Here is a 55,181-nt window from a genome sequence, read left to right on the forward strand (position 1 = left end):
CTGGCGCGCGGAGCAGCGAACCGCGGCGCTGCGCGCCGCGGTTGCGGCTCGCTGCGCTCGCCGCTCGACGCTTCGCGTCGAGCCTTCGCTGCGCTTCGGCCCCGTGCTGCGCACGGGCGGCCCCTCCGCTTCGCTGCGGGAGCGAAAGTCGGCGCTGCGCGCCGGGGTGCCCTCGCTGCGCTCGGGGCCAGCCGCGGTTCGCTTCGCTCACCGCTGCCGAGGGGTTCCGCTGCGCTCCACCCCGGCAGCCACCCGGGTGGGTGGCTGGGGTGGGCGGCCGTCAGCACCGGGTGGGTGGCTGGGGTGGGCGGCCGTCAGCAGGTGAGTGGGGGGCGGGGGTTGGGCCCGCTGCGCGGGCCGGGCCGGCTACGGGAGGGCGGGGTGTGGGGCGGTGGTGGGGGTGACAGGCAGTCACGGGGCGAGGGTATAGGGCCGGTTTGGGTTGGCGGGTTCCCGATGCGTGGTGATGCATCAGTGTGTAGAGTCTGGGAAAACACACCACCCCCGGAAAGCGAGGAACGGCACCGTGCACGACGAGTGGGAGAGCCCGAAAATCCGCGCACCTGTAGGGGTGCGGCATGCGGGAATCAGCAGTGGAGCAGATGGGCGAGTGCAGCGTTATTCGGGTCGTGACTCTTCGCTGTTCCCAAATTTCTGGGGCAGGGATGCCAGCACGGCGCCGCTGAGCATGAGCAGTATGTTGAGTTCAAACGGCGTGATACGTGCCGTTGCGAGTGCCGCCGCCATCAGCAGTGTGCCGGCACCCCATAGGCCGGGCCTGTTGACCCTACGGGGCATCCAGAGGAGGAAGACGCGGCCCGTTGCCAGGGCTAGGACCCCTTCGGCAGCCAGTACAGCTGCCATGGCCATGGTGATAGCCGTAAAAGGTGTGGACATGCGCCCCCTTGATCGCTTCTGGGCGGTAGTCCCAGCAGTTGCGAGCCTACGCGTTTCCCCGGGGCACCACGCTGCGGTACCCGGCCGCCCGCTCACCGGGCAGGCCGACACCGTGGATCAGGGGCTCATCAAGGTGGCCCGTTCGCCGAAACCGTTGAGGACTAGCCGGGCGGAGACTCATGCTCATCTGTTATGCGGCGGATTTGGATTCTGGTTCGGGTGCGGGAGAAGTCAGGAAGCAAAGCGGGGAAGGGGAGGGAAGTTCGTGGCGGGTATCAGGCTTCGGCCGCATCAGGTGGAAGCGGTGGACGCGATTGTCCGGGCGCTGGAATACCGTGCAGGACGCGAGGTGCCGGAGGAGGGGCTGCGGGCCACGGCGGTGGCCGCCACCGGGGCGGGTAAGACGCTGATCGCCGCCGAGGCGGCTCGGAGGCTGGAGCCGCGGGGGCGGGTGCTGGTGATGGTGCCCACCCTGGACCTGTTGACCCAGACGGTGGAGGCGTGGCGGAAGGCCGGCCACACCGGTCCGGCGGTCGCGGTGTGCTCCCTGGAAGGAGACGAGGTGCTGGAGGCGTTGGGGGTGTGGTGCACCACGAACGCGATCCGGTTGGCGCTGTGGGCGGGGTCGGGGCCGGCGGTCGTGTTCGCCACCTACGCCTCTCTCGCGCCCCGCCAGGAGCCCGGCCCGGGCGGGGAGCTGGTTCAGGTGCCCGGGCCGCTGGAGGCCGCCTTCCAGGGCGCCTACGGGCAGCAACTGGAGCCGTTCGGGCTGGCCGTGGTGGACGAGGCCCACCGCACCAGTGGGGATGCGGCCAAGCCCTGGGCGGCGATCCACGACCAAGCACGGATCCCGGCGGCGCGGCGGCTGTACCTCACCGCCACACCCCGCATCTGGGAACCCGCCACCGCTGGGCAGCCGGACGAGGCAGAGGCCACAGAGGGCGGGAACGGGGCCCAGGAAGCCACAGAGAACCAGGGCGGGACTCAGGAGACCACAGCCCCGAGAGACACAGGAAAGGCAGCAGAGGACACCTCGGATGCCGTTGCGGCTGTCCCCGGGCAGGTGGTCGCGAGCATGGACGACGAACGCCTGTACGGGCCGCAGGTGTTCACGTTCTCCCTCACCGAGGCCATCGACCGGGGCATCCTGGCCCGGTTCGAGATCGACATCCTCGAGATCCGCCCACCCGACCTCGGTGTGGGTGGGAGCGAGGAGGAACGGCGCGGCCGGCGGCTCGCCGCCCTGCAGGCCGCCCTGATCAAGCACGCGGCCGCCACCGGGGTGCGGTCACTGATCAGCTTCCACCACCGCACCGTGGAAGCGATGTCTTTCGCGCGGGCCCTGCCACAGACCGCGGCCCGGCTGCACAAGGAGGATCCGGCGACCTATCCGCGGCGGGTATGGGCCGACTGGCTGTGCGGAGAGCACGAGCCCGCCCACCGCTGGGCCGTACTGGGCCGGTTCGCCGACGGCATCGACGACCACGGCTGGGAGACCGAACTGACCGTCCTGGCCAACGTGCGCGTCCTGGGCGAAGGCATCGACATCACCGGCAGACGCGGCGTCGACGGCGTCCTTTTCGCCGACGTACGCGGATCGGCCGTCGACATCGTCCAAGCCGTCGGCCGGGCCCTGCGGCAAAGACCCGGCCAGGGCAAGGTCGCACGGCTGATCGTGCCGGTCTTCCTCGCCCCAGGGGAGGTGCCCGACGACATGCTCGCCTCCGCCTCCTACAAACCGCTGGTCGCCGTACTGCAGGGGCTGCGCAGCCACTCCGAGAAACTCGTCGAGCAGCTGGCCGTCGCCACCACACCCAGCCGCGGCCGACCCACCTCCGTCACCGACCTCGACCCCGCCCACGGCGGCGGGAGCGGAGGCGAGGACAGGGGCGAGGGAGCCTCGCAAGAGGTACCGCTGCTGCGGTTTGCCACCCCCCGCGACCCGCACCTGATCGCGCAGTTCGTCCGCACCCGCATCATCCGACCCGAAACCCAAGTCTGGCTCACCGGACTCAACGCCCTCCGCACCTGGCACCAACAACAGAACGAGCACGGGGACAGGGACGGGGACCAGGACCAGGAGCACGAGTCCGAGGAGCACCGCGACAAGCACGAGAGCCAGGGCGGTAAGGGGCACGAGCAGGGCCAGGACGGTGTGCGTGAACCCCAGGGGCATGGCGACCACCAGACCGCGCCGTGCGAATACGACGACAACAGCGACCAGGAACACCGCAACCGCGGGAAGGACGAGGAAACCGGAAAGAGCCGCGCCGCCGCCACGGCCCACACACCGGTAGCGGTGCCGCTGGACGCCCGCGTCGGCGCCTTCCCCCTCGGGCAGTGGGTCAGCGAACAACGCCGCGCCTACCGCGCCGGAACCCTCGCGAAATGGCGAGTGGAGCTGCTGGAGGAAGCCGGCATGGTGTGGTCGGTGCCCGACGCCGCCTTCGAGGAGAACCTCGCCGCCGCCCGGGCCTACTACGCCGTGCACGGCACCCTGTGCGCGCCCCGAACCGCCGTCGCACAGGGCCGGCCCATCGGACAGTGGCTCACCAACTGCCGCCGCCCCCAAGGGCTCGGCAAAGACCCGAAACGGGCAGCCCAGCGGGCCGCCCGGCTGGCCCAGATCGACCCCGACTGGAACCCCGCAGCAAAGGGCTGGACCGTCGACTGGCAACGCCACTACGCCAAAGTGCGGGCCTGCATCCACGGCGGCGCCACCCTCGCCGAGATCCGCCCCGGCGTCACCGTCGGCGGAGAGGACATCGGACTCTGGCTCGCCCGACAGCGCACCCAGTGGGAGCAACTGGCCGACGGGCAACGCGAGCGCCTGGAAGCGCTGGGCGTCCAGCCCACCGCCCCAGCACCGGGTCGTGAAGCCGACGCCGCAGACCAGACGGCGGGAACGGTGGTGGTACCCGCCAGCGCCACCACCTGGGAACGCGCACTCGCCGCACTACGCCAATACCGGCAACGGGAAGGACACACGCGGGTGCCCCGCAAGTGGATCGAGGCCGTCCGCGACGAGGCCGGGCAGGAGCACCCGATCCGGCTCGGCATATGGCTCAGTAACCAGCGCCAGCGGCGGGACCGGCTGGACGCCGAACGCGCCACCGCACTCGAAGAACTCGGGGTGCTGTAGCAGAGGGGGCCGGAGAACATGGCGGGCGGGCCGACCGAGAGGGCAGCCCGCCCACCACTGGCGGTTTCCGGGTGCCGGGCTACAGGTAGCTGTCGTCGTGGCGGGCCCGGCGCCACTGCGCCTCGAACTCCTCCCGGTCCATCTCCTTCTCCGGCAGGCCAGGGTCGAACAGGTCCACCACGGGCGGGTTGAAGGTCCAGTCCTCCGGCCCGCTTCTGAGGGCGGTCCCGTCCTCGGTCAGCTCCACCTGCCGGAGCCTGCGCCCGTCGCCGCCCACCTCTACCAGGTAGACCGAGCGGTCGTCGTCTCCGTAGAGCCCGCCGCCCAGGCGCAGGTGGACAACGTCCCGGCCGGCCAGTACGCCGAAACCGGGACGACCACGCTGAGCGTCGCGTCGGGCGCGCAGCTCCTCCAGACCATCGGGCAGAACCGGCGCGTCGATGTCGGTCTCCTCCAGGTCCCATGTCTCGGCTCTCCCGACGGCCTCCGGGTCATCGACCACCTCGACCTCGGCGAGCCGCTCGGTCACCTCCCGGGCCGACCGGGCCCACACCCACCACCACAACCCACCCATCCCGTAGTCGTGGAGGACCAGGAAACGCACCCGGGGCGCGGCGTCGGCGTCTTTCACACCGGCCGACACTACCGAACCCGCCCACGCCAGGCTGGCGGGCAGGAGCAGGTCGATGCAGGTGGGAGGACCGTCGATACGAGGAGTGCCTGGTGTGTGCCAGCTGCATGCGTGTGATGAGCCGTGAGGCGCTCCCGCATCTTGTGCTCTTCAAGCCGGGTTGGTCACGGCTCGGAGTCCTCCGAAGGAGGGTGACGCCTGGTGGACCGGTCGTGCGGGCTCGCTCGCCGTCACCGACGACGACACGAGCGGGCCAGCAGCGCCTCGTTCGACAAGCCCGGTCACTCCAAGCCAGGCGGCGCAGCCGCGAACCCTCCGCAGCCCCGTGATCTCAGCGCCGGGCTTCGGCCGCGTGGCGCTGAAGTTCTCCGGCCTGCTTCATGTTCCTCCGAGATGAGATTCCGAAGTGGGTGGCGAGCGAATCTCGGTGAGGGGAAGCATCACACACCATCGCATGCACGTGCAGATGCATGTGCATCTGCACGCGAACTCCATTACAGTGTGGGCCAGTTGAGCGACCCACCAGTCGTCGCCTATGTATTCCGCAGGAGGACTTGATGCCCCTCACGCGCTGCGGCGCGGTGCTCGGGAACGGTCATGGAGCAGCCCGAGGCAGCGGCGCCTGGGAATGTGTCTCTCTTCACCCGCGTCCGTCGGCGGTGTGCCGTATGACGGCGGCATCGCTCCCGGCGGCCGGCCCGGGCAAGGAAGCCGCCGTGGCCGCACCGGCCGGGGGCCCCGGCACCCGCGCGAGTTCCCGTCAGCCGATGAACCTCGGCTTCTCCGGCGCCCTCCCGCCGCATCGACGCAGTGGGAGGAGCCTGCCCTCTGCGGCGCCCTGGGCCCGGTGCGGTGGAGTGCCGGGGCAGGTTCCGCACCCCTTACACGCAAGGGAGCCCGCGGTTCCGACCCCAGGTTTCCTAGGCCACCGGGTCGGGCGGGCTCTCTGCGCGGTGACCTCACAAGCCTGCGAAGACTCGGAAAGGAACACCAGTCATGGAGCATAAGCGCAACGGCATCCCCGGCGTGCGGCAGGCCCAGGCCGCTCTGCGGCGCCTCGTCCGGTGGGGCGTCCGGCGCCGCCGCGTGGTGGCCGGCTACCTCCTGCGGGGTGTCTGCTCCGGCATCGGCACCACCGCGGTAGGACTGGCCGTGGTCTGGCTCCGATCCCGCTACTGACAGCCCTCGGGTCAGGGGCTGCCACTCACCAGCGACCCCTGACCCGACCCGCCTGTTCCCTCAAAGCGCCCGGGCTTTCCTCACTATGGCGTTGAATGAATGAAATAAGTCATGAGGCTGGCCTCCAGACCAGGGCTCCAGGTAAGGCAGCACCACCGGGCCGCCGGCGGCGATTCGGTCGGCCAGAGGAACGCAGGAGGCGGCGGGCCTGCTGGTGCTGCTGGCGGACTGGCCGAAGACGCGTCCAAGGCTCCTGCCCCGCAGGTCCGGGGGCGGTGCGGAACGCGGCGCAGGAACCCCCCTGCGCTCCAGCGCTATCAGCTGGTGGGCCACCAAGGGGACCGGAGCCACGCCGACGGCTTGGCCGACCTCCCGGACCGACAGTGGAGAACCGCCCACGGCGCAGCACCGGGACCGTGGGGTGCCCGCGTCCGGTCCTCGGGTAGGGCTTGTGCCGCTAACGGCTGCCTCCTCCACCGCGTCGCCCGAGTAATCCCGGCCCACCCGTAACGAAGGCACCCTCCTGCGGACTGGTGAGGCAGGGTTGCGGAGCTGACCACCCTGCCCCGCGCGGGCGGCCCATCCAGGCATCGTTTGTCCCGGAGCAATCCGGGCGCGACCGGCCTCTGCCCGACAATCCGCCCGGGGCACACAAGGGCGGGAACCTAACCGCCCACCACACGCGTGCACCCGGTGCACGCCCACCACCCCACAAGGGAGCACACCGTAACCACGACCGGGCCGGCCCCGGGCCGGGACCGGGGCCAGCCGCTGCTCCAGCTTCTCGCGGGCAGGGCAGCCCTCGTGCTCACCAGCCAGGTACTCCACCAGCGCACGGCATACCGGAGGACTGCAGCCTCCGCAGGAGTGGCATCGCTCCCCTCCCCCTCCTCCCGGTGGCCGTGCAGGCCGCCCGCAGCCGCCGGCCACCGCAAGCCGGGCCGGCGGCGGCAGGAGCCTTCGCCTCCTGCGGAAACGCCGGGGGCGGGCTGCTGATCGGCGGGTGTTGAACCACCCCGCAACACTGCGGCGATCCGCAGAGGTGGAGAAAAATCCCTGCTCAGAGGGTGTTGAACCGTTCCGCAACACCGCTATGGCCCGCAAAAGTGGTGTCACGTCAGGGGCAGCAAGCCTGCCCGCCCAGCGCCACGTACCCGCCTCCTGGGAAGGGGGCGGCCGTGCGCGTGGAACCGAAGGGGGTCATTGCCTTGAAGAGCACTGTGTCCGTGCGTACCGCTGTCGTACTGCTGCTGGCTGTGCTGGCTTCGGTGGTTGCCGGCCTACTCACCTACTGGAGCGGGACAAACCTGCCCGTGGCCTTTCTGGCGGGTGGATCGGCCTTCGCAGTCGTGTTCCCGCTGGCCGACTCCGTCGTCGGTGACGCCTGACCGGCTGGCCTCGGCCCGGCTCGGGGCAAGGGAGCTGGGCCGGGCCGAGATGCCTCGGCTGCGGGAGAGTACGGGGAGGGTTATGGGCTCGTCGGTTGCTTTGGGACGTCCGGGTCTTCTCCCTGCCTCTCCAAGAGAGGGAAGATCAAGGCCTCGGGGCTGCGGCGTTCGGTGAAGGAGGAAACCTCCTCGTGGTAGAACGGGCCCAGTGCCCACCGCTTGCGGTGACGGGATGCCCGTACCAAGGTGGGATCCTTGATGTCCTCGTTCTCCTCCTGAGCGGGCGTGGCCAGGCCCAGCATGACCGCGCAGAGCCACTCGGCGGCCAGCGCCGACAAGCTTGCCGCGGCCGCTTGCCAGGTACCGGACACTTCGATGTCCAGCCCGGCCTGCCCGGCCACCCAGACCCCCAGCCGCAGCGAGAGAACCGCCGTCCAGACCAGCCCGGCCGCTACACCGGCCACCACCAAGACAACGGAGACAGCCAAACCCGTGCCCCGGGCCACACGAGCGGCCACCGATGCACGCCCGTACGGCTTGCGGTCCCCAAGCACCGACCACAGGAAACCGAAGCCTCCGATTGCCACCACCGTGACAAGAGCCCCCAGCACGGTGCCGACGAACGCCGCCACGGTCGCGGTCACGACCAATGCGAGAATGCGCTGCCCCACCGGCTGAGGCAGGATCACGCCCTCCCACCACGACGCCGACCAGAGGCCGGCCGCAGCGGCACAGGTCAGCGCTACCAGGGTCGCGACCTGGGCCAGGGCTTTGACAGCGCGAGCCCGCAGACCGGTGTGCTCAGCCACCTGCAGTTCGGTGGTGTGAAGCCGTTCCCGGAGTTCGGCGACGAGGCTGTGGGCTGCGCGGGCCTCAGCGGCCGCTCGCTGCTGGTCGGCCTCTATCTCCGTGGCGGAGCGGACAGCGGCTGCCAGCTTGCGCTGCTGGTCGGCGGTGACCGCCCGCAAGGAGGCGAGCTGGGCGCTGAGCCGGGCCTGGTGGGCGAGGGAGCGATCGAATTCGGCGCGGCGGCGGTCGAGTTCGGCGCCCAGGCGGCCCAGTTCGTCCAGCAGGGTGCGGCGGTCCTCCGCCTCGGCGGTCGAGTTCGCGTCGAGGGAGGCCGACATGGCCGCCACACGGTCGTGCACGGCGTGCAAGGTCTGCTCGGCTTCAGCTGTGCGGGCCGTGGCGGCAGCCAGGTCCTTACGCAGCGACCCCATAGTCAGATCGGCGCCTTCGAGTTCGAAAAGAGCGTTCTCCAGACGGTGAGCGGGATTGGCGCTGGCCTTCAGCGCCTTTTGGCGTAAGTCCCGCAACTTCGCCACCCGCTTCTCGGACAGCGGCGTGGAGAGCCGGTTGCCGATCCATACCAGTAGATCGATGAAGTCCTCCGGGGCGATGCCGTCACCACTCCGGTAACGCCGGACCGTGGTGTGGTCGTAACTCAGCGGCCCCTTGCCGTCGCTCCCCTTCTTTCCGCCGCCGGCGGCGTGCTCGTGGCGGCGCTCGGTGTTCAAGGCCTCCACCTGGCGCAGCGAGAGCCCTTCCCCGCGGGCCTCGCCAAACTCCTTCATCACCTCACCGAGCTCAGTTCCGAAAGCCCGCGCCGGTGGCTCCTCGCTGGCGTCATCCGTGATGCGGTCCGACAAGTCCTCCCCCTACCCTTCATCCCTTGCCCCCGGTGCCCTGCCTCCCCGGCAGGTCCCCTCCCGGACTCCCAGCGTAGAGACCGCACCAGAGCCACGGAGACGAATCCGCCACCCACCAGCGGCCCCTGGCCCGACCCGCTGAACTCCACGAAAGCACCCGGGCCTCCCTCACCACAGCGTTGATGGATTGATTCGTTTGACGGGACCGGTCTCCAAGCCGGAACTCCACGCAAGACCACACCACCGGGCCACCAGCGGTGATTAAGTCGGCCAGAGGCACCCAGGAGGCGGCGGGCTTGCCGGTGGTGTCGGTGGTCTGGCTGGTGGGCGCGTCCGAGGCGCGCACCTCGTAGGCGCGGGGCCGGTGCGGGTCGCGCCGCAGGAAGCCCTTGCGCTCCAGGGCCATCAGCTGGTGGGCCACGGAGGAGGTGGAGGACAGGCCGACGGCCTGGCCGATCTCCCGCATCGACGGCGGGTAGCCGCGGCGCTGCACCGAGTCGCGGATCACCTCGATCACCCGGCGCTGCCGGTCCGTCAGCCCGGAGCTGTCGGCGCGGATCCCCGGGGGGGGCGGCCGGGCAGGGAGCGGGTGGGCTTGGCCTCCGCACCGTCGCCCGCGCTGTCGGGCGCGCCGGGGGCGGCGTTTGCTTCCTGCACATGGTCGGCCCGGTCCCGGGAACGGTCCCGTGCGGCGATGGTGGCGCTCTCTGCGGTGGCGACCGTGAAGGAGATCTACATCGAGGTAACCACGCACCCCCTGCGGTGGTGGTCACGTCGGCCCCTCTCAAGCGGTTCTCCCTGGCTGGACAACGGCAGATGCTTTCGAAAAGTTATATCAAACGTAAGTTCGAGTGAAATTTCGCAGATTACCTGACGTGATCGATGAGGGCGGTGCATGGGCTGCGGAACGTCTCCGACTACTGCGGCAGCCTCTCGTACGGTTGCCGCTCCGGCGCTTCCGGCACGCAAAGCGTGTTCGTCAACCAGTCACCAGATGTAGTGGTTAGATGTTCTGCGGCCGCCCAGAAGTTGTGGTCCCCCGCTCTGAGGAGCGGCAAGTGAGTCGTATGCTCTGGAGGACCGAGCAGGCGGCTGCGCAAGGAGCCACTGCTGGGGAACGGCGGCATGGGTCGTCGCCAAAAGGCGACGGCCCCCTGTTCCAGCAGGGAGCCGTCCGAAGCGATCTGACAGCCACACCTCGTCGTAGAGGAGGAGCCATCAGCACCAAACCCGACCTTACGCGCACGACTAAGGGGGAGTCGAGTTGCCCCCACCGTCTGCTTCGAAAACTCACCCGTTCCGTATGGAGCCAGCGTTTGTGCCGCTCCCTGAGGCCTTTGGGCCGCACTGCCGGCCGCGGGCTGCTCTGGGGCATCGCCAGCAGCTTGGGCACGGTCATCGGCGCGTCCTGGATCGCGCCTTTCCTGCTCGACTGGGTGTCACGCCGATGATCTAGTTCACGTTCTGGCCCCGGTCCTCACCGGGGCCAGAACCACTCCCGGTGCACCCGTACGGCGAGGTGGTCTGGGAGCGCCGTGACGTCGTCATGACCAACTGGCGCGACGGCTCGGTCAACTTCGAGCAGCGCGGCGTGGAGTTCCCCGACTTCTGGTCGGTGAACGCGGTCAACATCGTCACCAGCAAGTACTTCCGCGGCGCCGTCGGCACCCCCCAGCGCGAGACCAGCCTCAAGCAGCTGATCGACCGCGTGGTGAAGGCCTACCGCGCCGCCGGCGAGAAGCACGGCTACTTCGCCTCCCCTGCCGACGCCGAGATCTTCGAGCACGAGCTGGCCTACGCCGTGCTCCACCAGGTGTTCTCGTTCAACTCCCCGGTGTGGTTCAACGTCGGCACCGCCCAGCCCCAGCAGGTCTCCGCCTGCTTCATCCTCTCCGTGGACGACTCCATGGAGTCGATCCTGGAGTGGTACAAGGAAGAGGGGATGATCTTCAAGGGCGGTTCCGGCGCCGGCCTGAACCTCTCGCGCATCCGCTCCTCCAAGGAACTGCTCTCCCCTGGAAGGGCATCACCCACTCCCATGCCACCCGGTGAAGCCCTTCCTGCGGCCTTCTAGGTGCATGCCTTCGTGCCGCGGGGTGGGTCGCCGTTTCCGCGGGTGATCTGGAAGGTCACCGGGAGGTCCTGCAGTTTGGGGCCGAAGTGGCCGGTGGCGGTGACGATCAGCCGGATCCAGCCGTCGTCTTCGCCTGTGATGACGACGGATTCCCCGATCGCCACGCCGGTGACCGTGCAGCTGCGCGCCGGGGTGATGACGAAGTAGCTCACGCCTTTCCCGTCCAGTGCGGTGACGCTGATGCCGAGGTCTTTCTCCGGTGTCCACTCGGTCGGCGCGGAGGTGGCCCAGGGGATCTTGGCGGTCAGCTGTCTTTGGGCGGGCGGGGCGGTGCTGGGGGTCTGCGCCGCCTTGGTGGGGGCCGCGCTCGTCGGCCGGGCGGTGGGTGTGCTGCCGGAGGGGTCTGGGCCGGGGGTGCCCGAGGTGGTTGGGGGGCGGGTATCGGTGGTGTCGGTGAGGATCGCGGCACCGGCCCAGCCCAGCAGGGGCAGCGCGACAGCCGCGGTGGCCAGCGCCCAGGGCCAGGTGCGTCTTGGGCCGGCCGGAGTGTGTCGGGCGTGGTCGTGTGATCCGTCCGCCGTTTGAGGCGGGGGCGGGGGCGGCTGGTCGTTTCGCTCTGTGGGCGGGGTGGGTGCGGTGGAGCGGGCGGCGTCGGCGCGTTTCCAGTGTTCCAGGCACGCGGCCACCGTGGGCTCGCCGCCCAGCGCCCAGGCGATGGGCTCCACGGTCTCCCAGCGGGGGAGCCGTTTGCCGTTGAGGATGTCGGAGATGGTGCTCTCCCGCACGGTGGCGTCCGGGTACCGCGTTCGGCTCCGCCGCACGATGGTGGTGTAGCTGGGCTTTGCCGCTTCCCGGTGGAGGTCGCGCATCCACGCGGCGAACTCCGCGACCGGATCTGTGGCGCTTCCGGTTTCTTCGGAGTCGTTCGCTGTCATTCGATTCCTCCCCAAGCCCAGGTCGCAGGTGGCTCACTGGTGGCTGTCCGCACCTGCCGGTATCCCATCAGAGAGGTACTCATGACCGTGCTTGTTCTGCTGGCCCTGCCAGCCTTGGGGCTGTTGCTGGCCACCGGTGTGGCGCTGTTCGCCCGCGATCCGCGCCGGTGCGCCGGGCGCGTTCGGTCAGCAGCACATCCAGGAAGGCCTTGCGCGGCAGCCGCTCACCGCTCAGATACCGGGAGACGGCGGCGGGGCTGAACCCGTACCGGCGGACGGACTGGCGCAGCGAGAGTCCGCAGGCGTCGAACAGACCCCGTAAGGGCCGGCCCAGTGCCGGCCCGTACGCCGTCCCCCGCCGATCACGCGTTCCCCCCTCCGCACCCCATGGAGCCTGCAAACAGGCCGTGCCGGAAACAGCCTGTTCCCCTGACACACCACCGCACCGGTCTTCCACCGTAATCAACCACGGTCCCACCGCCCCGCAGGCCTCGAAAGCGGCCCGTGCGCGGCGGGAGCGGCCCGCACCCACCCGAACAGAAAGGACACCACCGTGACGACCGACACCACCCCCAACACCCCCGCACCGCACCACGACGACCATCGGGAGCTGCGCCGGCACCTGCTGCTGCTCTGGCTCCTCGCAGTCGGGACAGCCCTCGCGTTCGCCGGCTACGTCTTCCACCGTCACCCGGGGTTCCGGGAGACCGCGGTTGCCGTGGGCGGCGTCGGCACGTTCCTCCTGACGACCGTGCTGGCCGCCCGCGACCACCGGTGACAGCCTGCCGGGGGCGGCGGCTCGGGAACCGCCGCCCCCGACAAGCACCATCACCCCAGCAGACGGCACAACAACCCGCGCCCGAATGGTCACGGCAGCGTCTGCGGCTCCGACAGCCACCCAGGCTTCCACCTCCCGGCACCCACGCTTCTTGCTGCGCTCTCCGGCCAGCCTGCGTCGGCACGCGTCGTCGTGCTGTCCGACCACCGATCGGTTCTGGGGCGTCTGAAGTTCAGTCGCCGAAATTATCGCCAACTTGTGGGATCGACTTACGAACTTTCCATAAGAGCTTGCGGTAGAACATCCAGTGCGAGCTGAGGGTTTGATCGAATGATTAATGATCTTGATAGTGAGCTTCGCGAAGCTGACACCGAGGGGCCTGGAAGTGGTGTTTCCATCACTGCATGGGGTGCGGGCACGAACCGCGACCAGATGGAGGCCGACCGTGAGCTGTACAGGCGCTTGAGGGCAGCTGAGTTCACCGGATGGCTTCGGAAGCATCTGGAGCAGGACCTGTGGCAGTACGGGTGGCGCGTGCTGAGGGCATGGATGCGGGACGGCTCAGTTATGAACCGCTGCGCAGAGAAGGGCATCAGGATGTCATCCCGCTCGGAGGAAGAGCAGATCCTGATGCGCAGCGACGATGTTCGGGACGAGATCGCCTTCGAAGCCGTGAAGCCGGCTGTGGAGTACTTCATCAACGACGTACTCGCTGAGGGGAAGTGGGACCCAAGGAGAGGCGCCACTCTGCGCACCTACTTTATGGGTACATGCCTGCACTACTTCCGAGACGCCTTTAAGACGTGGGCACGTAGCCATCGGCGGCGGCTGAAGGAGGTCTCTGGTTCCCTAGACCTCGTAGACCGCCCGTCACGCGAGGTGCACCCGGAGGAGCTTGCCGCGCTGCGTGACACGGTGCGCCGTGTCCTGAGTGGGGCAAGCTGGGAAGTTCGCGCCATCTGCGCACTGATCTACGAGTCGGGTCTGACCCAGAAGGAGATCGGCGAGAAGCTCGGCATGACCTCCCGAGTGGTCGAGGTGCATCTACGCAAACTTCGCAAGCAGGCGAAGCTTCGGGTGCGTCTCGGACACGTGAGCGTGCCCTACTACCCCAAGACGGTTGCACGGGCGTCGCTGCGATGAACGGACTCGATCTGCGTACGACCGTGATCTTGTTGGCTGGCTGCGGAGTCACGTACGTTGCGTTCCTGCACCCAACTGTCGGAACTGCCTTACTGGCTGGTGTTGCTGTCGTGACCCTGCTGCACCTTCTACTGAAGCAGTAGAAGGTGCGTTGGAAGGGCCCCTCAAGGAGCTAGGTCTTCCGCCAGGCTCAGTCCCTTGAGGGGCCCATGAACCGCTGACTTGTATGGCGGCAGTGGTGCGTGGGCGGGTTGGCTGCCCTTAGCGTGCTGCCGGGCTTCGGCTGGGGTGACTCGTGACCGCTTGCCGAACCATAGCTCTCCCGGAGTGTGTTCCTCATCCGATGCCCGTCTGCGGCCTGACTCAACAGAGGCGTGACCCGGGCTGGGCTGGTTCCGGAAGTCGGCCTGTCGGCCGTAGATCTCCTGCCGTCTCGTTCCGCCGGTGAGCGGCCAGGCCAACCACGGGCGCCGGATGCTCCCAAGCACGGAAAGGAAGCCGTCCCTGAGCCCGATGCGGGCGATGCTGACGGTTGTACCGGACACAGGCGGCGAGGCCGTGTCGGGCATGCCTCTCGTGCCGGCTCGGTAGACGGTTCAACACCTCGCGCCACCGGGCTCCGATGGCCCGTCGCCACGGGCGTTCCTCCGGGGAGCCGCGGTGCGGTCTCGGCGGCCTCGCCCCCCCCCCGGCTGCGAAGGCTGCGGCGGAGGACACGGAGTGCTGCGCGTCCCGGTCGCGGACCAGGAAGCGCGGCGCGTCGTCGCACACGCCCGACTCGACGGCGGACTCGCGGGCCTGCCGCGCCGCCCGGGATCTCCTTGAGGGCTGGTCGCCCCGGCGATGCGCGGGCGGAGCGCGGCGTGCGCCGAACCTCGGGGCGTCCACCCGGCGCGGGAGTGTTCCGTTGGCGATGGCCACCGCAGTGACGTGGATGATGTTCTCCCCGCCGACGCGGGGGTGCTCCGAACGCGACCACGTGTGGTGTCAGCCGCACGTGGCCGCGGCCGTCGTAAGAACGGTGACCGCTCCGGCGCGGTCGGGAAGGGCCGGGCGGGGTTCCCTAGGGAGCGGGCGGGCTGGGTTCAGCGGGGCGTCGGCAGCCTGTCCAGTGGTCGGCGGTCCTCGCCGTGTCCGGCCACCTTCCACACCGGCCGGTCAGGGCCGTGGGCGGCCAGCCGCTGCAGGGTCGTGGTCGCCACGACCAGCTGCCGGTGCCGCACGGGCGCGATGGTGGCCGCGCGGTCGTGGAAGGCGGCCTCGCGGGTGTCGGGTGCGGCGCGGCGTGGGGCGGGGGCGAAGACGAACAGCACCGGCGGGAAGGGCCGGTCCAGGGACGGCCCGGCGTAGATCTCCTGCCAGTGGCTGCGCGGGGCGCGGGCGGCGTTGCCGCGGCCGGTCGGGGGTGCGGTGCGGTAGGCGTTGTAGCGGTCCAGCTTGGCGGTCAGGCGGGCGTAGGACATGGTGCGGTCGATCTCCACGAACGCGGTGGAGCCGTCGGCCAGGAGCACCACGGCGTCGGGGATGAGGGAGCCGGCCGGAGTGGGATGGGTGACTTCGAGGTTCCAGTCGGCGTGGTCGGCCACCTCCGCCTGGTGGAAGGCGGCGGCGGTGTCGACCACGGCCAGGGCGTGCTCGCGGAGACCCGTCTTGCTGGCGGCGACGCGCTTACCCGTGGTCCGGCCGGTCGTCGGCGCGAGCTCACCGGAGGCGGCGGCTTCGGCCAGACCGGCCGGGGTGCAGTGCCAGTAGCTGTACTGGGCGCGGTGGGTCCGGCCGACCAGGGCGGGGGATTCGGTGAGCAGGTTGCGCAGCGCGCGGCGGACGTGGTCGGTGCCCTGCTGGTGGGGCAGCAGCAGGGCCTTGAGCTGGCGGGGGGTGGCCAGGCGCAGCCGGGCCAGGGTGAGCAGGACTTCGCCGCGGAGGTCCGCCCCGGCCTTCGTCGCCGCTGCCTTGGGGGGCCGGGGCGCTTCTTCCGGTACGTCAGGAGCGGGAGAAGAGGAGTTGCAGTCGGCCGGGGCAGGTGAATCGGGGTTCTGATCAGCGGCAACCGTCAGACGGCGGCTTTCGGCTGCGGGGCTGGGAGCGGGGCTCACCACGGGGCTTGCTGCGGGGCTCGCTGCCGCGGCGGTGCTTGCCGGGGCCGGCGGCGCCTGGCCCGGGTTCTCGCTGGACGTGCGGTCGGTGGTGGAGTGCGGCTCGTGGGCGGGGCCGGGTGCGTGGTCGGCGGGCACGGTGTCCTCACATTCCTCCGGCCTGCTGGCCGGATCGACGGTGGGCCCGGCCCGCACGCGTGAAGCGATGCGGGCCGGGGCCACCGTGCGAAGCCACCCCTGGTCCGCGGTCTGACCGGCCACGGCTGGCAGTGTCCGCTTTGCCCCTGGACCACCCCTTGTCCGCACGGTTTGCCCGTGACCGAGAACACCTCCGGTGTGCCGCCGCACCGGAGGGTGGTTCACCAGCGGGCGCCGGAACTTTGGCCGGGGCCGGCCCCGGGCCAGCGGTACGGGTGCTGCCCGTCTGGGCGGTGCGGGTGTGGTGCGCGGCCCGGCTCGTGGGGTGGGTGCTGCCGCATCCGCCGGCGTGCCTGGTCACCGGCCGCGGTGAGCGCCTGGCCGATCTGGTGGAGGAAGCCGGTGGTGAGGTGGAGGGCCTCCAGGTCGGTGCGCAGGGTGTCCAGGCCGACGCCCCGGCAGGCCCGGTCAGCGGATGGTGCGCCGTCGTCGGGGTCGAAGAGGGCAAGTTGTTCGGGCCGTGCGGGCGGCTGGTGCGCGGCGGTGTCGTACAGCGGCCGGCCGGTACGGCGGGCGGTGAGCACCGCGGCGGCGACGGTCGCGCGGTCATGGCGCAGCGGGATGCGGGGGATGGCCCACTCCCCAGCGGCCCCGGCCCGCGCGAACGGTCGGCCGGCAGCGGCTCCCGCCTGGCGGGAGAGACAGCCCGACCTTCTGCTTCCTGATCCCGCCGGACGGGAGACGGCCCCAGGCGGTCGGCGCGTGTCAACGCTCTCCGGCCGGGTGGCCGGGATCCCCTGCTTCCCCGGTCGGCACGAACGGGCGCGCCCTGGTCCCCGTGCGGCCTCCAGGCTTCTTCCTTGCTGCCTTCTGTCCGCAGGAACCCCTTGCGCTCCAAGGCGGGCAAGCAGGGGCCGTCGGTCAGCGCGCGACACAAGCACCACGGGCGCTCCACAGTGCGGCCCCCACCCTGGGAAGGAGTCGCACGTGAGCACGTCATCGAGCCGGGGGAACGGTCCCGACCGCGTGACCTACCCTGCAAGGCACAGCCACCTCGTGCTGTTCACTACGAGGACGCCCCCAGGTGGGCGACGGCCGACCGCGAGGCCTCTTCCCGCGGACGCTGCCCCAGTGCAGCCAGCCACGCCGTTCGCCACACCCATCCGGGGAGATTCCTTGAACACCGCAGGCGCTCCGCAGGAGCCCCACCAGCCCAGCCGCCCTCGCCGTATCGCCCGGCGTCTGCACGCCGCCATCACCGGCCTGCACGCCCTGGCCCACAAAACCATCCGGTCCGCCGGCCCGAGCCTCGCCAAACGCGCCGCACGGCAGGTGGTTGGCTGGGCAGCCAGGACGACGTTGTTCGACACCGACGTAGACCTGCTCCACTGGCTGCAGCAGTTGCTCATGCCCTGAAAGGGTGCCGGGCGTCCGACCGGTCGGACGCCCGGAGCCACCTCCAGTGCCCGACCGCAGGGTGGAATAGCGGAACAGGCCCCTGTGCGGCCCGGCCTTACGGGGTGCTCCTGTGGCTGGCGGCTTCTATTACGACGTAATGAGGAGCAACTCCAAGGGGTGAAACACGGGCCCTGATGCTCCTCAATCACCTGCCACGTCAGTATGGTGACGTCATGGCATCTCCGTACCCCGATGGCGACCGGGAAAAGGTAGCGTCGAAGCTGCCTGCCGCGGTCCGCCAAGAGCTCAAGATCCGCACCGCCGAGCATGGTGTCGACATCCAAGACGCCGTCACTGAAGGCATTCATGCCTGGCGTACCGATGACGGGCCCCATTCGACCGTCGACACCGCTGGTGCCGAGTCCTTCTCCACCTGGCTCCCTGCTGGCCTGTACGACCAGTTCAAGGTGGACTGCACTGCCCGCGGCGTCTCCTACACCCAGGGCCTGGCCCAGTCGGTGCGTCTCTGGCTGGACACCCACCCTTCTCCGGGGCAGCAGCCTCACACCGGGCCGCAGCGGAAAGTCATCTGCAATCAGAAGGGCGGGGTGGGCAAGACCGCCATCGCCGCCGGAGTCGCCCAGGCGTATGCCGAGGCGGGCAAGCGGGTCCTCCTGGTCGACTACGACCCCCAGGGGCACCTGAGTGAGCAGCTCGGCATCGCCCAGATCCCCCCGGGCGAGGACAGCCTGGTGGCCCACATGTGCGCTGAGGGCAAGGCCGATCTGCGCGACCTGCTGGTCACGTTCGAAGACGACCGGTTCGGCAAGCGGCTGCAGATACTGCCCGCGTGCTTCGACGGGTTCCTCCTGGACGCGAAGATCGCCACCAACACCCGCATCCGCCGGCGGGAGACCACCCTCGAGCGGGCCCTGGAGCCGCTGGAGGCGGACTTCGACATTGTCGTCATCGACTGCCCACCGTCGCTGGGGATCGCGATGGATGCCGCCATCTACTACGGGCGGCGCCGTGACGGCGAACCGGCGGGTACCTCCGGCGTCATCATCCCCGTCCTCGCCGAGGACTCCTCCGCCACCGCCTACGCCATGCTCACCGACCAGATCGAGTCGCTGAAGGAGGACCTGGAGCTGGAGCTGGACTACCTCGGTCTGGTGGTGAACCTGTACGACTCCCGGCGCGGGTTCGTCGCCACCTCCAGCCTCCAGCAGTGGAAGTCGCTGGGCGACCCGCCGGTGCTGGCGGTCATCGGTGACCTGAAGGAGCAGCGTGAGGCAGTCCGTATGGGCAAGCCGCTGCTGAGCTATGCGCCTCGCTGTGACCAAGCTGAGGCGATGCGGCAGATTGCGAGGTCCGCGTCGTGAGCGGTAAGGCTGACCTGCTGGGAGCTTCGTCGGCGTTCGGCCGTGCCGGTACGGCCCGCAGTGCACGCGGGCGGGTTGCGGAGAAGGTTCTGGGCGGTAGCGACGATGGGCCGACCCGCCTGGCTCTGCATCTGCTGAGCCACAACCCGGACAACCCGCGTGACTCTCTGCCCGACGTCACCGACCTCGCCGCGTCCCTGCGGGACCACGGACAGAAGTCCGCGGTGACGATCATGTCCCGTGAGGCGTATCTGGCAGCCAATCCCGGCCGGGAGGACGAGCTCGAGCCGCGGTCCGCCTACGTCGTCATCGACGGCAACTGCCGCCTGGCTGCTGCCCGGCAGGCCGGCCTGTCCTCGCTGCGGGTCATGATGGACGAGTCTCTCGGTGGTGACCCGGACGAGCTGCTGGAGTCCGCTCTGGTGGCCAACATCCACCGCCAGGACCTCGATCCGCTGGACGAGGCGCGGGCGCTGAAGAAGCTGCTGGAGGTCCACGGCACCCAGGACAAGCTGGCCAAGCGGCTTCACCGATCTCAGGGCTGGGTCTCCCAGCGCCTGGCGTTGCTATCCCTGACTCCTGAGCTGCAGAAGCGTCTGGAGAGCGGGGCGGAGCCGGTGGACCTGCTGCGTGCAGTGGGGAAGAAGCCCCCGGAGCGACAGGAGCAGGAGCTGACGCGGCTGAAGGAAGAGCGGGCCCGTAAGCAGGCGGCCAAGGGCGCCGCGAAGAAGCAGTCGCGGCAGTCGGCGGCCGATCCTCATTACGACGTAATAGAGGGTGCTGGTCCCGCTGCAGAGGCGACGGAGCCGGGTCAACCCGCTCAGGACAGCACGGAGCCCGCTAGCGCCCCGGCTGTTCCCACGCAGCCCGCAGCCTCCTCGACCCCGGATACCCAGGCGTCCCGGCCTGCCGCTGTGCGGATGCCGTGGGACAGTCCCGGCGAGGTATGCGTGCTGCTGAGGGAGAACATGGCGCCGGAGAAGCTGGAGAGGCTCATCGAGCTGCTTCAGCAGCCCGCGGAGAAAGACGAGTACTGACCCGGGCCGCCGTGCGTGAGGGCTCTGCACCATGAACGGCGCAGAGCCCTCTGCTTCGCTGCTCAAGCGAGAGCTTCCCGGGCACGATCTGCCTTCACTGCCCGCGACGCAACGGGGAAGACAGGTGGAAGTCGCCGCTCAATCTTGGCCGGACAGGGACGGATGCCGACACCGGCGGTTGCTGGTGCGGCCACAATCATCACCCCCCGACAGTGGTCTTGAGGATGTCAAACGCCCCCCACAGCCCTGGGACATCCTCCATGCGCATACGCGTCACCACCGCCACGGCCGCTCTGCTGGCCGCCGGCCTCACCCCCCTCGCCACGACCGCCAAACACCTCGACGACTTCAACGGCGACGGCTACCGCGACCTGGCCATCGGCAACCGCGGCGCCACCGTCGGCAGGGTGAAGCAGGCCGGAGCCGTCGCCGTCGTCTACGGATCCGCACACGGCCTCGACTTCACCCGACGCACGGTCGTCTCGCAGAACAGCCCGGGCATCCCCGGCGCCGCCGAAGCCCACGACCACTTCGGCGCGGACATCATCACCCGCGACATGAACAGGGACGGCTACGCCGGCGTAGTCGTCACGGCCCCGGGCGAGGACGCCGGCGACTGCACCGGCACGGTGACCATCATGTGGGGCTCGGCGTCCGGCCTGACCAGCGGCAGCGCGCACCACAACCCCAAGTACAAGGACAGGGGATTCGCCAAGGACATCGCCGTCGGCGACTTCAACGCCGACGGCAGACACGACCTCGTCTCCGTCGACGACGACCACATCTGGTACCTGCGGGGCCCGTTCACCAAGGCCGGCTCCCGCGGCGCCGCCGCCGGTGCGGGCCAGCGTCACCCGGCCGGTCCATGCGGCCGGGCGGCCACCAGGGCCGGGCATCCGGGGGCCGGCGGGGGTGCCGGGCCGGTGAGTGCGGACTGCTCCTCCGGTTCGGGGGTGTGAGGTGCGGGCGGGCACGCGGGTCACCTCCCGGCTGGGGCGGTGGGCGTGGTGAGGGCGCGGGGCAGGTGGGCGTGCAGGTGCCGGATCTCGGCGCTGCGGCCCTGGGCGAGGATTTCGACGAGGGAGCAGGCCCGGTGCTTGCCTCCCGTTCTCTCGCCCATTGCGAGTTGTTGCTTCCAACCGGCCAACGGACATGTAGCGCCCAGCGTGAGGCACGGAGCGCCACCCACCTTCTATCACCCTAGAAATCCAAGGGTTTCCAAGCCTTTCTAGATGCATCCGGAGTGGCTAACCTGACGGCATGACAGACACCGCGACCACCAACCGCTGCTACTGCGGCTGCCAGACCGCCATCGGCTACGGACGCACCTTCGCCGCCGGTCATGACAAGATCGCCGAAGCCGCCTACCTCGCCGTCCACCACAACGGCTCCGTCGCCGAACTCCTCAAGAGCCAGGGCTACGGCCCCGACAACCCCGTCACCGACGCAGCCGTCGAAGCGGGCGCCTGGAAGAAGTGCGAACACTGCGACTACAAGGGCGCCCCTGAAAGCATCCGCAACCACATGGCCAAGGTGCAGAAGGCTGAGAACACCCAGCGAGAGTCTCTGGAGAAGTCCGTTCGCGCGCTCGGCGGAACCTGGGACCCGAGCCGCGGAATGCAGACCCTGCGAGACGCCGGTTACCACCCCTCCGAGAAGTACATCCGAGAGGTGTACCGACGACTGGCGGACAGTGGCCTGCTGGAGAAGGTGGATGAGCACCGGGCCATCTACTTCGTCATCGAGAAGTAGGACCAGCAAGTGGGCCCTGTGCTCGTGGAGATCCGGCCAGGGGACACGCCCCTGGCCGGATCTCCACGAGCACAGGGCCGTCAAGCGATCACCGTTCATCTGCCGTTCCCGCGCATCGGGTGATGCTGGTGGGGAGGCTCCGGACGGGACTGCGCTGGGTGCTGTTGTCGGTGCGCCGGTCCAGCTCGGTGCGGAGTTCCGTGGGTGCCCACGACGACGTTCTGGACGCGCAGGTCGCGGCCGTCGAGCTCGAGGATGGTCCGGGCGGCGGCGGTGTCGCGGAGCCGGGCGCGGACGTCCTCCACTCGGTCGGCGGCCGGCGGGACGGGCTGGCCGTCGGGCCGGTGGGCAGGTGGAGGTAGCCGAAGGAGATCAGCCGGATCGGGCGCATGCAGGGGCCTTCCAGGTCTGTGGTGCGGCGGGTAGCAGCAAGGCCTCCAGGGGCACCGGGTGGTGTCCCTGGAGGTCTGGATTTGTGCGGGAGGAGGCGGTCAGCGGGTGGCTGCGGGGGCCTTCTTGTGGTGGTCGCGGTGGGCGGTCTGGGCCGGTTCGGCTAGGACGCGCAGGTCGTGCGGGTCGCCGACCGGGCCGCAGGCGCTGCAGTTGACCTGGTAGCGGTGGCGGCCGGTGCAGCCGGAGTGGGGGTCGCGGGGCTTGCCGGACGGGGCCACCGCGTGGGTGCACACGCTGCCGTCGGCGTGGAGCGGGTTGATCTTCATTGCGATGCGGGCCACAGAGGTTCTCCTGGTTGTCGGTTCGGTGGGCGGTACGAAGCCGCCGTGCCCGGTCCGGCTCTCTCGGAGGGCCGGACCGGGCACGGCGGCGGTGTGCGATGTGGTGTGCGGGTGGGGTCAGGGTTCGCCGGGTGCCGTGCGGCGCTCGTGGGCGTCGATCAGGGCCTGGACGGTGGCCGGGGTGTCGGCGGCGGTGCCGACCCAGGCGCCGGTGGGGCTCCACACGCGGGCGGTTCCGGCGTCGGGGTCGCGGTAGGTGGCGTAGGCGCCGTGCCGGCCGATCAGGCCGCCGTCGGCAAGGGCTGCGGCTTCCTCATCGGCGCCAGACGGGTTGGCGGACCCGGTGCCAACGTCGAGGTCTAGCAGGGGCGCGGTGGCCAGGACCTCGATCCGGTGTACGTGCAGCCGCACCGCCTGGTCCGGGGTGCGGGGCAGGCGGAGGCAGCCGGTGACACGCAGCTGGTCTCCTTGGCGCAGCTCGTGGAGGAGAGCGCGGGCCAGCAGCGGATCGGACGTGACGCACGCCAGAGTGGTCTCGTCGGTGCGGTCGTCGGTGGGGGAGACCGTCAGCCGGAACCGGGCCGTGGTCTCGTGCAGGTCGCCGGGGACGGTGTCCTCGTCCAGGAACCCGTCGAGGGTTATCGCGTCGCTGGGCCCCATCAGCCGGCCTGCTGCAGGTCGGTGGCGTGGGCGGCCTCGTAGGCGGTCCTGACGGCCTTGGGGATCATGCCGTGGTCGGCCACGGTGTGGCCGTTGGCGCGCGCCCAGGTGCGGATCGCGGCCAGCTCCTCCCGGCTCCGGCCCGAGGTGCTGCGCCTGGCCGGGGGCGCGGCGGCCGGGGTCACGGCAGCGGGGCGTCCGGTCTTGGCCTGCCGCAGTTCGGCCTGCGCGGCCTCGAGTTCGGCCTTGAGCTGGGCGACGCGCTCTTCGGCCTGGCGGGTGGCCGCCTCGGTGGCGCGGCGGGCGGACAGCTCGGTCAGGTCGGTGCGGATGCGGGCGGCGCGGTTGCGGATCCCGGCCAGTGCATGGCCGTCGGCCCATGCCAGCAGCCCGGCGATGTCGGTGGTGTCGGTGGTGTCGGACTGGCGCTCCTGGGCGTCCACGAGCGCGGTGATCTCGTCTTCGGACAGGCCGGTCGCCTCGGTGATCTCGGCCATGGACCGGTCGGCGTAGTGCATGGACAGGGCCATGGCCTCGAAGGCGTTCTGCGTGGTCATCGGTGTGGCATCTCCTGTCGGTTCGCGGTCGGTGGGGTCGGTCAGGTAGGGGAGGAGGCCGGTGAGGGTGTCCTCGTCGGTGGGCAGCCCGAGCGCGTCCAGGAGCTGCACCAGGTCGTCCTTGTCGCGGGCACGGCGGGCGACCGCGGTCGCGGCGGCCTGCTCCTGGTCGGCGGTCAGTGGGGTCGGTACGGGGAGGTGTTCGGCGGCGAGCGCCTGGCTGAAGTCGGCGAGCATCGCGGCCTCCTATGCGGCGGTCTTCGCGGCCACGGCGCGGGTGAGCGCGGCGTGGTTGGCCGCCGCCCGGGCGGGGGTGATGGGCTCGCGCCACGGCTCGTACGGGGCGGGCCGGGTGGGGATCAGTTCCAGCTCCAGCCGGGACAGCGCCCGCTGCGCCTGCTGCGACTGCTGGATGGGGGGCGGGTTCCACCGCTCCTGCCGGCGCCGCTGCCGGGCGGCCTGGTCGCGGCGAGCGACGACCTCGACCCAGTCCTCCCCCAGGCGCTCCCGGAGGCGGCGGCGCAGCGCGCCGCGCTCGGTGGCCGTGGTCGCCGCCCACACCCCCACCGCCGTGGAGCCGGGGTGTGCCAGCGCCCACTTCAGGCACCCGGCCGCGATGGGGCAGGAGCGGCAGGCCTGCTTGGCGCGGGTGATGTCCTCCTGGGCCTGGCCTTGAGCCGGGAGGATCCGGTCGTGGGAGAACCACCGCGGATTGGTGCGGCACGGCAGCGGGGCGTCGGTGCGGGGGAACGGAATCCGCTCGTCGAGTACGGCGGTGGTCGGTTCGGTGTTGGGGCATCCGGTGCGGCTCATGACGTGGCCTCCGGGGAGAGGTGGGGAAGCTGAAGGAGGACCTGGGCCAGGACGCCGGGCGGGGGTCGCCAGGGGCCGAGCGCGCCGGGGCACGGCACGGGCAGCGGCAGCTCCTGGACGTCGGCCAGGACCAGGTGGTGGGCGCCGGGCTGGGCCCACGGGCTGCACGGGGCGGACCCGTCGGGGTCGGTGTGGCAGTCGGTGAGGCGGGCGACGCCGATCACCGCGCCGGTCTCCAGCGTCCGGCCGCGGATCGCGCGGGCGACCAGCGGATCGCGCAGCGGAGCCCGCTCGACCTTCTGTCCGGCGTGCAGCAGCAGCCAGCTCCGCCAGGACCAGGGTGCGGGGCGGTTCTCGACGTCCTTGCCCGCGAGGATGCAGGTGGCCCAGGGCTGGCGGATGGTGATGCCGCGGATCCAGTCGCCCGCCGGCGGACGGGTGGCGGTGGTCATGCGGCGCGCCCCCAGGTGGCGGTGCCCGGGCGGCCGGCCCGGCGGCCGTTGACGGACGGCACGGTGGCGTGCGCGGCGGTGGCGAGGTGTGCGCGGCCGGAGTGCTTGCCGTCGTAGAGGGCGGCGTCGGCGGCCCGCTGCAGCCGCGTCAGGTCGCGGGTGCCGGCGGTGTCCGGTGCCGCGGCGCCGACGGAGGCGGCGACGTCGACCGTCCGGCCGTCATCCAGGGTGACGGGGGTGTGCAGCATGCGCACCAGCTGGGCGAGGCGGACCTCGCGGCGGTCGCGTGGCAGGGGCAGCACGGCGGCGAACTCATCACCTCCGAGGCGGCCGGCGGCGGCGCGGGGGCCGGCCCAGGCGGTGATCCGGACGCCGAAGGCGGCGAGGACGGTGTCACCGGCCGCGTGCCCGAGCCGGTCGTTGATCTGCTTGAAGTGGTCGGCGTCGACCAGGACCACGGCGGTGTCGTCGCCGTGGCGGGCCAGGATGCGCCGGGCCCGGGCGGTGTAGGCGTCGCGGCGCAGCAGCCCGGTCAGCGGATCCTTGCGGGCGGCGGCCAGGCGCCGGTGCAGGGCCAGGGCGTGGATGGTCCAGCCGGTCAGCGGGACCGCGAGGGTGGTGATGAGCACAGCACGCTGCCCGGGATGGGCCGGTGTGCGCAGGGCGGAGTCCATACTGAGGATCTCCCTCTCGTCTGGTACGGGATGGGTGGCCCGGGGCAGCCGACGGAGCCGGCAAGCATGTGCGGCTGTCCCGGGTTGGGCTGCTCGGCCCGCAGACGCGCGAGTGTGCGCGGCAGGCCACCGCGACCGCTCCGCCCCCGGGCGCAGCGGGGAGGGTGGAGCGGCACGGAGATCCGCCGCGCGGCCTACAGCGCGGTCAGGGTCTGGTGGCCGATCTCGTAGAGGTCGGTGACGTCATCGGCGTTGGCCCAGGTGCCGGGCGGCAGATCGGCCGGGGTGAGCGGGTGCGGGTGCGGAGGGTGCGGGTTCACGTGGTGTCGTCTCCCGTGAGGTTCTGCTGCCGGTCGGCGAGGGTGAGGAGTTCGACGGCGAGGTCCGGCGCGGACATGATCGTGCGGAGGATCGAGGTGAGGCCGTTGCGTTCGATGGGGTTCAGGCGGTCCCATACCGCGTGTGCATCGCCGTGGACGCCGACGGCCTTCAGGTAGTCGTCCTCGGTGGTGGCGGTGTGCTCGGTGCCGCACCGGCCGCACCGGAAGACGGCCTGATCCCATCCACAGGTGGGGGGCTTGGCGGTCATCCGGCGACCACCTCCAGCTCGTGCGCTCCGTGGCCGACCGTGTCCGCGGGACCGTCGGTCTCCTGGTCGATGTCGTCAAGCCCGCCGTGGACGGTGCACACGGTGTCCGGGGCGGCGTCCATGGCACCGGTCAGCGCGCGGTGCAGGTCGGTGACCGAGTAGACCGGCGCCCAGGCGTAGCCGGCGCACTCCTGGTCGATGGGGCAGGGCAGCAGGACGTCGAAGCCGATATCGCCGGCGCCGTCGACGTCCTCGCGGAACGCGAGAGTGAGGTACTGCTGCCCGAGGCGGATCTCCGCGACGCGGTCGCCGCCGGCGATGCCGGAGCCGGGCTTCCACCGCCACAGCGGCAGCACCTCCGGCCCGAAGAAGCGGCGGGGCAGGAGCAGATCGCCCAGGCCCTCGCTGCCGTCCAGCCCAAGGTCGGCTTCGCGGGCCTGGGACAGCGTCCGCAGCAGCGGCTCCAGGCGGTATAGGCAGTCGGCGAACAGAACCTCGTTGAAGCCCTCGCTGAGCAGTACCGGGTGGGAGTGCACCATCGCCTTGTGCTGGCGGCGGACCGTGTCCTCCGGTACCGCCCGGTTGGCCGACCGTGAGCCCTGGCGTTCGATGCAGACGGAGGCCGGGGTGGCGACGATGACCGCGATGGCGGGCATGTTGTGCCGTTTGGCCGCGGCAATCAGCGGCTCCCTCGCGGACCTGGTGACGTTCGTGGCGTCGATGACGGTGAACAGGCGCCGGGCCATCCGGCGCTCCAGGAGCAGGTGCAGGACGTCGACCGCGTCGGTGGTCGCCCCCTGGTCGCCCGGGTCGTCGCTGACCGCGCCGCGCAGGGCGTCCAGGGACAGGACCTGCGAGGCGGGCCAAGTGGCGGCCAGCGTCGACTTGCCGGCGCCGGATGCGCCGATGAGGACCACGAGGCAGCGCTCCGGCAGGCGCGGATACAGCGCTGATGTCACGGGCGTTCTCCTTGCGGGTGAAGGGTGCGGGTGGCCAGGTGCAGGCGCATCCCGGCGGAGTCGGTGATGAAGGCCGCGGCCTCCTCGACAGCACCGGCGGCGGCCTCACGGGCGTCGGTGTCGATCGGGGTGAGCGTTACGGTCTGGGCGGCGCGGGTGAGCAGCTGCGCGAGTGCGCCGAGGACGCCGTCGTGCGGATCGGCTTCGTGGTGGAGCTCACGCATGATCTCCGCCGGCTCCCGGGGACTGATGTCGCCGGTGAGGTCGTCCTGGATCTGCTGCAGGGCGAGGCGGGCGATGGCGGCCGCGGCGCGGACACGGTCGATACGGCCGGAGGCGGTCATCGCGGCCGCCGTCACCAGGCGGCGCCGGCGGCGGCCAGCGCGAGGAGGGCCAGGGCGGTCAGGCTGCAGTCGACCGCCCAGCGCAGCCGGGCGAACTTGGCCATCGCGATGATGGACATCACCCGCACCTGGGCGGGGCGGGGATCGCCGCCCATGCAGGCGCGGATGGCAGCCTCGTCCAGCCTGGCCCAGTAGGGGAAGGAAGCGTGGTCGGCGCCGCTCAGGCAGGGCCGGACGACCAGGAGCAGCAGCACTGCGGCGATACCGAGCGCGAGAGCGGCCGCGCCACCGAAGGCTTTGGTCGCGGGTGGCAGGCCGGTGTCAGCGGCGGAGGCCAGGCCTGCGAGCACGGCGCCGTTGAAGGCCAGCAGCAGCGAGGCTTTGCCGTCGGTGCGGGCGATCTGGGCCCCGACCGCGTCGACGGCGGCATCCAGGTTCTGCGAGGGGCCGGGCATCGGGACGATCATGGAAGCGGGTCTCCTTGTATCTCGAGGTGGCGAAGCCGGAGGGCGGCCGACCACGTACGGTCGGCCGCCCTCCGGCAGGTGGGGGTGGGTTTCAAAAGGGCGGCTCATCGAGCCAGAGGTTGGGGCGCCGCAGTAGCGGGATGCGCATCTCGAGGCGGCCGGCCCAGCAACGGCAGGCCTCCATCTCCGGGAACGGGCCGCCGATCCACCAGCCGCCGTTGCCCCGGCAGTCAGGGCAGTCCCGGCGTGCTGTGGGCAAGAGACGGATCTGGTGGCGGGAGACGGACAGCGACCATGGACCGGTCGCCTTGGAGTAGGTGGCCGCGGCGAGCGCGGTGGACGCTGCGGCCGCGATAGCGGCCAATGCGGCGGTACGGGCATACAGCATCGAGCTTCTCCAGCACAGGGTCAGGCAGCCAGCCGGTGGCCATCGGCGGGTGGTGGGAAGTAGGTGGCAGGGTCGGCGGGGGTGCCGTCGTGGCACTCCAGGCAGGAGCCGAGAGTCTTGAGTGGCAGGCAGTGGGTGTACCGACGTGCACATCGGGGGCATCGCTGCCGGGCCTCCATCGCCCGGTCCAGCGCGGCTTCCTTGGCCAGGGTCATCGGCAGCTTCGGCACCGCCAGGTCGATGCGGTACAGCCAGGCCCGGCGCTTGCCGCGGCGGCATGCGATCTGTGCGACCGGGTCATGCCCGCCGGGCCGCAGTCCCATGTCGCGTAGCTGTCGGCGGGTCGCCAGGCCGTGGGGGGCTTGCCTCCATCGGTAGGTCGGCAGGTCTCCGTGCTGGTCAGCAGAGCCCATCGCCGCCCCCGGCCCGGTCGGCGGTCGGGAGGGGGGACCAGCTCTGAAGCTGGTATCGGTCCAGGACCGACAGCAGCATCCCCTCCTCCTCTTCGTCGAGCCCGTTGTCGATGTCGGTCTCGGTGCGGGCGCCGCCGGGCAGGTCCTCGTCGGCCAGGGCCAGGATCCGCGGCGGGGCTTCCAGCCGCCCGTAGATGGCCAGGCGGCGGGCCGGGGCGTCGTCGAGGTCGGCGTCCGGACGCAGGGCCCACACCTGGCCGGGTGCGGCCAGCAACAGCGGATCGCCGTCGGCGGCGCGCTCGCATGCCAGGCGCAGCGCCGCCGCTTCGGGCAGGCCGTCGCGGTGGGCGAGATCCCGGGCGAGGTCCTGGATGACCTGGGCGGCCCGCTCGGGGCCGAGGATGACGTCCAGCCGTGTCGTTGCGGTCACGGTGCAAGGCTCCGTTCTGCTGGGTGAAGCCCCCCGATGGAAGGCGGCTGCGGGCACGATGCGGCCGCCCCGCGCCAGGGGTGCGTGGAAGAGGTGGGTGATCAGACAGCCGTGGTCGGTTCGACGCTGCGGGCGGCGGGTGCCGCCTGGGGCTACAGGCCGCGGGCGTCGGCGAGGTCGGCGGCAGCGCCGAGGATGCGCACTGCGTGTGCCTGGCTGCGGATCAGGTGGTCGTTGGCGGCCGGGACCGTCTCGACGTCGGGGCCGAACTCCCGGCGCAGGGCTTCCAGGAGCACGCGCAGGGCGTCGTCAAGGTGGTGGCCGCCGGGGTCTTCGGCCCGGAGGGCGCCGTAGAGGCAGCGGGCCCCGTCGGTGTCGATGATGGCGCTGCGGCACCAGCCGCCGGTCTCCAGGCGGCGGGCGGCGCGCTGGAGGAGCGCCGCGACGGGGGTGGGATAGGCCGGCTCGGGCGGCGCGGGGAGATCGACCGGCATCGTCACGACGTCGGCCAGGTTCAGCGGCTCGGTGTCGATGCGGGCGTCCACGGCGAGTGCGGCCAGGACCAGGAGCCGGTCGAAGTCGAGCGGGTGGACTGCGGCCGCGGGTTTCTGGGCGGCCCCCGTGATGGTGGGTGTCGGCATGGCAGCCTCCTGGGGCTGGGAACGGCGGCGGGGCCCGGACGGTGTGTCCGGGCCCCGCAGGTGGTGGTGGGTGGTGGGTCAGTCGTCTGGGGTGGTGTTGGTGGCACCGCAGCTCCAGCACTCCCACTCGCCGGGCAGCTCGTAGTGCGTCGTGGTCCAAAAACCCTTCGGGCGGCCCTGGATGACGTTGGTCTCCCAGCAGCGCCAGCACTCGAACTCGAAGTCCTCCACCCTTGCGCCCCTCCATGCCGGTGTCCGGGGCACCAGCATGGAGGGGCGTGCGGGCGGCCGTCAGGCGGTCGGAGCGATACGGCCGATTCCTCTCGGTCAGGCGCCGGTGAGGCTCTTGATGGCCTCCAGCGCCTGGCGGGGGGAGGTGATGGGATCGCGGTCCGCCTCGTCCTGCCGGGCGCGGCTGCTGCGGCTCTTTCGGGGCCCGCCGCTTCCGTCCTCGTCCTCATCCTCGTCGGCGGGTTCGGGTCCGAACTCGCCGGGCCGGGGCGGCTCGGTCCAGTCGAACCACAGCTCCCGCGCCTGGAGTTCGCGGATCTCGTGGTCGGTCAGGGTTGCGACGGCATCCGGGAAGCAGTCGTCGATGCCCGCGGTGAAGTCCATGAACAGGGTGCGCAGGACGTCGGGCTGCTTGGCCTCCACGATCCATCCGGCGCCGCCGGTGTTGGAGTCCGCCGGCGGCTCGGGCTCGCCGCGCATGACGCGCTCGATCCGGCCCTTCTCCGCGGGCGAGAAGGAGCGGGGGAGGGGCTCGGGGATGTACTCGGGCGGGATGCCGAGCGCCGTGAACATGGCGGTCACCTTCTTCGGGGCGACCTTGAGCACGATGGGGATGCAGTTCTCGCGCAGGTTCTCGCACAGCAGCTGTGTGAACCCGTCCTGGACGTAGATGGACTGGCCGGCGACCTTGATGCCGATGCCGTACTTGCGGCCCTTGACCGACACCCGCTCGGCCAGGTCCATGATCTCCGTGCCGTAGTCGCCGTGGCGGGCGGCGGAGAGGAACTCGTCCAGGTAGGCGGACAGCAGCCGGTACGGGCAGCCGACCGCGTTCCCGGACCACTCGTGGACCTGCCCGTCTTCCCACGGCATGGTGCCGCGGATTTCCATCAGCGCGTCCAGGGCCCGCAGCAGCCGCACCATGTAGAGCGCGCCGACGCCGTAGCGGTCGGTGTGCCGGCCCAGCGCGGCGGTCTTCTCGTCCGGCGCCTCGGTGGCCAGCCAGACCACCGCCCCGTACAGGGCGTCTGCCGCGACGCTCAACGCCATCAGCTGGGTCTTGCCGCCGCCGGAGGGGGCGACGTACAGACCGTGGGCCGCTCCCCGGTCGGTGTAGACGCGGTTGCGCGCCGGTTGGCCGTTGCCGAGGTAGCCGGTCACCCACCGCCCATCGGCGTCGGGGGTGAGCAGTTCGCGGGTGGCGGGGAAGACCTGCGCGAGCGGGCTGGTGTCCCATAGCGAGACCAGGATCTGGCTGCCGTCGACGGTGATGAACAGGCGGCCCTCGTCGTACTTGGTGCGCAGTGCGGCCGCCAGAGCGTGCTGGTTGACGCGCGGCGCGCCCATCTCGTCGGGGACCTGGGCGATGTAGTGGGTGACCTGGCGCTGGGTGTCGCGGACTTTCTTCACGAACACCGAGCCGGGGATGGGCCCGCCCTTGGCGCCTATCCGGTCGGCCCACCACTCGGCGTCGGTGGGCTTGGTGCGGCGCCGCTCGGCCGTGTCGGGGGTGACGTTGACCTCCAGCCAGCCGGGCCCGCCTTCGCGCCCGGCGGTCCTAGTGACGGGCCGCAGGACCACGTCCGTCTCGGGGACGCCGAACGCGGCCGCGACGGCGGCCTCGGTCAGGCCCGTGATGGGGCGGCCGGGCTCGGTCGCGCGCAGCAGCATGGTGAAGTCGTGGGTGGTGCCCGGGTGTCGGTCGACGTGCACCACGGTGGTCTGGCCCGGGTCGCCGGCGCGGTCCCACAGGTGCCGCACCCCGCGGGTGAAGTCGTCCCCGTCCAGGTGTGCGCCGACCGAAGGTGGGGCGGGGGCCGGGCGGGGGGTGGGCTGGAGCTGCGGGGCGGGCGCTGCGGCGAGGGCGGGGCGGAACCGGCGGCGGGTGGTGCGTGACAGCGGGGCGATGACGCTGCCGGCTGCGGCCCATGCGGCGGCCAGCGCTACGTCCCAGCCCCAGCCGGGCGTGGTCATGGCGGTGATGTCGACCGCCAGGGCCGATACCGCCGGGGACCAGCGCATGATCTTCCGGCCGGTGCCCTCGGTCTCCTTGACCGCCAGCAGCGTGCCGCCGACGCCGGCGGCCCCGGCCAGCAGCACGATGGTGTTGACCGCGCCGTCGGGGGCGAGGTTCGGGGCGGCGGCCAGCACGGGCGCGGTCAGTGTGTATGCGGCGCGTTCCAGGGCGACGCTGCGGGGGATGGACACCGGTTGTCTCCTTCCGGAAGAACAGTCCTGGGGGCGGCCCGCAGCCGGTGCGGGCCGCCCCCAGGGCGAGGTGAGGTGGAGAAGAGGAGGGTTCAGTCGGTGAAGAACCCCGGCTTCGGGGTCTTCTCCCGGCGCCCGGAGCGGACCTCGTCCAGCTCCTGGTAGAGACGGGCGTGGGTCTTCTTCGCGTCGCGGGCCTGGCCGGTCGCCTCCTGCCCGCTCTCGTCGAGCGTGCGCATCTCCCGGGCGGCGCCGCCCAGGGCGGTGGCGACGAGGTTGGTGAGTTCCACGAACTTCGGGTCCAGCCCGGCCTGGCCGATCCGGTCGGCCAGCGACGAGGCGCGGTCGGCTCGGGCCCGCATTCCCCGGATCAGGTCCTCCAGCTCGGGCTGGATGTCGTCCAGGGCGTGGGCGAACGCGTCCAGTTTGTGCTGGACGGCGGGGAAGCTGTGGTCGCCGTCGGCGGTGGTGGCCGCCCGGCGGGTGCCGCGCGGGGCGGGAGTGCTGCTCATCGGTGTTGCCCTCCTAGTGGTGGTGGGTGGCGGCGGAGGTGTGGGTCAGGCCCGCGTTCTGCTTGGCGTCCCTGTCCCGGCCGTAGACCCGGGCGACCTCGGCGGCCGCCAGGCGGGCGGCCTCGGCTGCGGCGCCGCACTCCTGGGCGCCGCGCCCGGCCTGGGCCTTCATCCGGTCGGCCGTATCGGCCAGGTGGGAGATGTGCTCGGTGACGCGGGGGGCGAGGTTGTGGTCGCCGGCCAGGTCGTCGGCCATCTCCCGCAGCGCGTCGACGGCCTTGCCCAGCACCTGGGCCAACTCCTCGGCGCGGCTCTCATCGCGGTGGGAGTCGACCGCGATGGCGGCCATCTCCATCAGGTACTCGTCGAAGGTGATGTCGGTGCGGTGCTGCCGGGCCAGGCTTTCCTGCCTGGCCGGAGCCGACGTGGGTGCGGGGGTGACCTGCGTGCTGTCCACGCTGCTCTCCTGTGGGGTGGGCGGCCCGGCCTGCTCGGGTGCGGGTCCGGTGGTGCTGTCCTGCGGTCCGGCGGGCCCGGAGTTGTCCTGAGGCGGGGCGGGCCGGGTGGTGCCGGGCCGCTGGGTGTGGGGCTCCGGTGCGCGCGGCAGCCCCGTGGGCCCCGGAGCGATGGCGGCCGGGCCGGTGGGTGCGCCCTTCGGCGGCGAGGTGTCGGAGCGGTTGGAGGGGCCGGGTCGGTCGGCCCGCTCCACCGTGATGCCGAGGTCCTCGGACCAGACGGGTTCGGCCGGTTCTTCCGTCCCTTCCCCGCCTTGGCCGTCCCGGCCGGTGCGGCCCCGGAACCAGTTTCGGGCGCGGTCCCGCTTTCCCCGGCCGTTTCCGTCCTCGCTGTCGGGCGTGGCCCTGCCGGAGGTCCCGTCAGGGCCGGCGGTGTTTGATTCCTCGCCGCCCGGCTGCTCCCCGGCCCCGCCGGGGGAGGGCCTGGGCGGATCCTCGGGATGGCCCTTGGCTGCCTTCTGGTTGCCCTCCTTCGCCTTGCCGCCGCCGTCCTTCGCCTTGGCGCTGTCCTGTTTCGGCTTGGCCTTGTCCTGTTTCGGCTTGGCGTCCTCGGAGTTCCTGGCGGTTTCGGTACCGGCCGTCTTCGACTTCCACGGCCGCTCGCCCGGCTTGTGCGGGTCGATCACCGTGCCCGCCGGCAGCCGCCCGGACCGGTTCGTCGCCGCGGCGCCGGCCTTGGAGCCGGAGCCGGTCTTCGTCCCCGGCTTGTCCGGCGACTGCCCGGAGCCGGACCCGGAGCTCTTGGGCGCGGACTTGTTCTGCGGGCCGTCCTTCCACGGGCCGACGCCCGCGGATGACCTCTTCGCGCCGGTGCGGTCGCGCCAGGGCCGCTCGCCCGGCTTGTGCGGGCCCAGCGTCCGGCCCGAGCCGTCCTTCCGACCCGAGCCACCCCGGTCCGGGTGGCTCCGGCCGGAGCCACCAGAGCCCGACTGGGAGCCTTTCCCGCCACCGGCGGCTCCGTTGCGCACGGAGCCGCCGGAACGGCCGCCAGAGGAGCCTCCAGAGCCCTTCCTTGGGCCCTTGGATCCGCTGCCGCTGCCGCTGCTGGACGGTCCCGGCCCGGAACGGCCACCCGAGCCGCCGGAGTTGGCCCCGCCGCGCCGGCTCCCGGGCCGGTGCGGCCCAGCCCCCGAGCCGTTCCGCGACGAACCGCCGCCGCCCCCGCCCCGTGACGGACCGCCGCCCCGTGACGGACCGCCGCCGGCCTTCGAGCCGCCCTTGTCCGCACCCAGGCCGGAGCCGGAGGACTTCATCCGGCCGGCGTCGGCCTTCCCTCGCGCCGCCGCCTTGTCGCCCTTCGCATTCACCATCGCCTGGTGGAGTTTTGCGTTCGCCTCCATCAGCGCGACGCCCTGCGCGGTACGGGATTTCAGCAGGGCGACTTTCCGCCCGATTTCCGCCTCACGGAACGGCGCTTCGCTCTCGTGCCGCGCCCGCGCCACCTCGAGCCGGTATTCCAGCCAGTCACCGAGGCGGTCGGCGAGAGAACGCGGCTGGGCGTATTCGTCTTCCGCGTATTCCTCGCCGTCCTCGTCGCTTTCCGGACGCATGGTTCCTTCCGACCGCAGGGCCGCCGCCGGGTCCGGGACGGCCGGAATGGGCGGCAATTCCATCGTCGTTTCTTCCGGCGATTCCGGCGGCGCGGCGGGAGTGTTCTGCGGCGGTGGAATGGTGTCGGCGAAGTCGGGGATCGGCGGGGGTGCGTACGAGGAGTCGCCGCTCCAGGGGCCGCGGACCAGGGTTCCGCCGTCGTCCTCGTCGGACACGGCGCACCTCCCTTCCAGGGGTTGACAGAGGGTGGGGTCTCGTGTGCACGCGTGCACGGGCACGTGTGCACGCTTTACGCGCGCGAGGCCCCGCCGGAGCCCGGCGGGGCCTTCGTTGGTGACGGTCAGTGACGCGGGGAGCTCTGCTCCAGGACCTGCTGCGCGTACTGCATGAGGTGGTTCCACAGCCGCGCATCGCCCGCCGCCCGCTTGTCCATCGCCTCCATGAACAGGCGGCACACGAGCGCGAATCCGGCGTAGACATCGCCGCGGCCGGCTTTGATGTCCTTGGCGATGCGGGAGCGGGTGAGGCGGAGCCAGAATTCCATCCGGCCTTGCTCCCCGCGGGATTCGACGGCCTTGCGTTCCTCTGCCCGCAACCAGTCCAGCCGCTTTTGCGTGGAGCGTTCGACGCTGGTGAGGGGGCGCGTCACGCCGACTCCCGGTTACCCAGGTCGTAAAGCGACGTGGGACCACTGTAGCCAGAATTCGGGTCGGTGTGAACCCGCTCCCCGTTTTCCGGGGCGGCCTGGAGGGGCTGCGGGTTCTTCCTCCGCTGCCGCTCCAGTTCCTTTTCCTTGCGGGTCCGGGCGGTATTCACCACCGCCTCGTCGTGGGCGCGGCGCTTGTAGGCGCTCTTTTCCAGTCCCTCGGTCAGGCTGTTCAGATTCTTGAGGACATCCTTGAGGGCCTTTTCCACCGGCATCGCCCGCAGCCGGGCGTGGTACCAGCGGTCGCCCTCGACGTGGGTCTCGCGCAGGTGCACGCGGGTCTCCAGCGCGAGGGTCTCCAGGTTCTTGCCGATGTCCAGCAGGACCCGCTGGATGTCGGCCAGGTACCGGGCGGTCGCCTCCGGGCTCTGCGCCACATCGCGCAGCGGCGCAGGCGTCGGGTCGTTGCTGTTCACAGGGGGAACCTCCGCAGGTCAACGGGCGAGTGGTGCTCGCCGGTGCTTGCTGTGCTGGGGTCGGCCTGGCGGCCGCGGCCGCCACCAGACCCGCGCCCCGCACCTGGTGGGCGGGATGGGGCCTGGTGGCGACGGCGGGGGCCAGGACGGGTGATGTCACTGGTCGGTGGGCCGGTAGCCGGAGGCCAGCAGCTCGGCCGCCTCCTGGCGGTACTCGGACGCGGTCCCCGGGGAGGAGACCTTCAGCGCCGCCTTGACCGCCTCCAGGGGAACCTGCTCGGGGCTTCCGCCGGCCTGGAGGATCATCCGGGCGATCTTGCGCACGCCCCGCTCACGCGGCGACAGCCGCGCCAGGTCCTCCAGTTCGACCGCGCGGGCCTCGATTTCGGCGGCCCGCAGCCGCGCTTCGGCGGCGGCCTGCTCGGCTTCGGCGGCGGCCCGCCGGTTGGCTTCGGCCTCCTTCAGCGCGGCCGCCTGACGCGCCGTGGCGTCGGCCGCCTGACTGTCGGCTTCGACCGCGGCCTTCCGCGCTTCGGCGGCGGCCTGCTCGGCTTCGGCGGCCTGCCGGTCGGCTTCGGCAGCGGCCCGGCGGGCCTGGGCTGCCCGCGCGGTCTCGACCGCCTCCTCCTCCCTCCGGGCGATCCGCTCGGCCTTGTCGGCCTCGGCCCGCTGCTCGGCGGCGCGCCGCTCGAGCTCGGCGGCCTCCAGGTCGGCCTCGGCGGCAGCCCGGCGGGCTTCGGCCTCGACGCGTTCGGCCTCGGCGGTGCGGGCGCGGGCCTCGGCCATGGCCGCGGTCTCCAGCTCCTGCTTCTCCAGCTCGGCGATCCGCTCGGCGGCGCTGACCTGGGCCTGAGCCTTCGCGCGGGCCTGCCCGGTGGCGCCGTCGACCTCGGCTTGGACCGTCTCGACCTCGCCCTGGGCGCGGATCCGCTCGGCCTTGGCCGCGGCCTGGTCCACCTCGCGGCGGGTCTCGGCCGCCAGCCGGCGGCGCTCGGCCTCCTGCGCCCGCTCCTCGGCCGCCCGCTCCTGCTCATCGGGCAGCGCCAGCGCCTGGGCGACGGTGTAGCCGTAGGGCGCCATCGTCATCGGCAGCAGCTCGTCCTCGGTGGCCTTCTTCAGATCACCGGCGTACTTGCGCCTGAGCCACTGCTCGTAGCCGATGAGTTCCTGCTCGCGGCGGACCATCTCCGGGTAGGAGGTGATGCCCCACAGCCGCATCCGCCGGTAGATCCGGCCGGTGGCGATCGGGGCCAGCGCCCAGCGGTGCAGCGGCACCGAGGCGCGTTCCTTGCTGGTCAGGGGCCGCACCATGCGGTCGATGGAGGTCCTGGCGACCTCGACGATCGCGATGAACAGCACCGGGACGATGGCGTGGGCGCCGACCGCGACGTAGTCCAGCAGCCGCCAGGCCTGCCCGGCCCTGGGGGCGCCGGAGGCGGCGTTGAGGACGACCGTGGCGGCCGTCAGCAGCCACACCGGGTAGCGGATCCAGCCGATCGGCCGCTTCAGCCACGCCATCAGCAGGTCGATCGCGATCAGGACCATGATCCCGATGTCGACCCCGAGGGTGAACAGCCGGCCCTTGCCCAGGGTGGCGAAGCCCAGCCGCTGGTGGGCGAAGGCGGCCACGTGCTCGAAGGAGAGGTACAGGCCGATGCCCGCCAGGGCGAGCGCGGCCACCACGATCGCGCCGGCGGTCACCTTCTGGAACCCCGTCAGCGACCCGCCTCGGGGACGGGCGGGAGCCGTCTCCGAAGCATCCGGGGCCGTCTCCGAAGCGAACTCCGGCACTCCCGAAACGGGAGCGGTGGTCTTCGAAACGGGCTCGGCCGGGTCCGAAATCGTGGTCGGCGGGTCCGCTTCAGGGTCGATGCGGGGCGTGCTGCGGGACAGTTCAGTGATCGCCACGGGGGCCTCCGGAAGGGGGTCGTCAAAGTGGGGTCGAAACAGAGGCCGCCGTCCCCGAAACGCATCCGGTGCGTTCCCGAAACGGCGGCCGGTGAGGCTGAAGCAAGGGCTGGGTCAGTGCGCCGGGGCCGAAACGGCCGCCTCGGCGCGGTCGCCGGCGGTGACCTCCAGCTCGGTGACGCGCGGCGTCAGCCGCCAGGACGCGAACGCGGCCCGCGCGGCGGCCACAGCGCCCTCCTCGGCGCCGAACACCCACAGCGGCAGGCCGCCGTCCGGCGCCACCGGGTAGACACGGCTGCCGTCCGGCCAGGGCCCGCGCACCGGACAGGAGCGGATCAGGTACAGCGGCCAGGGAGCGGACGCGTCGGCCGGGCCCGGCTGCCCGGCCGTGAACCAGCCACCGGGGTCGGCGCCGTCGGCCCCGGCCGCCTCGACCGCACCGTCGTAGGTGGTGGGGGCGGAGCGGATCTGGCCGCGGTACAGGTACAGGTGCACCCTGGGCGGGTCGGCCAGCAGCACCAGGTCCGCGGACTCGTGGTGCCGCGCCAGCAGCCGTGCCGCCTCCCGGCACGCGCTCTCCGAGTCCTCGGCCGCCACCAGCGCGGCCGCGACGTCGTCCAGCGCCCGGCGCAGCGCGGCGCGCTCCTTCTGGAGCTTGCCGAAGTCCTGGCTCAGGCCGGCGACGGTGCGGCCCAGCTGCACCAGCTGCTCCTGGTCGTCCTTGTGCTGGGCCCGGTAGGCGGTCAGCTGCTCACGGGTGTCGGCCAGGTCGGCCTCCAGGCCGGGCACCCGCCCGGCGGTCTGCACGGCTTCGGTGTAGCGGCGGTGGGTGCCGCCGCTGATGACACGGAACATGAAGTCCCCCCTTCGGATCGTGGGTGGTCGTGCCGGTCCGGGACTGTCCCGGCCCCCCGCCCCCGCCCGACACCGCAGTAGTGGTGGCGGGCGGGGCCGGGGCAGCCGGTCTGCGGTTGGTCAGGCGCGGGCGCGGGTCCGCTGCTGGCGCAGCCAGGCGTCGCCGGCGGTGAGGAGGTCCTCGGAGTGCTCCAGGGCGGCCGTGTCGATGTCGCGCATGATCTCGGCGGAGGTGATCGGGCGGACGTAGGCCGGGTCGGCGATGTAGGAGGCGCCGGTGCGCAGGTCGGCCAGGTGCAGCCGGTCGATGTGGGCGTCGAGGCCTTGGACCCGGCAGATGACGGTGTGGCCGGACTGGCCGGTGAGGTACTTGGCGGGGTCGCGGTAGAGGGCGTGGCTACCGCCCGGGTAGGTGGCGCGGAGCTGCTCGCGGCTGGCAGAGGTGGTCGTGGCGCGCATAGGGATCTCCTGTCTCGTTGGTTCCGGATAAGAGCCGGGCCTCAAAGGCCAACCCGGCCGGATGCCGGGTGCTGATGTCCGGGGCTGTCCCGGCTCCCCACCCCCGCCCGACACCGAGGTAGTGGCGAGCGGGGCCTGGGCAGCCGATCAGCGGCGCTAGACCTGGCGGCGGTGCGGTCCATAGAGGTGCCGAACCCGGCCGCGGTGTGACCGATGCCTGCCCCCGGGCTGACCGCCGTCGGTGGTTGCGGGCCCGGGGTTGGGGGGGCGATCGGGTCAGCGGTGGGAGTCGGCCGGGAGAACCGGACGGTCCACGTCGCGGTGGTGGATCGCGACGGGAGCGGATCCGTCGTCGAGCAGGGCGGCGATCTGCTCGGTCAGCGCGACCGAGCGGTGGCGGCCGCCGGCGCAGCCGACGGCGACGACCACCTGATGCGGCACGGTCAGATCGCCGAGCAGTTGCCGCACGGTGGCGGCGGTGTTGACGCTCAGACAGAGGGCACCGGGGGTGCCCATCACGTGAGTGCGGACGGGGTCGTCCAGACCGGTCAGCTCCCGCAGCGCCGGGTCGACGTGGGGGTCGCGCAGAAGCCGTCGGGTGTCGAGGGTGATGTCGGCCTCGGGCGGCGGGGCATGGCGGTAGCCGAAGCTGATCAGCTGGACCAGAGACGTCATCGGGTGGCCGAGCAAGGTGGGGCCCATGCTGAGGTGCTCTCCTTCTTCCTGGGCGGTGGGTGGATGTCGTGGACCCGGCGGCCGACGGCGTACGCGGCGGCGGCGGCCGCAGCGGCGGCCGTCAGCAGCGCGCGGGCCCGCGGATGCCGGGAGCCGTAAGCGGAGACCGCCCGCGCCGCACGGGTCTGTGCGGCGCGGGCGGCGGTCAGAAGGTCAGAGATTCAGGACTCCAACGGGGCCGGGATGGCGGAGGGGTGCGGGCGGGCCGGGGCCGGAGTCTCGGTGCGGCCGTCCCGCTCGTGCGGGGTGGGCCGGATCGGCAGCGGCGGGCGGGCGGTCACCGGCCGCCCCGGGTCTGGCTGTTCTGCCGGCTCTGCTTGTTGGCGTCCGCGACCTTCTTGGACAGGTCGTCGCCGTTCTCGCCGTTCGGGCCGGTCACCCAGGTCATCGGGCGCCTCCCGCCCGGACGCGGCGCAGGGCCTCGTCCATGTCCGGGTCGGAGTCGGTGGGGTGCGCCTCGAGTACGGCGCGTGCCAGGATGGTGATCACAGGTTCTCCGATTCAGGTGCCTGTATCGCGCCGCCCAGGGCCTCTACCTCCTGGGCGGCGCATCTATTGGGTGGGTGGGGCGGTCCTGCTGCCCCACGCCGCCCCCACCCGCTGACCGGCTGCACAGCAGCGGCAGGTGGGGGCGACGTGCAGTGCAGGAACAGCCGGGTCAGGCCGCCCGCTGGGCGGCACGGCGGGCGGTGTGACGCTTGAGCAGGCGGCGCTCGTCCTCCGACAGCCCGCCCCACACGCCCTCCTCGCCGACCTCCAACGCCCAGGTCAGGCACTGTTCCATCACCGGGCACCGGCGGCGACAGATGGCCTTGGCCTCCTCGATCTGCAGCAGCGCCGGGCCGGTGGTACCGACCGGGAAGAACAGGTCGGGGTCCTCGTTCCGGCACGCTCCGCGCTTCCGCCAGTCCGTGTGTGGGTCGTGGTCGCCGCGCGCGGCGACGGCCAGCTGCACGGCGTTCAGGTCGTCCAGGTGCATGCAGTCCTCCAGAAAGGTCGGGGCGGGAAGAAGTGGCCCCCAGGGGCACGGGGCTCCTGGGGGCTGGAGGGTGGTGTCGGCCGGTGGGGGCGGATCAGGCGGTGGCGCGGTGGGAGACCGGTCGGGTGCGCCACAGGTGGTCCTGGGCGAGCCCGGAGATGCGGGCGGTCAGCCGGCGGCCGGTGTCGCACGGCGTACCGCCCTGGCAGGCGGAGCAGGTGGTGCGGTGGTCGGCCAGGGCGGTGCGCAGTTGCCCGTACATCGGCGTGGGGTGCGTCGCGTTCTGCGTGGTGCGGCGGATCCGCTGGCGCAGCTCGATGACGGTGGCGCAGCGGCCGGCCCGGCACCGCAGGCAGTCGCTCTGCAGGTGCTCGGTGAGGTCCTCGCGCAGCGCGCGGGTAGCGGTGTTCATCTGGGTGGGCGCCGGGGCGGGCTGCTGCCGCGGCTTGCGGATCGGGCGGGTGGTGCGGCGTCCGGCCGCCGTGCTCTCCGCCGCGAGCAGCCGCTGGGCCCACTGCTCAGGGGTGAGGTCCATCTCGATGCGCTGCGCGCTGCCGGGGCAGCGCCGACCCGTCTGCGGCTTGGGCGCGTTCGGGTCGTCGCGGTAGCGGCGGGGGCCGTCCTTGGGGACATCGACACCGTCGCGGTGCGGGTGGATCATGGACCGCTTCAGGCGGCGCCAGGTGCCGCAGTCGGGACAGACGATCATGCGGGTCTCGTCCTCGCGGAGGTTGAGGTGCTCGGGGCGGAAGGTGCTGGCCTTGATGGCCGGGCGTCCGTTGTGACGCATCAGGTGCTCCCTCGGTAGCGGTTGCGCTCTCCTTCGGCCAGGGGCCGGGCGTGGCCCGGGTCCTGGCCGGCGGGCAGCGCAAACGGCTGCGGCTGGCTCACCTGGCTGTGCTCCGAGGGACCGCGTCGTACTCGTCACCCCGGCCGGCGTGGAAGCACGGTCAGCCAGACGTATGAAATTGAGCGGGAGAAGGGACCGTGGGTCCGGCTCCCTCATCCGGCGCCGCCCGACGGGGCGGTTCCGGGTGGGGGAGCCGGGTCCGCGGGGGACCCGGCGGGTGGTGCGGGGAGGGTCAGGCCGCGATCGGCAGGGGCGCCGCGACGGCCAGCCGCGTGATGCGCAGCTGCTCGGCGTAGGGGAGGAGCATGTCCACCAGGCGCTCGCGAACCAGCTCGGTGATCGACGGGTCGGCCGCGAGGATGTCCCGCGCCGCCTCCCGCCGCGCCCCGTACTCCGCGATGACCTCGTCGCGGGCCTTGGTCTTGCCCTTTTTCACTGCGGACGCGGCGTCCCACTTGGCCAGCTCGTCCGCGGTCACCAAGTCGTACATCTCGAGTGGAGTACCGAAGACGATGTCCAGGTCGATGTTGCTGAACTCCGGGAGGCCGACGACCACAGCCTCCAGCAGGCGCTGGGTCTCGTCGTCGAAGCAGTCGTCCGTAAAGGACATAGTTAGGCCCCTTCGAGATCTTTCATTCTATCGATACTGCTAGCTTTACTGATACTGTCGGGGTGTGTCAAGAGGTTTGCTGGCGAACCTGACTAACCCGGTAAGGTGGATCTACGATGACGGCCATGACCAACGCCGAGGCCATGCAGCCGTACCAGCGCATCGTTAACGACATCCGCAACCAGATCGCGGCTGGCCGCCTTCAGGCTGGCGCGCAGATCCCCGGTATCAAGGCCCTTGCGGAGGAGTACCACGTCGCGGCTGGCACGGTGCAAAGGGCCTTGGCGGAGCTGCGCACCCTTGGCCTCATCTACTCCCACCAAGGCCGCGGAAGTTTCGTCAGCGAAGAGGCGGCCGGGAGGACGGACTCGACCATCAACCGCATTCGCCACCTCGAAGAGCAGGTGGAAGCGCTGACCGCCCGTCTCGATCGACTCGAGCAGGGCTCCGAGTGATGTGCCCAACATGGTGTCCCCCAGGTCGCCTTGTGGGGCCCATCACACTCCTGGCAGCGGAAACGGAACATCACAGCGGCTTGTAGAACCCCATGCGCACTTTCATTCATGGGTTTTCAACATTCGCGTACACACGGGTTTTGGGGCCCGAGCCCTAGGCTCGCGGACATGACGATGACGGAGGGGCAGAGCGTGGGGAAGCAGCGCGCGGGGTGGAGGCCAGACCGGCTGCGGGAGCAGCGGGAGGCTCACGGCCTGACTCTGGAAAAGGCGGGCGAGCGCCTCCGGGATGTAGCCGAGAAGGCCAAGCTCAAGGGCGTTCCCGCCGCGAATCCCCAGACCTTGTGGCAGCACGAACAGGGCGAGGTCTATCCGGGACCGCACTACCGGCGTGCCTACTGCCTTCTATACCGGGCCACCGAGCCTGATCTCGGCTTCCGAAACGCCCTGCCCGGTGAGGAGACGTCCTTCAAACTCACGCCCATGGATGATCGCCTCAACGGCGCGCACGTCTTGGCCGTGGAGCGCGCAGTTCACCGGATCGGGCCGGGCTCTGGCGCCGGGGAAGCTGATCACTTCACCTTGCAGCAGCGCATCATCGACGCCTGGAAGCGGAGGCACACCGGCGGCGACCCTCACCGCCCCGTCCTGATTCTGGTCGGCGGGTTCGCCGGCAGCGGCAAAACCGAGCTGGCCAGGTTCTTCGTCCAGCTCACAGGGTGGCCGCTGCTCGACAAGGACCCGCTCACCCGGCCGCTGGTGGAGCGCCTCTTGGTCGCGCTGGGCGGCGACCCGAATGACCGGCACACGGAGCTCTACAGGGAGCGTGTCCGGTCGGTGGAGTACGACTGCCTCATGCAGTCAGCCATGGCCAACATCAAGTGCGGTATCAGCACGGTTCTCTCCGCGCCGTTCATCGCGGAAATGACCGACCCGGAATGGATGCAGCGCCTGTCCAACCGGGCCGCGTCCCTCGGCGTGGACGTCTTCCCAGTGTGGGTGCAGTGCGATGAGGAATCGATGCGCGAGTACATCACCTTCCGCTCGGCAGCCCGGGACGCCTGGAAGCTCGCCCGCTGGGACGAATACATGGCCACGATCGACCTTGACCTGCGCCCGGCAGTGCCGCACATGGTCGTCGACAACAGACTGGGCACCGCGGTAACGCTTACAGACCAAGCCCGCCAGGCGATGGGGGCGATGCACGCATGACCACGAAGCAGGGCGTGATCCTCTACGGCCCGCCGGCTTCGGGCAAGGACACCGTCACCACCGCGCTCAGCGAACTGGACCCTAAGTACGCCCAGTTCGCGCGGCTCAAGGTCGGGTCGGGCAAGTCGGCCGGCTACCGGATGGGCACAGCGGAGCAGCTGCGCGAGCTGGAGGCCGCGGGCGACGTCGTCTACGCGAACAGCCGGTACGGCAATACGTACGTGCTGGACAGGCCGGGGCTGGATGCCGCATTCGCGGCCGGGGTGCCGGTGGTGCACCTAGGGCAGGTCGACGGCATCCGGGCCCTGGTCGACGGCTACCCGGCGGACTGGTCGGTGGTGCTGCTGTGGTGCCCTCGCGAGGCGACCGCGGAGCGATCGGCGGGCCGCGGCGACCGCGACACCGCGGCGCGGCTGGCGGTGTGGGACGCGACCCGCGAGGATCTGGACGCGCACCCGAGCGCGGTCTGGGACCTGGCCGTGGACACCACGGCCGCGTCGCCGCAGGACGCGGCGCGGCTCATCGACCAGCTGCTGGCGCAGCGGGCGGGAGCAGCGACGGCGTGAGCGCGGGCTACGGCTGGGCGAGTCGGTCCAGGGCGTCGGTGAGTGTGAGTTCGCCGTCGTCCTTGACCTCGTGCCACCGTGCCAGCGTGGACGCGGCCGCACGCAACGTCTCCGGCGGCAGGCCGGCGGCCGCGAGCGCATCGGCGGCTTCCTCCAGCTCCGGGCCCCAGCGCCAGGCGCGGGCGGCGGTCTTGGCGACGTACTGCGGCTCGGAGAGGTACGAGTTGGTGCGCTTCGAGGCGACCTCGATGAGCTCCTGTTCGACACCGTGCTCCCGCGCCATTCCGATCGCGAGTGCCACCAGGACCCGCGACGTCTTCTGGAAGCTCGCGTACGCCAGCTTCAGCGCGGACGCCTTCCCGACTTTCGTGCCCAGCACTGCCGTCCGGGTAGCGGTGCCCGCGAAGAGGGCCTCAATCCGCGTAGTCGCGGCGACCGCGCCCGACAGGTACAGGGTCGGTGTCTTGCCGCCGACCGGAGGGGAACCCACGACGCCGCCGTCCACGACGGTCGCTTCCGGCTCGAGCAGCGCGGCGATGCGCTGCGTCCGCTCGGGGCTGATCGCGTTCGCCTCCACGTACACCCCCGTGAAGCGGTGCCCTGCGACGTCGTGGGCCAGGTCCTCGGCAGCGGCCGGCGGGCAGAGGCTGATGACGATGTCGCTGCGGTCCAGCAGCTCTGCCAGCTCGGCGACAGGCGTCAGGCAGAACTGGGCGGCGCGCGCCGCGGAGGCGGAGCTGCGCCCGGCCTCGCACCACAGGACCTCGGCCGCGTTGGTCGCGGCGCAGGCGGCGACGGCGGCGCCCATGCTTCCGGGGTGGAGGATGCCGACGGTGGGCTGGTCCACGGTGCTACTCCGTCTCGTTGAGCAGGATGGTGATGGCGTCGGTGACGTCGTCGACGATGTGATGCGCGGCGCGAAGACCGTCCGGCCAGGGGCGCCCGCGCAGCCAGATGGTGCGCAGTCCTGCCTGATGGCCACCGCCGATGTCGCCCGCGGGGTTGTCGCCGATCATCCAGCCGCCGTCGGAGAGGTCCAAGCCGCAGCGGGCGGCCGCGAGTTCGAAGAGTCGCTGGTCCGGCTTACGGATCTCCAGGTCGCCGGAGACCGCGATGCCGTCGACCAGCTCGGCGATGCCGGTGGCGGCGAGCTTGGCGCGCTGGATATCCGCAGCCCCGTTGGTGATGACGCCGACCGTCCAGGCCGCTGTCCGAAGGCGGGCCAGGCCCTCAAGGACAGTCGGCCGACAGGTGACGGCGGCCGCCATCAGGCCGACGTACTCCTGCCAGAGTTCTGCGGCGGGCTCCTCCAGGTCGAAGGCCGTGCGGAGTCGGGCGAAATCATCGGGGTTCGCACGATCAGCCAGCTCAGTGAGCAGCCACTGCTCGACGGCCGGGCCGAAGGCGTGCGCACGGCAGAGATCAGCCACGGCGTCGCCGAACACCGCCCGCCGATCGACCAGCGTGCCGTCCAGATCGAAGAGGGCCAGCATGCACACGACCCTATCGGCGCCCCGGCACCCAACACCCAAGATCGATCTCATGGTGTATCTTTCGGAGGGTCAGTGATCATGAGAGGTTGGGCCATGGCCAACACGGACCCCTTGCAGCGGGTCGATGCTCTGCTGGACGACGTTCTGCCGCCGCCGCGTGTGCGGCAGCAGTTGCGCCTGGCCGCAGGGCTTACCCAGCAGGAGGTTGCGGAGGCCGTGGGGGTGAAGCGCCTCGCCGTGGCCCGGTGGGAGCTTGGCCAGACCCATCCACGGCGACCACACCGCAAGGCCTACGTGCACCTGCTCAAGAGGCTTGCCGAGCGCTTCCCGGAGGCCGCCGACCCGGATTCGGGCATGCCGACGCCAGCCTCGGAATCAAGGGGGTCGGGGTGACGTAGCCGCCACCGGCCGCGCGCGCCGAAAAGCGGACTGACAATCCGCTCCGGCCTCGCGCGGCCCTTCGCGCCGACCGGGTTGACAGCCCAGTCGACTGCTCAGTCCCGGTTGACACCCGGTCCTGAGCCTCGGCTCATCGAGCCGTTCCACTCCACTGCACTACCCCGCCTGACAAGCGGGCCGGCCCCTGACAAGGGCCTTGCACAACACGGCCGCTGACAACGGCCGCTGCACCGACACGAACCACCAGAGAGAGAGCAAGGAGTCGCCCCTGGTCCTTCGCACGGCCACCCGCTCCTGACCGGAGCAGGCCAACACCCTCACACCCATTGGCCGACCCTTCCCGCGTAGCGGGCGGGGCGCGGCCGCCTGATGAAAGGCGTCTTCGTCATAGTGCCCGATCTGGTGTCCCCATGTCAGCCTGGCGATGTCCAAATCACCCCGGTTCGCGCAGGGCGATCTTCCCGCCTGACGGGACCGGCATTCCACTTCTTCACGTTTCGCCCGGTAAGTCGTAGTGCGGAGTGTGCCGCACCGCACACCCCTGCTCCGGTCCTCGGGCTGCCCGCTCGTCACGCCACCGGGTTGTCCACACGGGTGGCGGCCGGTCGCGAAAATCTGTCCACAGGACGTTCGAGTGGTGCTCGCCCGGTGATCTCTGGCGTTGTTGCTGTGGTGGGTCGATGAGCGCCGGGGCGGCGGTCGCCGCAGCGGTGAAGACGCAGGTGCGGGTGTCGGGACCACGGCGACTGCGGCTTTGGGCGGTGCCTGCGCAGGCCGGTCCGGTGCCGGTGCGGGGTCCGGGGCATCCGCTGGCGCTGGGACGGGACGCTCGCGCCCGGCTGGGTGGCGCGGTACGTGCGCTGCTGGACGTGGCCGGCTTGGACGGTGTTTCGGATGCGGTGCGGCTGGCGGTGGTGGTGCTGATGTCGCGGACGCCGTCGGAGTCGGGTGTGGTGGAGATCCGCACCTCGGAGTTGGGCCGGTGGCTGGGGCTGTCGGCGTCGTACACGGCTTCCCGCGTGGTGCCGGTGCTGCGGCGCTCGGGTGTGGTGTCGGTGGAGACGGCGGAGGGCGAGTACGGCCAGGACGACGGCCTGAAGTGCCGGGTGCTGCCGCTGTGGGCGGCGCAGGACGTGGCCGGGCATCCGCTGAATCTGGCGAAGAAGGAGTTGGCGACGCTGCTGCGGCTGCTGGAGGCCGTGATGGCGCCGGGCTGGACGCACCGGGACGGCCGGGTGACTCCGGCCGGGCTGATCGGTGAGCGTACCGGCCGGGGCGCGGCGACCGACCGTCTGGCGCTGCTGCTGCTGGTGCTGGAGGCGCGGGAGACCGGGCGGGTGCGGCTGTGCGGCGGGGCGGTGGACACCAAGCGCGGCCGGGCTGCGGCGACGGTGGCCCGGCTGCTGGGCTGTTCGGCGTCGGCAGGGGAGCGGGTGCTGGAGCGCCTGGAGGACCGGGAGCTGGTGCTGCGGGTCCGGCTGAAGACGGGCTCGGGCATGCCGAACCGGTCGCGGCTGATGGTGCCGGCGGTCGCCGTCGCGCACGGCCGCACGGTCGCCGACGACGTCCAGAAGGACCGCGCGCAGGCCCTGGAGCCCGAGTTTTCAGACCCCGACGTTGCGGCAGGGCCTGCTCAGGTGCTAGGGCCGGAGACGGAACCGCAGGTCAGCGGCGTGACGGTGACGGATGAGGCGGATGTTGCAGAGCCCGACGGTACGGCAGCCCTTCACACTGATCACCCTCACCTGGTTACTCCTGTCATTCCTCTGCTGCTCTCTGGTGGCTTTTCCGGCGAAGGCCGTGGGGGTGAAGGCCATCGGTCGGAGCGCGTGTGCGCGCGCGAGGACCAGGCCGTCGACAGCGGGAGCGGCGCTGCCGGGAACAGGTCGCCGGTGGCTGAGGGCGGCCCGCTGCGCGGGGAAAAGCCCAAGGAGTCCCCGGTCGATGAGCGGGTGGGGCAGCGTGCTGCCGGGGCCGGTGGCTGGCCGAAGGCTGTGGGCTGGGACAGGGCGCAGCGGCAGCGGCGGGTGGCCCTTCCTGCTGATTTCGGTCTGCAAGTGGCCCTGGAACCGGTGGCGGGGCTGTGGGAGCGGCTGAGCGGCTGGCAGCAGGACCAGGTCGAGGCGGCCGCGAAGACGGAGATGGCCCGCCTGGCGGGGCTGCTGGCGCTGCCGGGTGGCGCGCCGCGGCTGCTGGCCGACCGGCTGGCCGACCGCCTGGCGGAGAGCGGCGGCGAGGCCCTGGTCAACCGCCCGTATCCGTGGCTGATCCGGCGGGGCCTGGTGCAGCGTCAAGCGTGCTCGGACTGGCGCTGCGACGACGGGATCCGGCTGGACACTGGGGCTGAGTGCGAGAGCTGCCACAACGTGATCCACATCCGCCGCGCCCGCCGCGCCCGGATCGTTGCCGAGATCGGCCGGGAGCTGCCCGGCCTCACCGACCGCGAGCGCCAGCGCGTCCTTGAGGAGCGGCTGCGCGAGCAGACGGACATCGAGGCGGAGGACCTCGTGCGGCGCCGTGAACAGGCCCGCACGGAGCAGGCCCACCGCGATGCCGCCCGTGCGGCTGCCCAGGAGCAGGCGGAGCGCGAACGTGTGGCCGCGGCCGCCGCCGAAGCGGCCCGCCAGGCCCTGCCGTGCCAGGACTGCGGGCGGGCCCGGGCGGCCGGACTGTGCGAGACATGCGACCACCGCCGTCAGACCGAGACCCTGATCGGTGAGGCCGGTCTCCTCGCAGCAGCCGGGTCCGCCGACCTGGCCGACCCGGGCAACGTCGCGACCGCCACCACCGCAGTCCGGACGGCCATCGGCAACAGCATCGCCGCCGCCTGGCAGGAGTTCCTGCAGATCACCGACGTCGCTGCCCTGGAGGCCAACCCGGAGGCAGCAAGGGACGCGTACGCCTTCACCGCGCTCCAGACCGCCCAGCAGGCCGTCCAGGAGTATCAGGACAACGCCCTGGCGATGCTGGGCCGGACCGAGGAAGCCGAAGCCGAGGCCCGGCGGGCCTACAAGACCGAGCAGGGGCGCCGCTGGTACAAGCACAACCCAACCGGCGCGGACGCCGTCGCCGCCGCGACGAAGGCCGCCGACGCGGCCCGGGAGCGCACGGCCGAGTACCTGCTCGCGGTGCGGCTGGAGCAGCTGCGCGGGCAGGCCGCCGCCCGCACCGAGACGGCCGCGCCCGCGCCGTGGAAGGACCGGCTGCCCGAACCCGCCGCCCGCGCCCTCGACGGCGACACCGCCGGGGCGGTGATGGCGTGAGCACCGAGCCGAGCGGGGGCGACCTCGCGCGCCAGGCCCTGATCGCCGCCCGGGAAGCGGCCAAGAAGAACGGCACCGGCCGGGCGAAGAAGCCGAAGCGGCACAGCGGAACGGCTCCGCGCCGTGGCGGCCGCGAACCGCTCGGACTCGGTGCGGCGATCGGCATGATGATGACCGAACGCGGCATGACCGCCCCGGCCGTCGGCGGCAGCGTCCTCGCCCAGTTCGACGCCATCCTCACCGCGGCCGCGCCCGACCTCGCCGGGTACGTCCAGGCGGTGGGCTTCGACGCGGACACCGGCCGCCTGGACATCGCCCCCAACGCTCCCGCGTACGGCACGAAGCTGCGCTGGAGCGCGCTGAAGCTGATCGCGGCGGCCAACGAGCGGGTGCCGGGTGCGAACGTCCGCACCATCCGGGGCCTGGCAACTGGCGCCGTGCCCGGCGGGTCGATGAAAACGCGGGAGACGGCGTGCGACGGCTACCGCTGGGCGCCAGGCCGCCGTGTCCCCGAGCTGTGTCGACCCGTCGATCGCACAGGTGGTGGAGCGGCAGACTGCCGCGATGCGCGAGCTGAGCCGGCGCGGGTTCCCCGAGCCGGACGACGAGCTGATCCCGGCCGAGGTGAACCGTGCGCAGCGCCGTCGAGCCGCGGCTATGGAAGCCGTCGCACTGCGCCGGGCCCGGCAGGAACGCGCGGTCCGCAAAGCCGATGCCTGAGCGGCAGGTGACCGAGTGAGGAACGGCGCCAGGATGCCGGAGCGGCTGTACCGCGCCGCTCGACGGACCGTGCACGGACAACTACGGTGTGAACGCTTGTTCTATTCGGTGAATCGTTCAGGATCGGTTACGAACATCAGCAGTCCCGGTCATCGCTTCCCGCAACGCGGCGGCGGAGGGCATCGTTGGGCAGCACACAGCAGGAGGGGACCAGTGAGCGACCGTAGTTCGATCGAGTGGACCGAAGCGACGTGGAACCCGACCACGGGATGCGACCGTGTATCGGAGGGCTGCGACAACTGCTACGCGCTGACGTTGGCCAAGCGCCTGAAGGCTATGGGCTCGCCGAAGTATCAGGCCGACGGTGACCCGCGGACCTCCGGCCCCGGGTTCGGGCTGACGCTTCACCCAGACGCCCTGCGGGTGCCTTACGGGTGGAAGAGCCCGCGCACGGTGTTCGTGAACTCCATGAGCGACCTCTTCCACGCTCGGGTGCCGCTGGACTACGTGCGCCGGGTCTTTGAGGTGATGGCCGACACCCCGCAGCACACCTACCAGGTACTGACCAAGCGGGCACGGCGTCTTCGGCAGGTCGCCGGCCGTCTGGAGTGGCCGGACAACTTGTGGATGGGCGTGTCCGTGGAGAGCGCGAGGGAACTGCCGCGCGTGGACGACCTGCGGCAGGTGCCGGCGGCGGTGCGGTTCCTGTCGTGCGAGCCGCTGCTGGGGCCGCTGGACGGGCTTGAGCTGTCCGGGATCGACTGGGTGATCGCGGGCGGTGAGTCCGGGCGCGGGCACCGGCCGCTGGACGAGGCCTGGGTCACGCAGATCCGGGACGTCTGCCAGCGGGCCGGTGTGGCCTTCTTCTTCAAGCAGTGGGGTGGCCGTACGCCGAAGGCCGGCGGCCGTGAGCTGGACGGCCGGACCTGGGACGAGATGCCGCAGCCCGCGGCGGTGTAGCGCGGCGGGCTGCGGGCCGGGCGTTCACGGTCGTGCGGGCTGCACGACCAGTGCGCGGGTCTTGTCGCCGCCGACGCCCGTGGTGGGTGTCTTGCCCTGGCTGTGCAGGTACTTGACGGCCTTGCGGGCGGCCGGGTCGGTGACCTGTCCGAAGTAGTCGCCGAAGACGGCCAGGGTGTGGTCGACCAGCCGGATGGGGCGTCCGGCCCGGAGCAGCTTCTCCAGGTTGGCGGCCATCGCCGGAACAGCTTCCTTCTCCACAGTCGCGGGGTCGGGCCGCAGCACGGAGGCGGTGGAGAACAGGACATCGGGGTCCTCCCGGGTCTCCTGCAGTTCCAGGGTCTTCCACCATTCCGCGCGTGCCCGGGCCACGGCGTCGCCGAACACCCACAGCCCGTACTGGCTGCGGGTGGCGAACACCAGCCGGTAGACGGCGCGTTTGTGCGGTGCGTGGGAGACCGGTACCGAGTGCACGAACATGCCGGTACGGCGGGCCAGGCGGCGGGCGTACTCGGCTGCCACTGCCTCGATCGCGTCCTCCGCAGCACCGGTCTGCGCGCCGGGAGCGGCCGCCTCGGCGAAGTACTCGCGCCACCAGGTTCCGCCGCAGACCTCGTCGAAGCGCCGCAGGGAGGTCTCATTGCCGTTGGGGGAACGGACGTGTCCGCCCAGCCGCCATACGGCCATCATGCTGAAGTTCATCAGCAGCTCGGTCGCCGGCTTCTTGCGCGGCCGCTGCCTGGCCAGCACGTCCACGAGCCGGTCCTGGGGCAGCACCAGCCCGCACGGGTCCAGGAAGAGGAACAGCGGCCTGCCCGAGGCGCGCTGGATTACGCTGTCGAGGACGCCGTCGACCTCACCGCGATGAGCATGCGCGACGACTCCCTGGCGGCAGTAGCCTTCCACGACCTCCTGCAGCCGCTGAAACGACCTGGCCTGGGCTTCAGTGAAGAAGCCCTCCACCGTCACCCCGTGCCGGGCGCGGAAATGGGAGGCGACCCTGAGCGCGAGCTCCGCGGAGGCCGGCTCGCCGTTCTCGTAACGGCCCTCGCCCGCGTACCCGTCCAGGTAGACCACCCGTTTGTCGTGCGACTGGCCGCTCAGCATGCCGCCGAACTGCGCCAGATAGCGCTTCAGCAAGTCATGCTTGAAAACGCTGGGCAGTGCTTTGTCTTTCCAGTAATCCCCGCTTGTTCCCGTCGACATGGCCCCCACCTCGTCACGGTCCGGACAACCGTCTGCTACGCATCGTCAGCCACGTTTCGGAGTCCGACAAGAGGCCCGATGCCCCGCCCCCCTAGTTCCGGCCCAGCTGCGCTGGCTGAGAGCGCGTGGCGCCGGGGCGCGGTTGCAGGGGTAGCCCGTTCGAGTGAATGCCCCGCCATGAAACGCTCCGGGCTCACCAAGCCGACCACGGTTTCACGGGCAGCCGCGCTGCGCCGGGCCCGCTCCGAGCGGTCCCGCAGTGCTTTTGACTTACATCACGCGACCGGGGTCAGACTTTCGAGGGCCCTCACCCATGGTGAGGGCCCTCAGCTCTTTGCCGTACGCCCGCGGTGTGTCAGCCGCGAGGCTTCCGTCTCATCCGTTCAGGAGCGCTTGCCCGGCACCGTCATGCCCGGGCGGGCACCCGGTTGTCGATCGTCACCACGACGGGGTCCCCTTCTTCAGAGTAGGCCTTGCTGAGGACCCGAGCGGTCGCGTAGTAGACCTGGTAGGCCATGGACCAGTCGGCGTAGGCGATCAGCTCCTCGGCTTCCTCGCCGTCCGGCCTGCGCACGGAGGCTTCCGCCGTGCGGTAGAGGGCCAGGAGCACGGCGACCAGCGACCGGCCGGAGAGGACCGCGGCCACACGGCCGTCCTCGCGTTCTTCGAGGGACGGGGTCCGAAAGTGCGGATGGCTACCCACCTGTGCTGCCACGAATTCCCAGGTGTCCCGGTGGCAGACCAGGGTGGCCGACGCGACCCTCGCAGCCCTCATGATCGCCCAGACCCTGCCTTCCCAGGTGAGCGGAGACGGCTCCTTCACCGGATCGCCGGGGCCTTGCTCGCTGGCCTCCAGCGCCGCGCGGGAAACATCTTGGTCCCCTTCTTCGCGGCCATTGGCTTCCGGCGCGGACTGCCCAGCTTCAGGTGGCGCCTGATCGGCTTCGTCCTCGTCGGCCGTGGGGGCATCGGGCTCGGTGGAGGCTTCCGGCTCGTCGCCTCCGGGTGAGTTGTCCGCAGAGAGCTTCGCGGCAGCGGGCTCCACCTGCGGTGCAGACTCCTGGTCCGGTGCCTGCCTCTGCCCGGGCACGACGACAGGATCCGGCCCGGACCCGGTGCTGGCCCCGGCCTGGTCCGCGAACGGGTCTTCCGCCGAACCGACACTCACCGGCACCCGTGCCGGTGCCGCGACCTGCAGAGCCTTGAGGATCTTGCCGACGTCCTCACGCAAACCTTCGAGCCCGTGGTGCAGCCGGTCAACGTCCCGGCGCAGATCAGCCACCGCAGCAACGGCTTCGCTGGCCCGCTTGCCCGCGTTGTAGGCGCTGGTCCGCGTCTCGTGCTGCGACGATTTCACGTCGGCGAGAGCGGTCTCGCGCAACCCTGCGACCTCAGTGGTGAACGCGGCCCGAAGGTCCCGCTCCAGGTCGTTGACCCTGGCGCCCAGGCCGTCGATCGACCTCTTCATCTCATTCTTCGTGTCGATCACGATCGTCACGATGTCGTCCCTGCGCGGCAAGAAAGCCCTCCACCTGAAACGCGTAGCCGAATAACTGCACTGCGTAGTCTGGCCGGGCAGTAGGCGCATGTACGCGGCTTTCCGAACTTGGCTTGATCCATCCCGGCGCGGGCTGATCGGCATTGGTCGAACCGGCGAGGTCAACGCCGGCGACAACACCCTCCTTCGCAACGTCCGGCACCTGACCGTCTCCCTGCCCCGCAGTACGCGGCCCGTCTCTTCGACGCCCAGGAGGCTGGCGCCAGCGACGCCCGGCTCCAGGAGATCGCGGCCGAAGCGCTCAAGGAGGTCTACTTCCAGGACGGCGGCCGCCACGCCGGCAGCCTGGAAGAGGTCCGGTTCACGGACATCGAGCACCTCGAGTTCGACCTGTAGCAGCCCGTGCCCCGAACAGCTCGCGAGCCCCAGACCCATGCGACATGTGGTCCGGGGCTCGCGGCCGCCCCCGTTCGACGGTCCAGCTCAAAGTCCATGGTCAGCTGGCACGCCGCACGGTGAGCGCCCTGCTGCGAACAGGCCGTCGTTCCGCGCTTTCAAAAGCTCTCGTACGCGGCAATCAGCGCCGGTACGGTTCGCTTCATGTTCGGAAGGCGTAAGAAGCAACTCGATCCGCTGGTGGATGCCCGGCCGTCGACGGACGAGGCCCTCGATGAAGGTGTCCCCGAGCACCTGGAGATTCCCCTGCGCCGCTGGGTCATGGAGATCCTCCTGGCGGACGAGGAGAACGCTGAGAGGGTTGCTCTGCATCTGCGGCTTCGCGTGGATATCGGCCCGCATGGGTACTCACCTGCCAAGTTTCTGGCTAGCCGCACCACCGACAAGCAGCTACTCGACGTCATCGACACGATGCTGCGCTTCAGCGCACCGCCCGAGCCGGAGCCCGGCAGTCCGCGGGCCTACAGGTTCGACATGAGCGGCTACGTGGACGGCAGCGCCGATCGGAACAGGGCTATTGCCTATCTTCAGGACATTCTGACGCTCGGGGGCTCCGCATACCGTGTGAATGATGCCCGTACCGGGCTTGAGCTCCGGGTCGGCAACGCGGTGCAGAAGGCCGTGGCTGGCGCGCTCGCTGCGGCGCGTACACCAAGCAGCGGCTCGGCCGCCGACCAC

The 55,181-nt window shown here is 71.3% G+C and carries 58 protein-coding genes and 3 pseudogenes (1 of these 61 running past the window's edge); 21 read left to right on the top strand and 40 right to left on the bottom strand.

Annotated features, from left to right (window positions below; translation table 11 throughout):
- The first annotated feature begins 1,162 nt into the window (after positions 1–1,162).
- Complete coding sequence (locus tag QPK52_RS27150; protein ID WP_410540498.1) at positions 1,163–4,039, top strand: Helicase associated domain protein; 2,877 nt, start codon at positions 1,163–1,165, stop codon at positions 4,037–4,039.
- A gap of 79 nt (positions 4,040–4,118) precedes the next feature.
- Here QPK52_RS27150 and QPK52_RS27155 read toward each other — a convergent pair whose 3' ends face one another.
- Positions 4,119–4,613 carry a hypothetical protein gene (locus tag QPK52_RS27155; RefSeq protein WP_410540595.1) on the bottom strand — a complete coding sequence of 165 codons (495 nt, stop codon included), beginning with the start codon at positions 4,611–4,613 and terminating at the stop codon, positions 4,119–4,121.
- 1,053 nt (positions 4,614–5,666) lie between these two features.
- Here QPK52_RS27155 and QPK52_RS27160 point away from each other — a divergent pair.
- On the top strand, positions 5,667–5,849 hold the full coding sequence (locus QPK52_RS27160) for a hypothetical protein (RefSeq protein WP_410540499.1): 183 nt from the start codon (positions 5,667–5,669) through the stop codon (positions 5,847–5,849).
- 1,178 nt (positions 5,850–7,027) lie between these two features.
- Complete coding sequence (locus tag QPK52_RS27165; protein WP_410540500.1) at positions 7,028–7,237, top strand: hypothetical protein; 210 nt, start codon at positions 7,028–7,030, stop codon at positions 7,235–7,237.
- A gap of 80 nt (positions 7,238–7,317) precedes the next feature.
- On the opposite strand, the gene QPK52_RS27170 is transcribed toward QPK52_RS27165, so the two are convergent.
- Together QPK52_RS27170 and QPK52_RS27175 are read right to left on the bottom strand one after the other, a co-directional pair.
- Entirely contained in the window at positions 7,318–8,886 is a 1,569-nt protein-coding gene (locus tag QPK52_RS27170) for a hypothetical protein (RefSeq protein ID WP_410540501.1), read from the bottom strand.
- A 238-nt stretch (positions 8,887–9,124) separates the two neighbouring features.
- Positions 9,125–9,543: pseudogene (locus QPK52_RS27175) on the bottom strand (repressor LexA); the annotation flags it as partial.
- Positions 9,544–10,387: 844 nt separating this feature from the next.
- Here QPK52_RS27175 and QPK52_RS27180 point away from each other — a divergent pair.
- Positions 10,388–10,927: pseudogene (locus tag QPK52_RS27180) on the top strand (vitamin B12-dependent ribonucleotide reductase); the annotation flags it as partial.
- A gap of 29 nt (positions 10,928–10,956) precedes the next feature.
- Here QPK52_RS27180 and QPK52_RS27185 read toward each other — a convergent pair.
- A complete protein-coding gene (locus QPK52_RS27185) occupies positions 10,957–11,895 on the bottom strand; it encodes a hypothetical protein (RefSeq protein ID WP_410540502.1) in 939 nt (312 codons plus the stop codon).
- 553 nt (positions 11,896–12,448) lie between these two features.
- Here QPK52_RS27185 and QPK52_RS27190 point away from each other — a divergent pair.
- Entirely contained in the window at positions 12,449–12,673 is a 225-nt protein-coding gene (locus tag QPK52_RS27190; RefSeq protein ID WP_410540503.1) for a hypothetical protein, read from the top strand.
- 330 nt (positions 12,674–13,003) lie between these two features.
- Positions 13,004–13,816 (top strand): sigma-70 family RNA polymerase sigma factor, encoded by an 813-nt coding sequence (locus QPK52_RS27195; protein WP_410540504.1) that lies wholly within the window; start codon positions 13,004–13,006, stop codon positions 13,814–13,816.
- Between the two features lie 1,085 nt (positions 13,817–14,901).
- On the opposite strand, the gene QPK52_RS27200 is transcribed toward QPK52_RS27195, so the two are convergent.
- Together QPK52_RS27200 and QPK52_RS27205 are read right to left on the bottom strand one after the other, a co-directional pair.
- Positions 14,902–16,173: a replication-relaxation family protein gene (locus tag QPK52_RS27200; protein ID WP_410540505.1), complete on the bottom strand. Its 1,272-nt coding sequence runs from the start codon at positions 16,171–16,173 to the stop codon at positions 14,902–14,904.
- A 98-nt stretch (positions 16,174–16,271) separates the two neighbouring features.
- Complete coding sequence (locus QPK52_RS27205; protein ID WP_410540506.1) at positions 16,272–16,634, bottom strand: hypothetical protein; 363 nt, start codon at positions 16,632–16,634, stop codon at positions 16,272–16,274.
- 592 nt (positions 16,635–17,226) lie between these two features.
- Between QPK52_RS27205 and QPK52_RS27210 the strand changes: the two genes are divergently transcribed.
- The 4 genes from QPK52_RS27210 to QPK52_RS27225 all read left to right on the top strand — a co-directional run bounded on the left by QPK52_RS27210 (position 17,227) and on the right by QPK52_RS27225 (position 20,826).
- On the top strand, positions 17,227–17,466 hold the full coding sequence (locus QPK52_RS27210) for a hypothetical protein (RefSeq protein ID WP_410540507.1): 240 nt from the start codon (positions 17,227–17,229) through the stop codon (positions 17,464–17,466).
- Positions 17,467–17,681: 215 nt separating this feature from the next.
- A complete protein-coding gene (locus QPK52_RS27215; RefSeq protein WP_410540508.1) occupies positions 17,682–18,830 on the top strand; it encodes a ParA family protein in 1,149 nt (382 codons plus the stop codon).
- Complete coding sequence (locus QPK52_RS27220) at positions 18,827–19,867, top strand: ParB/RepB/Spo0J family partition protein (RefSeq protein ID WP_410540509.1); 1,041 nt, start codon at positions 18,827–18,829, stop codon at positions 19,865–19,867. Before QPK52_RS27215 ends, QPK52_RS27220 begins: the two co-directional genes overlap by 4 nt.
- A 260-nt stretch (positions 19,868–20,127) precedes the next feature.
- Entirely contained in the window at positions 20,128–20,826 is a 699-nt protein-coding gene (locus QPK52_RS27225) for an integrin alpha (RefSeq protein ID WP_410540510.1), read from the top strand.
- Between the two features lie 20 nt (positions 20,827–20,846).
- On the opposite strand, the gene QPK52_RS27230 is transcribed toward QPK52_RS27225, so the two are convergent.
- Positions 20,847–20,987 (bottom strand): hypothetical protein, encoded by a 141-nt coding sequence (locus tag QPK52_RS27230; protein ID WP_410540511.1) that lies wholly within the window; start codon positions 20,985–20,987, stop codon positions 20,847–20,849.
- 140 nt (positions 20,988–21,127) lie between these two features.
- Between QPK52_RS27230 and QPK52_RS27235 the strand changes: the two genes are divergently transcribed.
- Positions 21,128–21,619 carry a hypothetical protein gene (locus QPK52_RS27235; RefSeq protein ID WP_410540512.1) on the top strand — a complete coding sequence of 164 codons (492 nt, stop codon included), beginning with the start codon at positions 21,128–21,130 and terminating at the stop codon, positions 21,617–21,619.
- Between the two features lie 128 nt (positions 21,620–21,747).
- The gene (locus QPK52_RS27240; protein ID WP_410540513.1) at positions 21,748–21,981 is read left to right on the top strand and encodes a hypothetical protein; all 234 of its coding nucleotides are present in this window, start codon (positions 21,748–21,750) and stop codon (positions 21,979–21,981) included.
- A 129-nt stretch (positions 21,982–22,110) separates the two neighbouring features.
- On the opposite strand, the gene QPK52_RS27245 is transcribed toward QPK52_RS27240, so the two are convergent.
- The 28 genes from QPK52_RS27245 to QPK52_RS27380 form a co-directional block, all read right to left on the bottom strand.
- Positions 22,111–22,353 (bottom strand): hypothetical protein, encoded by a 243-nt coding sequence (locus QPK52_RS27245; RefSeq protein WP_410540514.1) that lies wholly within the window; start codon positions 22,351–22,353, stop codon positions 22,111–22,113.
- A gap of 117 nt (positions 22,354–22,470) precedes the next feature.
- Positions 22,471–23,013, bottom strand: coding sequence for a hypothetical protein (locus QPK52_RS27250; RefSeq protein ID WP_410540515.1), 543 nt, complete (start codon positions 23,011–23,013; stop codon positions 22,471–22,473).
- The gene (locus tag QPK52_RS27255) at positions 23,013–23,807 is read right to left on the bottom strand and encodes a histone-like nucleoid-structuring protein Lsr2 (RefSeq protein ID WP_410540516.1); all 795 of its coding nucleotides are present in this window, start codon (positions 23,805–23,807) and stop codon (positions 23,013–23,015) included. Before QPK52_RS27255 ends, QPK52_RS27250 begins: the two co-directional genes overlap by 1 nt.
- 9 nt (positions 23,808–23,816) lie before the next feature.
- Positions 23,817–24,383, bottom strand: a complete 567-nt coding sequence (locus tag QPK52_RS27260; protein WP_410540517.1) for a WhiB family transcriptional regulator — start codon at positions 24,381–24,383, stop codon at positions 23,817–23,819.
- On the bottom strand, positions 24,380–24,835 hold the full coding sequence (locus QPK52_RS27265; protein WP_410540518.1) for a hypothetical protein: 456 nt from the start codon (positions 24,833–24,835) through the stop codon (positions 24,380–24,382). The genes QPK52_RS27260 and QPK52_RS27265 overlap by 4 nt, the downstream gene beginning before the upstream one ends.
- The gene (locus QPK52_RS27270; protein ID WP_410540519.1) at positions 24,832–25,509 is read right to left on the bottom strand and encodes a GGDEF domain-containing protein; all 678 of its coding nucleotides are present in this window, start codon (positions 25,507–25,509) and stop codon (positions 24,832–24,834) included. The genes QPK52_RS27265 and QPK52_RS27270 overlap by 4 nt, the downstream gene beginning before the upstream one ends.
- Before the next feature lie 194 nt (positions 25,510–25,703).
- A complete protein-coding gene (locus tag QPK52_RS27275; RefSeq protein WP_410540520.1) occupies positions 25,704–25,829 on the bottom strand; it encodes a hypothetical protein in 126 nt (41 codons plus the stop codon).
- Entirely contained in the window at positions 25,826–26,098 is a 273-nt protein-coding gene (locus QPK52_RS27280) for a hypothetical protein (protein WP_410540521.1), read from the bottom strand. The genes QPK52_RS27275 and QPK52_RS27280 overlap by 4 nt, the downstream gene beginning before the upstream one ends.
- A complete protein-coding gene (locus tag QPK52_RS27285; RefSeq protein WP_410540522.1) occupies positions 26,095–27,057 on the bottom strand; it encodes an AAA family ATPase in 963 nt (320 codons plus the stop codon). The genes QPK52_RS27280 and QPK52_RS27285 overlap by 4 nt, the downstream gene beginning before the upstream one ends.
- Positions 27,054–27,401: a hypothetical protein gene (locus tag QPK52_RS27290; protein WP_410540523.1), complete on the bottom strand. Its 348-nt coding sequence runs from the start codon at positions 27,399–27,401 to the stop codon at positions 27,054–27,056. The genes QPK52_RS27285 and QPK52_RS27290 overlap by 4 nt, the downstream gene beginning before the upstream one ends.
- Before the next feature lie 11 nt (positions 27,402–27,412).
- Positions 27,413–27,868 carry a Pycsar system effector family protein gene (locus QPK52_RS27295; RefSeq protein WP_410540524.1) on the bottom strand — a complete coding sequence of 152 codons (456 nt, stop codon included), beginning with the start codon at positions 27,866–27,868 and terminating at the stop codon, positions 27,413–27,415.
- 91 nt (positions 27,869–27,959) lie between these two features.
- Entirely contained in the window at positions 27,960–28,256 is a 297-nt protein-coding gene (locus tag QPK52_RS27300; protein WP_410540525.1) for a hypothetical protein, read from the bottom strand.
- Between the two features lie 20 nt (positions 28,257–28,276).
- Positions 28,277–28,669: an RRQRL motif-containing zinc-binding protein gene (locus QPK52_RS27305; RefSeq protein ID WP_410540526.1), complete on the bottom strand. Its 393-nt coding sequence runs from the start codon at positions 28,667–28,669 to the stop codon at positions 28,277–28,279.
- Entirely contained in the window at positions 28,656–29,099 is a 444-nt protein-coding gene (locus QPK52_RS27310) for a hypothetical protein (protein ID WP_410540527.1), read from the bottom strand. The genes QPK52_RS27305 and QPK52_RS27310 overlap by 14 nt, the downstream gene beginning before the upstream one ends.
- Positions 29,100–29,251: 152 nt before the next feature.
- Positions 29,252–29,740 carry a hypothetical protein gene (locus tag QPK52_RS27315; protein ID WP_410540528.1) on the bottom strand — a complete coding sequence of 163 codons (489 nt, stop codon included), beginning with the start codon at positions 29,738–29,740 and terminating at the stop codon, positions 29,252–29,254.
- A gap of 78 nt (positions 29,741–29,818) precedes the next feature.
- Complete coding sequence (locus QPK52_RS27320; RefSeq protein WP_410540529.1) at positions 29,819–29,971, bottom strand: hypothetical protein; 153 nt, start codon at positions 29,969–29,971, stop codon at positions 29,819–29,821.
- A 96-nt stretch (positions 29,972–30,067) separates the two neighbouring features.
- On the bottom strand, positions 30,068–32,179 hold the full coding sequence (locus QPK52_RS27325) for a chromosome segregation protein ParM (RefSeq protein ID WP_410540530.1): 2,112 nt from the start codon (positions 32,177–32,179) through the stop codon (positions 30,068–30,070).
- A 92-nt stretch (positions 32,180–32,271) separates the two neighbouring features.
- Complete coding sequence (locus tag QPK52_RS27330; RefSeq protein WP_410540531.1) at positions 32,272–32,691, bottom strand: conjugal transfer protein TraB; 420 nt, start codon at positions 32,689–32,691, stop codon at positions 32,272–32,274.
- 13 nt (positions 32,692–32,704) lie between these two features.
- The gene (locus tag QPK52_RS27335; RefSeq protein WP_410540532.1) at positions 32,705–34,174 is read right to left on the bottom strand and encodes a hypothetical protein; all 1,470 of its coding nucleotides are present in this window, start codon (positions 34,172–34,174) and stop codon (positions 32,705–32,707) included.
- Between the two features lie 923 nt (positions 34,175–35,097).
- A complete protein-coding gene (locus QPK52_RS27340; protein ID WP_410540533.1) occupies positions 35,098–35,406 on the bottom strand; it encodes a hypothetical protein in 309 nt (102 codons plus the stop codon).
- On the bottom strand, positions 35,403–35,879 hold the full coding sequence (locus QPK52_RS27345) for a hypothetical protein (protein ID WP_410540534.1): 477 nt from the start codon (positions 35,877–35,879) through the stop codon (positions 35,403–35,405). Before QPK52_RS27345 ends, QPK52_RS27340 begins: the two co-directional genes overlap by 4 nt.
- A gap of 156 nt (positions 35,880–36,035) precedes the next feature.
- Entirely contained in the window at positions 36,036–37,580 is a 1,545-nt protein-coding gene (locus QPK52_RS27350) for a DUF2637 domain-containing protein (protein WP_410540535.1), read from the bottom strand.
- Between the two features lie 321 nt (positions 37,581–37,901).
- On the bottom strand, positions 37,902–38,642 hold the full coding sequence (locus QPK52_RS27355; protein ID WP_410540536.1) for a hypothetical protein: 741 nt from the start codon (positions 38,640–38,642) through the stop codon (positions 37,902–37,904).
- A 120-nt stretch (positions 38,643–38,762) separates the two neighbouring features.
- Complete coding sequence (locus tag QPK52_RS27360) at positions 38,763–39,101, bottom strand: hypothetical protein (protein WP_410540537.1); 339 nt, start codon at positions 39,099–39,101, stop codon at positions 38,763–38,765.
- A 276-nt stretch (positions 39,102–39,377) separates the two neighbouring features.
- Positions 39,378–39,803, bottom strand: a complete 426-nt coding sequence (locus QPK52_RS27365; protein WP_410540538.1) for an ATPase — start codon at positions 39,801–39,803, stop codon at positions 39,378–39,380.
- 691 nt (positions 39,804–40,494) lie between these two features.
- Positions 40,495–40,809 carry a WhiB family transcriptional regulator gene (locus QPK52_RS27370; RefSeq protein ID WP_410540596.1) on the bottom strand — a complete coding sequence of 105 codons (315 nt, stop codon included), beginning with the start codon at positions 40,807–40,809 and terminating at the stop codon, positions 40,495–40,497.
- Positions 40,810–40,909: 100 nt separating this feature from the next.
- Entirely contained in the window at positions 40,910–41,605 is a 696-nt protein-coding gene (locus tag QPK52_RS27375) for a hypothetical protein (RefSeq protein WP_410540539.1), read from the bottom strand.
- A 292-nt stretch (positions 41,606–41,897) separates the two neighbouring features.
- Entirely contained in the window at positions 41,898–42,275 is a 378-nt protein-coding gene (locus QPK52_RS27380; protein WP_410540540.1) for a hypothetical protein, read from the bottom strand.
- 125 nt (positions 42,276–42,400) lie between these two features.
- Here QPK52_RS27380 and QPK52_RS27385 point away from each other — a divergent pair, with 125 nt between their 5' ends.
- The 3 genes from QPK52_RS27385 (at position 42,401) to QPK52_RS27395 (ending at position 44,508) form a co-directional block, all read left to right on the top strand.
- Entirely contained in the window at positions 42,401–42,730 is a 330-nt protein-coding gene (locus QPK52_RS27385; RefSeq protein WP_410540541.1) for a GntR family transcriptional regulator, read from the top strand.
- A 168-nt stretch (positions 42,731–42,898) separates the two neighbouring features.
- Complete coding sequence (locus QPK52_RS27390) at positions 42,899–43,942, top strand: AAA family ATPase (RefSeq protein ID WP_410540542.1); 1,044 nt, start codon at positions 42,899–42,901, stop codon at positions 43,940–43,942.
- A complete protein-coding gene (locus QPK52_RS27395; RefSeq protein ID WP_410540543.1) occupies positions 43,939–44,508 on the top strand; it encodes a phosphotransferase-like protein in 570 nt (189 codons plus the stop codon). The genes QPK52_RS27390 and QPK52_RS27395 overlap by 4 nt, the downstream gene beginning before the upstream one ends.
- Positions 44,509–44,515: 7 nt before the next feature.
- On the opposite strand, the gene QPK52_RS27400 is transcribed toward QPK52_RS27395, so the two are convergent.
- Positions 44,516–45,355 carry a DUF1932 domain-containing protein gene (locus QPK52_RS27400; protein WP_410540544.1) on the bottom strand — a complete coding sequence of 280 codons (840 nt, stop codon included), beginning with the start codon at positions 45,353–45,355 and terminating at the stop codon, positions 44,516–44,518.
- 4 nt (positions 45,356–45,359) lie between these two features.
- Positions 45,360–46,001: an HAD family hydrolase gene (locus QPK52_RS27405; RefSeq protein ID WP_410540545.1), complete on the bottom strand. Its 642-nt coding sequence runs from the start codon at positions 45,999–46,001 to the stop codon at positions 45,360–45,362.
- Positions 46,002–46,094: 93 nt separating this feature from the next.
- Between QPK52_RS27405 and QPK52_RS27410 the strand changes: the two genes are divergently transcribed.
- From QPK52_RS27410 to QPK52_RS27425, 4 genes are all read left to right on the top strand, one after another.
- Positions 46,095–46,394, top strand: coding sequence for a helix-turn-helix transcriptional regulator (locus QPK52_RS27410; protein WP_410540546.1), 300 nt, complete (start codon positions 46,095–46,097; stop codon positions 46,392–46,394).
- Between the two features lie 875 nt (positions 46,395–47,269).
- Positions 47,270–49,663 carry a hypothetical protein gene (locus tag QPK52_RS27415; RefSeq protein ID WP_410540547.1) on the top strand — a complete coding sequence of 798 codons (2,394 nt, stop codon included), beginning with the start codon at positions 47,270–47,272 and terminating at the stop codon, positions 49,661–49,663.
- Positions 49,660–50,394 (top strand): DUF721 domain-containing protein, encoded by a 735-nt coding sequence (locus tag QPK52_RS27420; RefSeq protein WP_410540548.1) that lies wholly within the window; start codon positions 49,660–49,662, stop codon positions 50,392–50,394. The genes QPK52_RS27415 and QPK52_RS27420 overlap by 4 nt, the downstream gene beginning before the upstream one ends.
- 202 nt (positions 50,395–50,596) lie before the next feature.
- Entirely contained in the window at positions 50,597–51,343 is a 747-nt protein-coding gene (locus QPK52_RS27425) for a DUF5131 family protein (protein WP_410540549.1), read from the top strand.
- A gap of 24 nt (positions 51,344–51,367) precedes the next feature.
- On the opposite strand, the gene tcmP is transcribed toward QPK52_RS27425, so the two are convergent.
- The 3 genes from tcmP to QPK52_RS27440 all read right to left on the bottom strand — a co-directional run bounded on the left by tcmP (position 51,368) and on the right by QPK52_RS27440 (position 54,249).
- Positions 51,368–52,549 carry a three-Cys-motif partner protein TcmP gene (gene tcmP / locus QPK52_RS27430; RefSeq protein WP_410540550.1) on the bottom strand — a complete coding sequence of 394 codons (1,182 nt, stop codon included), beginning with the start codon at positions 52,547–52,549 and terminating at the stop codon, positions 51,368–51,370.
- 406 nt (positions 52,550–52,955) lie between these two features.
- Positions 52,956–54,047: a hypothetical protein gene (locus QPK52_RS27435; protein WP_410540551.1), complete on the bottom strand. Its 1,092-nt coding sequence runs from the start codon at positions 54,045–54,047 to the stop codon at positions 52,956–52,958.
- Positions 54,019–54,249, bottom strand: coding sequence for a hypothetical protein (locus tag QPK52_RS27440; protein WP_410540597.1), 231 nt, complete (start codon positions 54,247–54,249; stop codon positions 54,019–54,021). Before QPK52_RS27440 ends, QPK52_RS27435 begins: the two co-directional genes overlap by 29 nt.
- On the opposite strand from QPK52_RS27440, the pseudogene QPK52_RS27445 reads away from it, so the two are divergent.
- Together QPK52_RS27445 and QPK52_RS27450 are read left to right on the top strand one after the other, a co-directional pair.
- Positions 54,238–54,443, top strand: a pseudogene (locus tag QPK52_RS27445) (XRE family transcriptional regulator); the annotation flags it as partial. The gene QPK52_RS27440 and the pseudogene QPK52_RS27445 sit on opposite strands and share 12 nt — an antisense overlap.
- A gap of 204 nt (positions 54,444–54,647) precedes the next feature.
- Positions 54,648–55,181, top strand: partial view of a hypothetical protein gene (locus QPK52_RS27450; protein WP_410540552.1) — the 5' portion only. 378 nt of this gene lie beyond the right edge of the window; the window shows 534 of its 912 coding nt (coding positions 1–534); the start codon lies at positions 54,648–54,650; its stop codon lies off the right edge, out of view.

Origin of the sequence: Streptomyces sp. KL2 (assembly GCF_046529545.1) — a bacterium.
In the GTDB taxonomy this organism is placed as follows: Bacteria; Actinomycetota; Actinomycetes; order Streptomycetales; family Streptomycetaceae; genus Streptomyces; species Streptomyces radiopugnans.

Excerpts from the sequence above, each read along its gene's own strand:
- QPK52_RS27155 (WP_410540595.1), bottom strand. The coding sequence starts at position 4,613 with ATGGGTGGGTTGTGGTGGTGGGTGTGGGCCCGGTCGGCCCGGGAGGTG.
- QPK52_RS27160 (WP_410540499.1), top strand. The coding sequence starts at position 5,667 with ATGGAGCATAAGCGCAACGGCATCCCCGGCGTGCGGCAGGCCCAGGCC.
- QPK52_RS27185 (WP_410540502.1), bottom strand. The coding sequence starts at position 11,895 with ATGACAGCGAACGACTCCGAAGAAACCGGAAGCGCCACAGATCCGGTC.
- QPK52_RS27195 (WP_410540504.1), top strand. The coding sequence starts at position 13,004 with ATGATTAATGATCTTGATAGTGAGCTTCGCGAAGCTGACACCGAGGGG.
- QPK52_RS27215 (WP_410540508.1), top strand. The coding sequence starts at position 17,682 with ATGGCATCTCCGTACCCCGATGGCGACCGGGAAAAGGTAGCGTCGAAG.
- QPK52_RS27225 (WP_410540510.1), top strand. The coding sequence starts at position 20,128 with ATGCGCATACGCGTCACCACCGCCACGGCCGCTCTGCTGGCCGCCGGC.
- QPK52_RS27230 (WP_410540511.1), bottom strand. The coding sequence starts at position 20,987 with ATGGGCGAGAGAACGGGAGGCAAGCACCGGGCCTGCTCCCTCGTCGAA.
- QPK52_RS27235 (WP_410540512.1), top strand. The coding sequence starts at position 21,128 with ATGACAGACACCGCGACCACCAACCGCTGCTACTGCGGCTGCCAGACC.
- QPK52_RS27250 (WP_410540515.1), bottom strand. The coding sequence starts at position 23,013 with ATGGGGCCCAGCGACGCGATAACCCTCGACGGGTTCCTGGACGAGGAC.
- QPK52_RS27255 (WP_410540516.1), bottom strand. The coding sequence starts at position 23,807 with ATGCTCGCCGACTTCAGCCAGGCGCTCGCCGCCGAACACCTCCCCGTA.
- QPK52_RS27260 (WP_410540517.1), bottom strand. The coding sequence starts at position 24,383 with ATGAGCCGCACCGGATGCCCCAACACCGAACCGACCACCGCCGTACTC.
- QPK52_RS27265 (WP_410540518.1), bottom strand. The coding sequence starts at position 24,835 with ATGACCACCGCCACCCGTCCGCCGGCGGGCGACTGGATCCGCGGCATC.
- QPK52_RS27270 (WP_410540519.1), bottom strand. The coding sequence starts at position 25,509 with ATGGACTCCGCCCTGCGCACACCGGCCCATCCCGGGCAGCGTGCTGTG.
- QPK52_RS27280 (WP_410540521.1), bottom strand. The coding sequence starts at position 26,098 with ATGACCGCCAAGCCCCCCACCTGTGGATGGGATCAGGCCGTCTTCCGG.
- QPK52_RS27290 (WP_410540523.1), bottom strand. The coding sequence starts at position 27,401 with ATGACCGCCTCCGGCCGTATCGACCGTGTCCGCGCCGCGGCCGCCATC.
- QPK52_RS27295 (WP_410540524.1), bottom strand. The coding sequence starts at position 27,868 with ATGATCGTCCCGATGCCCGGCCCCTCGCAGAACCTGGATGCCGCCGTC.
- QPK52_RS27300 (WP_410540525.1), bottom strand. The coding sequence starts at position 28,256 with ATGCTGTATGCCCGTACCGCCGCATTGGCCGCTATCGCGGCCGCAGCG.
- QPK52_RS27305 (WP_410540526.1), bottom strand. The coding sequence starts at position 28,669 with ATGGGCTCTGCTGACCAGCACGGAGACCTGCCGACCTACCGATGGAGG.
- QPK52_RS27315 (WP_410540528.1), bottom strand. The coding sequence starts at position 29,740 with ATGCCGACACCCACCATCACGGGGGCCGCCCAGAAACCCGCGGCCGCA.
- QPK52_RS27330 (WP_410540531.1), bottom strand. The coding sequence starts at position 32,691 with ATGAGCAGCACTCCCGCCCCGCGCGGCACCCGCCGGGCGGCCACCACC.
- QPK52_RS27355 (WP_410540536.1), bottom strand. The coding sequence starts at position 38,642 with ATGTTCCGTGTCATCAGCGGCGGCACCCACCGCCGCTACACCGAAGCC.
- QPK52_RS27360 (WP_410540537.1), bottom strand. The coding sequence starts at position 39,101 with ATGCGCGCCACGACCACCTCTGCCAGCCGCGAGCAGCTCCGCGCCACC.
- QPK52_RS27365 (WP_410540538.1), bottom strand. The coding sequence starts at position 39,803 with ATGGGCCCCACCTTGCTCGGCCACCCGATGACGTCTCTGGTCCAGCTG.
- QPK52_RS27375 (WP_410540539.1), bottom strand. The coding sequence starts at position 41,605 with ATGCGTCACAACGGACGCCCGGCCATCAAGGCCAGCACCTTCCGCCCC.
- QPK52_RS27380 (WP_410540540.1), bottom strand. The coding sequence starts at position 42,275 with ATGTCCTTTACGGACGACTGCTTCGACGACGAGACCCAGCGCCTGCTG.
- QPK52_RS27385 (WP_410540541.1), top strand. The coding sequence starts at position 42,401 with ATGACCAACGCCGAGGCCATGCAGCCGTACCAGCGCATCGTTAACGAC.
- QPK52_RS27390 (WP_410540542.1), top strand. The coding sequence starts at position 42,899 with ATGACGATGACGGAGGGGCAGAGCGTGGGGAAGCAGCGCGCGGGGTGG.
- QPK52_RS27395 (WP_410540543.1), top strand. The coding sequence starts at position 43,939 with ATGACCACGAAGCAGGGCGTGATCCTCTACGGCCCGCCGGCTTCGGGC.
- QPK52_RS27405 (WP_410540545.1), bottom strand. The coding sequence starts at position 46,001 with ATGCTGGCCCTCTTCGATCTGGACGGCACGCTGGTCGATCGGCGGGCG.
- QPK52_RS27410 (WP_410540546.1), top strand. The coding sequence starts at position 46,095 with ATGGCCAACACGGACCCCTTGCAGCGGGTCGATGCTCTGCTGGACGAC.
- tcmP (WP_410540550.1), bottom strand. The coding sequence starts at position 52,549 with ATGTCGACGGGAACAAGCGGGGATTACTGGAAAGACAAAGCACTGCCC.